The following is a 57,671-nucleotide window of genomic DNA, read 5'->3' on the forward strand; positions in this document are numbered from 1 at the left end:
TTAAACACTGTCAAGCAACATATTTAATAGACCATAGACGCAATACAACTAACGATTTGCACTTATTTTTTTGGTGCGAAAGTTGAGTTAATTGCTTTAAATGAGTACTGTTAAATGGGGAAATTTCCATTTAAATAGAGGTAATAAGAATTCTATGCCACTTAAAGTGCGTTTTTAATTTGATCAAGGGACACTTCATTTTGGGTTTCACGAGGCAAACATTTAATTTATTAGATAAATAAGAAAAAAATGGATATAATAACAAATTAATCCTTGATAATTTATCCAAATTAAGGTAAAATGTAAGAGTAAATTAATTTAATAGTAGACGAAACCCGTAGACACACCCTAAGTGTGCCTGCGGGTTTTTTTGTCGTAATTTTTTTAAAAATTTAAAAGTTAAATTTTAAAGGGGGAAGAGTATGTTTAATTGTTTAAAAAATTATTTTAATGTGGAAAAAAGGGAGATTTATGTTGGGTTTAAGTTTGTCATTAAAAGGGTGTATCGTGAAAAAATAGTTTATTTAAAATGTGAAGTTATTTCAAATTCACATCCAAATTTTTACTTAGTAAAAGTTCAATCAAATTATAATAATACCGTTTATACAAAAACGATTCATAAAGATGATTTTCCTGAAAATTTTTATGAAAATATGATTCTTTCCTATAAGAATTTAACTTTCATTTAACAATTAAATAATCCCTGTTCTTTTTAGAGCAGGGATATAAAACTTATTCCCCCTAAAAATAAAAATGAGGTGAACAGAATGTTTGAAAATGCTGTTGTCATCGCGATATTTAAAAAAGAAAGTAAGAGAATGGTTTTAAAAATTGATTACGTAAAGGCTTTAGATCATTTTTGGTTAGAAACAGAGGATGAAAATGGCAGCCTTATTGAAAAATCAGAGGTTGTGATTGAATGGAGTGAATGTAAGAAATTGTTAGAGCGATATAAAGTCATATACTTAGAAAAAGAATATATGAATCCGGAATTTTATCAATTATTCTATGATACTTTCTACCAAATCAATTATAGCTCATTTTCTCCCCAGCAGCGGATTCTGTATATTCTTCGTTTATTCTACAATAAAACAAAAATAAAAAAGAAAAGGATTCTTGAAAAGTTTAGTATGAGTGATATGCAATTTACTCGAGATTTAAGGGAGCTACGAAAGTTCTTGGCTGAGGAAGGAAAAGGAATTAAATATAATCGCTTGGATGATGTATATGAATTAGTTGAATTAATTTAAAAATGTTTTATAAAGATCAGGGCACCACTGACTCCTTCATCAACACGGTATGTTTATCTAAAATTTATAATACTATTATAAAAATTGAAAATAAAGAGAGGGGAAAAACGATGATATCAAGTGAATATGGTATTAAATTTGTGTGGGATCAATGGAGAAATGACAGATTAAGAGATGAACGAATCACATTTAATGCTAATAACCGTGTATTTAGTAAATATTTCATTCCAATACATTCAAAAATGCTTGTTTATGTATTAGGGAGTGTTCAACAATTGCAGGGGGTGTATGAAGTAACTGGAGATTATCGTTATTCAGGAGATCCAAGATTTAACGTTGAATTACCAGTGAGGCTTTTATTGGATAAAGAGATTGGTTTGGCAACTAGTGATATTAAAAGACACATTTCCTCCTTTAACCCTTCTACACAGGGTATCAGTTATCAGGCAATCAGTAAGCGTATATTTGATAAATTATTGAGCGATCTCAAAAACAAGTAGTATCCGTTTTTTTAAAGATAAAATCAATTGGAGATCAATAATGTACGTTGATCTCAGTTTTATCATTAATAGTAGTTAAATTATAGAAAGTTCATGAAAAGGAGAGGATACTTTGGGTAAAAAGATATTAAAGGTTCTGGATGATTTTTATCAAAAAACTATGGCTGAAGGTGATGAAATTCATTTAATGGAAGGCAAGATAAAAATTTTAGATTTGAATTTCAAAAATGAATTTGGAAATTTCATTCTCTGTGAGTATATCGATCAGGAATCTAATGAGGAAGATCCAAAAGATAAAATCGTCAACCTCGGTCATCTCGCACACTCTAATCATACTTTTGAAATTGTTGGTACCATTCATGTACCTGGCTATCGAAACCTCTTAGCTGGAATAGGGTTCTATGTATATCACCGAAACTCCAAGGTTACAAAAGGCTATTCTTTTCAGGAAACATGGGACATTGTTTACCGATATGGAGCTACAAATGCTATGGCTTCTTCCAGTCAATCAGGAATCTTTTTTAGTAAATTGATAGATTCTGTTGAAGGGCTTCCCTCATTAGATTCTTTCTATTGGAAAAAGAATGCTTATGATGAAAATGGAAAACCATATGCACCGCTTTCTAAAAAAGCTGAAATAGAGTTAAGAAGGGGAATGCGATATGCAGCAAGGTCATTAATCAATGATAGTATCCGAAAAACATATTCTCCACCGACTAATTTGAAACAAATAGAGAAACTTGCAACCATGATAAGGGATGCAAAAAAGATAACTGTTTTAGCTGGTGCAGGTTTAAGCACCAATAGTGGAATTCCTGACTATCGATCCCCTTCTCTTGGACTTTGGAAGAAAAATCCTGCGATTCTGCAAGATTTAAATGAAGAAACATTTTTAAATGATCCTTACGCATTTTGGGGAAGCTTTTATACATTACTTCAATCCTCCTTACAGCATGTCACCCCATTTCTAAACCATGAAGCATTAGTTGCGACAATACAAGCAATAGAGCCTAATCAGGGACATCGATTTTTCTCGTGGCTTGAAAAAGACATGGGTAAAGATATAACAATTATTACGCAAAATGTAGACGGGTTATCTCAAAAAGCTGGAAACATACATGTTATTGAAATGCATGGAAATATATTTACATGTTCATGTCCAAGTTGTGATAAATCCTATGAGTTGAGCCAGCTTCTAAAGGAAAAACGAATCCCGACATGTAGCTGCGAGACTGTATTAAGACCAAATGTCGTATTTTTTGGTGATCAAGTTCATGATTTTGAGATGGCTCAAAAAGCAGTGAGTGATGCAGATTTAGTATTAGCTGTAGGAACTTCTTTACAAGTATCTCCTTTTAATCAATTACCGAACTACCTAGAAAATGAGGCTAAATTTGTCCTAATTAATGGTACAAAAACGGAAATGGAGGATATGTTTGGTCTTGAGGTGTTGGGAGATATATCGAATATTTGCTATAAAGTGAAAGAACAACTTAAAGGATAAATGGGTTTTGAACAAGATTTACGAAGAAATTTTAAAATTATTTACATCAAAAAACGCACAAATAATTTCAGTGTACTGCAAAAATTTTATGAAAAAAGCGAGGGAGCTTGTGGGGGGCAGCCTCCTCGTGTTGTGGTCAGTGATAGTACGGATCTGAGTATTAATACGTTTATGGAAGTTCTAAAGAAAACAAGTCTGCAATTAATGGATAAAGGCGGTTAGTACAGCAACATTTGGTGTTGATATGATGGGTAAAATATGTTCATGAAACCAATATGTAAGGGGGAAGCAATTTGTTAAATAGAATAAAAGGTGGATTAATTGGACTCGCTGTTGGCGATGCATTAGGTGGAACTACTGAATTTATGTCGCCAGATGAAATTATAAGAGTTCACGGAAGAGTGACAGATATAATTGGTGGTGGAGTTTGGGACCTTGAACCAGGAGAAACCACAGATGACACGGCGATGACCATTGCCGTAGCAAAAGGAATAATTGAAAACTCTAAAAATCCCATTGAAGCTATTGGCCGATATTTTTTAGACTGGTTTAACACAAACCCTAAGGATGTTGGGATAACTATTCAAATTGCTTTTTACAAATATAAAGAAGACTGGGCAGAAGCGGCAAAAGAGGCTCATTTTGCGCTTGATGAAAAAAGTGCCGGTAATGGCAGTCTTATGAGATGTCTCCCTATTGCATTAGCATATACAGATCTGAAAAAAATGGAAGAAATCACATACCTTCAATCAAAGATGACTCATTTTGATGATGAAGCGGCTCATACTTGTATTATTTACAATCGAATTGCATACAGACTTTTACATGGAGAAGACTTAAAGGAAGTTATAGAACAGGAAGCAAGAAATACCATTTATGAAAAGGAATTGTATGAAAAACCTAATTGTCCAGCTGATGGATATGTTGTCCATACGATGAAATGGGTTCTATATTGGCTGTTAACTTGTAAAACCTATAGAGATGTTGTTGTAGAAGCAACGAATCTTGGCGGGGACAGTGATACCATCGCTGCAATAGCTGGAGGATTAAAAGGAATAGAAGTAGGATGGAGCAATCTGCCTCAAGAGTATGAAGGGAAACTAAAAAATAAAGCAGAGCTCATAGAGTTAAGCCATTTACTTTTTTTCACTAGAGGTTGTAATACAGCATCTATAAAAAATGAAAAAGACCACTATATTTCGAATTTGAAGAGAAACACAAAGACATTAATAAAACTCATTGAACATCAGGCACCTACTAGTGAGCAAAATGAACTAATGAATCAAATTCAGAAGGACATATACTTAACAAGAATAATTTTCAATGAAGATGATCCCAAAGAGAAAAAATCGTGGCTAGATATGGAAATACGCTATAGACGATCAAGAAGATTAGCAGATTTAGGTGCACCTAGCATCATTAAACAACATGAATTAACATGGTTATACATCATGATTCACCACTTTGACCTCACTTTGAAGAGAATCAAACCAAGATTCTCAAAGGAACAACTAGAAGAATTAGCAGCATGGAGACAGCTGGAAGAAAGCATGCAAGATTAGAAATTGGGGAAACGGAAGGGCGTGTTTCTTGTTCCAAACTTCAGTCGGGATATTTTGTTTTTTACTTACCTGATTAAGATGAAAATATATTATTCAGTAGAGTGAAGGATTTATTAAGCTGAGAAGAGCGGTGGCAATATGAGCAATTGGATGAGTTGTCACGCAGGTTGTGGATACCGAGACACCTCTGATTATGGTTGGTATGTATGTACTAAGTGTGGAAGAAGAATTTGTTTTACTTGTGCAGCAAAAGAACATTTTTGTTCAGATTGTAAGTTTGGAATGTTAGAGCCTTTATCTAAATAAATTATAGATGAGGTAAATTATTGTTTTGAGTAATAATGGTACGTTGATCCGTTCTTTATGTAAAAAAGAGTATTTTTTGATCAAAAATTGGTTAAGATTTTTTTCAATTTCTTACTGAATTATGAGAACTTTAATGATTAAACCTTACTCTCTAAGAATTTTTACTAAGGAATAGTATGAAATAAATAAGGCTCAAATCTTTTTGTACAGAGGGATTTGGGCTTTTCTTTTATTTTCAGACAGTTTAATTTTTCTATCAATGTTTGAGGGGGAAAAATAATACCTTCAGTTGATTCTTCAATAGGAGTTAAAAATATTTTACTGGTATGATTTTAAATTTATATATGATATTTCTCCTTCTTGGTTATCTTATAAATAGAAGCAAGAAGGAGTGAATGAATTGGCTAAGCGCAGGAAATATAAAAGAAGGAAAAAGGGGATTTTACCGAATATTGTAATTGTGATTTTTGGCATTTATTTATTATTCATGTTTATCATTCAATTCACTGTTCAAGTTATAAATGATATGAAAACAATGATAAGTTCTTTAGGTATAAAAGAATGGGCATGTATTCTACTATTTGCTGCGTTTCTTTATTTTTTATATCACCTTGCAAAAGTAAAGGAAAAGAAATATCAAGAATGGAGAATGCAAGAACGTAAAAGAGAATTAGAAGAATATAAAAAACGACAAATACAACAAATGCAAGATAAAGCAAAGCTAGATGAAATAAAAAACATGGATGCATTTGAATTTGAACGATTTATTAAAGAAATGTTTGAACTAATCGGTTACAAAGGAAAGCTAACTCCAAAAACAAATGATGGCGGAAAAGATATTATTTTAAAGGATGGCAAAGATATTCTTTTAGTAGAATGTAAAAGATACACCTCCAAAAAGGTATCTAGAACGGAGATACAGAAACTGCATAGTGCGATTATAGATATGAATGCAAAGAAGGGATATTTTGTTACGACAAGTGAGTATTCCAAATATGCAATTGATTATGCAGCCAATAAAGAAATCGAGCTAATTAATGGAGACCAATTAATCAATATGCTTAAAAATATTAATAGGGAACGAGAGCGGTATGAATCACTAAGGGAAGATACTTTGGGAGCGGAAAAAATAATAGTTTATTTTTAATTTTTTATGATCTTTTTTTTCTGAATAAATATTCCTCTTCTAGTGTTTTGTTTTATTTTTGTCTAAATAGATAAATCAGCATAGAAGCAGATGAATATAATGGAATTCGTAGAATAGGTTAAAGGAAGTAGGAAAAATAAATAAAAAATAAAGCCACCAGTCAGCTGTCAGATTATTTTAGATTGGAGTAATCAATATGACAAACTCTAAATATACAGAGGAACAAATAAAAAAGGCAATGAATAATGCAAAAGCAAGTTTAGAAATAGAAGGTTATATAGTTAAGAAAGAATATGAAGAACTTGTTCGTAAAAGTTTACTTGGAGAAATTTCAGAAGAGGAATTTCAAGAATGTGCAAAAAAGCTAGTGTTGAAATCGAAGCGCTGCTAACGATAAACAATAAGATGTTGTTCTAAAAGTTTTTTCTTGGGTATAGCCCTTTTTCAAGCATTTAAATTAGAGATTTATTACTGTGTACAATATGCTATATGATAAAATTATGTAGGCTGGTTCAATTAAGCATTTTTGAATAGGAAAAGAAATTTAATTTTGATCCAATTTGGAAATAGGTATAATCTTTCTTCGCTGCCATGTTCAAAATTGGCAAAGAAGAGTCTTGTTTTTGAATAATGGTAGGACTTCAATTGAAAATTCAACAGCCTAGGTTATCAGCTTTTAATAATGAGCCAGTAATAAATTGATTTTGTGTTCCTATTTGTGATGATAGTTTGGTTTTAATTGACCATTTTTTATGATCGTTTTTTATAGCTCCATAAGCTGCACATTTTTGTCTGTTCCCAAGAAACTATTTTGCTCTCTAAATACTCCTTTTTTCCGTTTCTTATCTAATGGTGTTTCTATTTGTTAAAGGGTTTTTTTGAATCTTTTCAGCAGAAATGGGGGCTTGTAGATTCCATTTTATGTAAAAAATATACTCTGATAAAATGTTTTCTAATGGCCTCCACCGTGGCATCCATATGGCAACAAACTTAAAATAAACAGAAATAATTTATAATTACTGAAGAAAACAAAAAACCGCAAACCCCTTGATACATAAGGATTTGCAGTAACTATCGGTAACTCTAAATAATGAACAAGAATACAAGACTCGCCTTTGACAGGCAAGGGGTCACTGGTTCGAACCCAGTACAGGTCATTCATTACAGGAGGCTCAAATCCTTTTTTATTACGGGATTTGAGCTTTTTCTATTTTCTATTCAGATGGAACAAGTTCGTTTTCTTGGTCATAAAAATAAAAAGACCTCCTTGGTTTAAAACTGGAGGCGGATTGTGTTAACTGAATAGTTTTTTAGCATTATCCAGAATATTTATTTGGAGTAATAGAGTAATGATAAATCCCAATATCTTCATCTATAAAACCTCTTTTTTGAGCTGCTTTAAGAGTATGAAACATATTTTCTCTTCCCACTCCATTATCAGTATGCAGGTAGATTTTATCAGCACGCAACCCGTTTTCACACATGTATTTCACAAATCATACCCAGTAGGCAATAGATGGCCATCTGAATCTTCTCCTAAGTCATGATCAAGAGAGAGGATATGAATTTTATAATTTTTAAGATAATCTATAGCTTCTTCCATATTTCTTGCAATTGTATAGCCGATTGGACAGTCTCTTAAATCATCGACGTATAGATTGATTATGTTCATGGGAAACAACCTCTCTAATATAATTGTTATTTGGATAAAATTGTTTAAATGTAATCTCTCCTAGTATAAATGCACATTGCTATATTTAATAGTAATACAATTGGTGGTCAATCCAATTTAAGTTAAACTAGATTGACTATCAAAGTATTAAGAAACAGGGCAAGCAGAGAGTAAAAGTAACTTCTAGCCTAGATAATAGGGAGGAAGTTATAACAAAAAATCAAAACCACCGTCTTCTATTTAAAGTATTTAAAGGAACATTTGGACCTAGATAAGGATAATATGCTTGGGTTCCTTGTGGTCTGGGAGCGATCTTGAACATTTGGCCACCTATCATGTAGTAATAACTATCTCCATTTCCTAACATCTGTTGATTCCAAGCTCCATATGTTGGCTGAGGAAAGTTTTGATAAATCACTCCGTTAAGCCCAGTAATGACTGTTGGTTGCATAAGTGAACCTCCTTCATTTTTTGCTTTTATAATATGTAAATCATCTTAGTTAGTTGGTTGTCCATCATTAAATAGGTTTTTGCGTTATTAAAATAACGGTTACTTAAATATTAATAAGGGAAGTAATTTTCATTGTCCCATAAACAAATAATCTCCTCATCTCAATTGTTTTCTCGCTCCTCTTGAATTTCACGTAATTGAGAAATAGTCACTAGTTGATATCCTTCCTTTGTTAGCTTCTCAATAATTTCTACGGCAGCATCAGCACTTATATCGTAAATATCATGGAGGAGAATAATACTTTCATCCTTTGCTTCTTTCATGACCTTTTCCACAATTTTCTTTTTTGTTGGCTGTTTCCAGTCTTCTGGATCAATGGTCCAAAGAACGATTTCTTTGTCAAGTTCTTTTTTAATTTCCTTTTGCATTGCTCCATATGGAGGACGAATAATTGTTGTTTCCAATCCTGTTATTTCTTTTAGTAAGGTATCTGTATCTTGGAACTCTTTTAAAGCCTTTTTCATTGTCATTTTAGTTAGAAGAGGGTGATCCCAAGAATGGTTTCCGATTTCATGTCCTTCTTTGATAGTCTGCTGAATGATAGCAGGGTAATATTGAACCCGCTCGCCAAGAACAAAAAACGTTGCGTGACCGTTATTTTTCTTTAATGCGTTCAAGATTTTTTTTGTTGGTTTATTACTTGGTCCATCATCAAAAGTTAAGGCGATGACTTTTTTTGACGGATCAATTTTCGCTACATCTGGTAATTCTGTAGCCATTTTATTAGGAGTTGTTTCGGTAAGTTGATTATTATTTTTTTCATTATCTTGATAGATTGGCAACAATTTATCTTGTAAGATTTCTTTTTTGATAGCTAGTTCTTGAACTCCTTGCTCTATTGTAGCGACCTGATTTTCAGGGAAATAGAAAAGAATGAAATCATTTAGAACCGCAAAATTTTGAAAGTTTTCTTCTTTAGGAGCTGTTCCTAGTTTTAATAATCCTTCGTCAGCTGCAAGAACGTTATCCTTCATTAGTTCACAATAACTAATTTTTGAAAGGCTAAATAAATAATGGCTGTTTTCTTGGAAAAGATCTTTTAGTGTTAGCTGTTTATGTGTTTGTAAATCAAATGTTAAGCTTTCTGTTTTCGAAATTCCGTTAGTCCCTGTTATATATTCATAGGTTTCAAAAAGAATAGAGATGGTCTGCTTGCTGTAATGGGTGATTGAGTAAGAAATATGTAAGGAAGTTTCTTGTGTTTTTGGGACATTGGCTTTTTGAATATGCTGATCATATTCGATAATCTTATTTGCAATATATTGCTGTAATGAGGAAGTTATCGTTTTATCTGGAAGGATAGGATAACTAGTCCAGTACCCACCGTGCTTTTTGTCCTTTACATATGAATTTATTTCAATAGTTTTATAGTTTTTATCATATTGTATTTTTACCTCTGGTTTTTTGGCTGGCGGTTCAGCAGCTTTCTTTTTTTCACTTTCAAAAATTTTAAATCCAAAAAATAAAAGGCTGAGGCAAAAAAAGGATATTAAATATTTTCTCCATCTAAGGCTTTTCATGATGATTTAGCTCCTTGCTTGTAATCTATAAGTTGATCTCCATTATATAGACGTAATAGAAGGCAGATTGGTTTTACATTTAAAGAAATTTTTTGGGGGAATTTTTCCTAATGCAAAGCTGGGAATAATGACAAGGATTAAACTCAATTTTTCAGAAATATTAAGAATAAAAAATTTTCTTTAATAATGGGTTGATAAAAGAAAAAATTTTTCGTATAATAAAAACATCAAATGAAAACACTTTCAAACGTAAGGGAAAAGGGGTACAAAGATGGATGCCTATTTATTAATTATTGCATTACTTTCCATAGTTATTGTTATTTTAGGAGTTTCACTATTAAAGTGGCATGCTTTTATCAGTTTAACAGTAGCAAGTTTATTTCTAGCCATTTTTTCAGGATTATCTTTTGACAAGATTGTAAGCGCTTATGAAACTGGTGTAGGCGGCGTTTTAGGTCACTTAGTAGGAATATTAGCATTAGGGACTATTTTGGGGAAAATGCTTTCAGAATCTGGAGCAGGATTAAAAATTGCTAACTTTTTTGTAAACGTTTTTGGGGAAAAGAAATTACCATGGGCAATGTTTTTCTCTGGCTTTATTATCGGAATTCCCGTATTTTTTGAGGTTGGTATTTTAATATTATTGCCATTAGTTATATCTATTCAAAAAGCAACAAAGAAGAATATTCTATTGATAGCATTGCCTGGTATTGCTGGATTGTCAATCGTCCATGGCCTTGTTCCGCCACACCCTGGTGCGATTGCGGCAATCGGAATTTTTGATGCTAATTTAGGAACTGTATTATTATATTCACTGATTATTGCGTTACCTGCTGGAATCATTGGTGGACCATTATTTGCGAAGTGGATTAATAAGCGTGTTTTTCCAAAGGGAGAATCTTCTCTTATCACTGCAGAACCAATAGCACAAGATAAATTGCCAAGTACTGGCGTATCATTTTTATCTATTTTATTACCTGTTATTTTAATGATAATTGGAACAGCTGCACCTTATTTGACGATCTTTTCAGAAGGGGTAAGAAATGTACTTGCCTTTCTAGGTAGTCCATTATTAGCACTATTAATTGCTGTATTCTTTGCCTTCTATTTCCTTGGTATACGTCAAGGAATGAATAAAGATAGTATTAAAAAATTTACAGAAGACTGTTTTTTACCAGTTGGTTCCATTTTATTAATCATTGGAGCAGGTGGAGCGTTCAAACAGGTGTTGATTGATAGTGGAGTAGGGAGTACGATTGGAACAATGTCGGAAAGCTTATCTTTATCACCACTAGTATTAGCTTTCATAATTGCTGGATTAATTCGAATAGCTACAGGTTCAGCAACAGTTGCTTTAACGACAGCTGCAGGAATTGTTTCCCCAATTATTGCTGGAATGTCAGGAGTAAATGTGGAGCTGTTGGTTATCGCAACAGGTGCAGGTTCTCTAATGTTCTCTCATGTAAATGACGCTGGATTCTGGATGGTAAAAGAATACCTTGGGTTAACAGTAGAAGAAACATTTAAAACTTGGACAGTTCTAGAAACGGTATTATCATTCGTCGCATTTGCAGGAGTGTTAATATTAGATTTAATTGTTTAATAGAATCCCTATAGTGGAAGAAGCTGGGATATAAGTATTCCCGCTAGTGATAAACACGAACAGTTATACAAAACATGTATAATTTTTCGTGTTTTTATTTTAAAGAAGGTTTCAATAAAAGTATGTGTTAATCCGCAACATGAAAACACTATGCTTTCTATTGGGCGAGCGATGAGTACCCTCTTTATGTTAATTAACAGGAAATGTTTTTAGTTTAAATTTAGAATATTCTTTTATTTTAAGCAAATAGATATCTCAATTTTGAAAAAACATTTACCAAAAGCAATTTACTTGTTATTCTCTAAAAATATAGTATAGTTATATTCTCCATATGGAAGCAATTAAAGGGGAAATGTTGATGAAACAAGTATATAGTGATTTCATTCAATTTCGTGGAAATCATTATGATTTTGGATATGTGCAAGGACAATTATTGAAGGAATCTCCTATTTTGCCTAATCGAATAAAGCATTGGACATCAAAGCGGAAACGTTATTTTACCATAAATGAAAAAGAATCCATCCAGCTTCTTAATAAGTTTATTCCGGGAATGCTAGCAGAAATCAATGGCCTAGCAGACGCTCTCCACTGGAAACTCAAAGATGCATTAAGGGAATTTGGTGGCCATTACGTCGAATATGCAAGAAGTGGCTGTTCGATCTTAGCAGGATCGAATTACTTAATTAGAAACTATGATAGTCATCCTGGTTCATACGAAGGGCGTTACATGATATATCAGCCAACTGATACGGGTTATGCTGTTATTGGTCCATCTATGCAAATAACTGGAAGAATCGATGGCATGAATGAAAAAGGTCTAGTGATGGGCTATAATTTTATTAATCGAGTTGGTTCTGGGGATGGTTTTATATGTAATATGATTGGTCGAATAATCTTAGAAACATGTGCAAATGTGGAAGAAGCAATTGCTTTATTAAAGGAAATTCCTCATCGAACTTCTTTTAGCTATGTATTATTAGACAATTGTGGAGAAGCATACGTGGTAGAAGCAACTCCAAGGTCAGTTATTGCAAGAAAATCAAATATAAGTACCAATCATTTCGAAATCTTAAAGGAAGAAAACCAATATCAAATGGATGACTCCATAAGAAGAAAGCAGAAAATAGAAGGACAACAAGGCAGTTACTCCAATGTATATGAAGCTTTTCGCATATTGAATGATAGGGATAAAGAAGTGTTTTCAAATAAGTATAATGCTTGGTCTGGAACGCTTCACACCGCAGCATATCTCCCTCATGAAAAAAAAGCATGGTTTGCGATTGGTAGTGATCGAATGCCTTTAATCATTGATTTGGATTCCTTTTTGAAGGGAGAAAAACTGAATTTAAAAAGAATTAAAGGAAAGCTTGAATTTGATACTCCTTTTATTAATATGGAGATATTATAATAGTTTGAATAGATGAAGGGAGCTAATTATGGATTAACCATAACTAACTCCCTTTTTGGCTTTGTTAAAACACGGAAGTAGTAAGAATCGTTCGTTCCCTTATATTCTTGTATCCGATATAGCATTTCTGATTCTTTCTAATGATTGATTTGCAATATTTTTATTTAAAATCATCACATTTACATATAATGCATCAATTAAACTAAGCTGACCAATTCTTGAAGATAAAGCTTCCGAACGGTATTCCGTTTCCTCAGAGCTTGTGAATAGAGCTACATCTGAATTCTGACCGATTGGTGATCTGGGATACCCAGTAATTCCAATGGTTTTAGCACCATTACTTTTAGCTGTTTTCATTATGCTAATAGTATCTTTGTTAGTACCAGAGTGTGAAATAATGACAGCGACGTCCTGTTCTGATAGTTGAGAAGAAGACATTAGCTGAAAATGAGAGTCTACGAATGAAAACGCTTTAATTCCAGTTCGTACAAATTTATGGAAAGCATCCATTGCAATAACAGCTGAACCACCTGTACCATAAAACTCTACTCGTTTTGCATGTAATAATAATTCAACTGCTTTTTGAATAGAATGGCCGTTTAGTATTTCCAATGTATTTTCAAGTGTTCGTACATTGGATTTAAATACTTTTTCAGTAACGGTTTTGACACTATCATTTTCGCTAATTTCCTCATGAATTTGCTGAATTGGTTCAATTACTTCAGAAGCTAAAGCTATTTTCATTGCTTGATAGCCTTTAAAACCAATCCGCTTACAGAACCGAAAAACCGTTGCGTCCGCAACGCCTAAATCTTCTGCTAATTCATTGATGGTGGAATGAATGATTTTTTCAGGATTCTCAAGAATGTAATCAGCGATTTTTTTTTCTTTTTCACTTAGTCTAGCGTAATAGGAACGAATTTTCCCAAGACAATTTTGCGCCATAGACTTCTATCCTTTCCAAATTAATATAGTTGTAGTATAACACAATTAGTCACTTGAAAAAATTTTTCTTATTATAACATTTTTTTTCAAAAAATATTCGTAAAGGGGTATTATTTTCGAAAAAAATTTCGTATAATAATTTATATAGAGAAATATTTTTTCAAAAGGAGAGAATAACGAATGAACATCGGTCTTATTGGTTTAGGAAAAATGGGATATAACTTAGCTTTAAATATGGTGGATCATAAGTATAGTGTAACAGCTTTTGATATAAATGAAAGCGCTGTAAAAGAAATTTCTCATAAAAATGTAACAGGAGTAAATACAATTGAGGATTTAGTGAAAAATCTGCCTACACCAAGAGTAATTTGGCTAATGGTTCCTGCCGGAGAAGTGACAGAAAATGTGTTGTGCGAAGTAAAGAAGTATGTGGAAACAGGGGATATTATTATTGATGGTGGTAATTCTCATTATAAAGACTCGAAAAGAAGAGGGCTTGATTTAGAAGAACTTGGCGTTTTCTATTTAGATGTTGGTACAAGTGGCGGTGTAGACGGGGCTCGAAATGGCGCTTGTATGATGATTGGCGGCAATAAAGAAATATTTGATAAGGTTGAAGAATTGTTTAAGGATTTATGTGTGGAAAATGGCTATACGTATGCTGGTGTATCTGGAAGCGGCCATTTTCTGAAAATGGTTCATAATGGAATTGAGTATGGCATGATGCAATCCATTGCAGAAGGTTTTGAGCTACTGGAAAAAAGTGAGTATGATTTTGATAACGAAGGTGTGGCAAAGGTTTGGAATAACGGTTCTGTCATTCGTTCTTGGTTAATGGAATTAACGCAAAATGCTTTTTCTAAAGATCCAAAGCTTGAAGGTATTAAAGGTGTAATGCATTCTTCTGGTGAAGGAAAATGGACACTGGAAACAGCATTAGATTTACAAACGGCTATGCCAGTTACAGCATTATCTTTAATGATGCGCTATCGTTCATTAGATGAAGATACATTTTCAGGTAAAGTTGTTGCGTCTTTACGAAATGAATTTGGCGGCCATAGTGTAGAATCTAAATAAAACGAAAAGTCCTTTAGCAAGTATGTTTTGCTGAAGGACTTTTTTGAAAAAATGGACAACTAGAACAGACTAAAAAGAGCAGCCATTGACAGGAAATTATCTTTAATTGCAAGTATCATGGAGGTGAGATTCATATGAAAATAAACCAGAACTAAAAGTTGGAGGTACTAGTTATGAAGAAATTTGAGGTGAAGATAGTTCAAATTAGAGAAGATAGTTCTTTTAATATTGGGATGAAAACAGGACAGCACATACTGGATAGTTCTCTTGTTCCGATGTGGAATAAGATTTTCGAGCATGACATTGACTATAAAAATATGCGCTCCATATTTTCATCCTATACTCCCCATCTACTAGAAGAGTTGGAAGGACTAGCACAAGGATTGGGAATTTCATCTATTAGAGCTGCATCCATGTTTAGTGGTTATGATGTTCCAAAGATAGATGCGATGGGGTGCACGGCTATACTTACAGATCAATATTATGTTAGGAACTATGATTTTTCCCCCGATTTTTATGATGGTATTTTTAGTTTAGTCCAATCAAAGACAGCACTTGCCACAGCAGGATATAATCTCCAAATTTTAGGGAGACACGATGGAGCTAATCAGGAAGGATTAGTAATGGGACTAAACTTTGTAAGTTATAATGGATATACAAAAGGTATTTCACCTTGGACAGCAATCAGGATGGCATTGGATACTTGCTCCACAGTCGATGATGCATTTGCTCTGCTAAAAGAATTACCGCATTCAGCGTGTTATAATTTTTCCTTGGGTGATAAAAAAGGCAACATTGCGGTTATTGAAGCAACCCCGGAAAAAATTTGTATCAGAAATGATGATTCCCTTTTATCATGTGTTAATCATTTTCAAACGCAGGAACTCCAAGAAAAAAATAGATTATCTATTGATGGTTCGATCAAAAGAAATAATTATTTACAATCATTTTATGGAGATAAACTAACACAAGACGAGATGTTTAAAATTTTCGCAAATAAACGCTCCCCTGTATTTTTTACAGATTATGAAAACCTATTTGGAACACTTCATACCTTTTCCTATTCCTTTAATAAATCGAGAATTATTACTTCTATAGCTCAAGGGAAGGAAGCTTTGGATTTTAATTTTAATAATTGGGTGAATGGGAAAGATATTGCCAGCAATAAAATGACTGGTTTAATCGAGAAAAGTAATTCGTTTAAATGATGTATGCTAGTTAATGTCTAAAACCTTGATATATAAGGGATAAGGCTTTTTTATTTATATCGTAATTAAGTTTAAGAAGGATTAATCTAGAAGTTGACGGGTAGTTCAATTAAAAAGAAGGGACTCATAACTATCGGAGTTTAGTGGATTAGCAATGAAACTATTAATTGAAGATCTTTAATTTTCAACAATAGATTGAATTATACCCGTATTATTAATGAATAAAATATGGGAGTAGAAGAGAAAGACACATAAACGAACTAGCACATGGAACCTCATAAGGATATTGTGCCTTTTTTTAGGTGAGTAGCATGTAAAAAAACGGCAAAATGATTGGAGGTCCGAGCGTTTTGCCATGTCATTTGGTGTACAAATAATATTGTAAGAGAAAAGACTACAATGTAATCTTTTCTCCCAGTTCCTTTAGCTACTTACTAACTGTAGACATCTTTTTCAAAGGTTATTTCACCCATTTATTTTGAAACGATGCGATTGCATCATATTCTTGCTCTAATGCTCGAGATATACGGATATAAATAGCTGTTAAATCTTGATAAATGTCAACATTTTCTTGAATTGGCTGATGGGAATGTGTACTACCGACTAATTGTTTCATAATGGAAAAGTCGTCAATTTCCCCTAATGCATACATGCCTAAAACGATAGCACCAAGACAAGAGCTTTCAAAGCTTTCTGGAACGACTACTTCTTGATCAAAAATATCTGCCATCATTTGTCTCCATAGTTCAGAACGGGCAAATCCACCTGTTGCTTGAATTTGCTTTGGTGCTCCAATAACTTCTTGAAGGGCAAGCATAACCGTATAAAGATTTAAGATAACTCCCTCTAATACAGCTCTTACCATATGTTCTTTTTTATGATGTAATCCGAGTCCAAAGAAAGATCCTCTTGCATTGGAATTCCACAAAGGCGCTCTTTCTCCAGCTAGATATGGATGGAATAATAAACCATCCGCACCAGGTGTGACCCGGGAAGCAATCTTTGTTAAAACTTCATATGGATCAATTCCAAGTCTTTTTGCCGTTTCAACTTCCGAAGAGGCCAATTCATCACGAACCCAACGGAAAGTCATTCCACCATTATTAACAGGTCCGCCAACTACCCAGTGATCTTCTGTTAAGCAATAGCAAAAGATTCTTCCTTTAGGATCTGTGACTGGTTTATCGGTTACAGTCCGAATCGCTCCGCTTGTACCAATTGTCACTGCAACTACACCAGGGTCAATAGCATTTACTCCCAGATTAGAAAGAACACCATCACTTGCCCCAACAACAAATGGAGTTTCTGCAGGAATTCCAATCTCTTTAGCATATTTATCCTTAAGCCCTGTTAAATAATGAGTAGTAGGAACTGGCTTCGCCAACTGCTCAGGAGTTACACCAGCAACTTCTAAAGCTTCCTGATCCCAATTTAACTGTTCAAGATTAAACATTCCAGTCGCAGAAGCAATAGAATAATCGATAACAAACTCATCAAATAAGCGATAGAATATATATTCCTTTATGCCAATAAATTTAGTTGCTTTTGTAAAAATGTCTGGTTGATCATTTCTTAGCCATGTTAATTTGGCTAAAGGAGACATAGGGTGAATTGGTGTTCCCGTTCTGCGATATATGTCTAAGCCATTATGCTCCTCTTTGATTTTTTTCGCCCAAGTAGAAGCACGGCTATCTGCCCACGTAATACAGCGTGTTAATGGTTTTCCATTTTCGCCTAATGCAATAACGCTATGCATGGCAGAGCTGAAGGAAACTAATTTTAGGTTCTTTGCATCCACTTTGGCTTTTTGAATAGCTGTACTCATTGTTTCTAATACAGCCTGAAAAATTTGTTCAGGATCCTGTTCGGCAATTGCAGGTGCAGGGCTGTGTAGTGGATATTCTACATGATGCATGCTTAAGACTTTGCCAGCTTCAGCAAATAGAACAGATTTTGTACTTGTTGTGCCAATGTCTACACCTAAATATAGGGATGTTGAACTCATTATAAAAACTCCTTTATATGGAAAAGTGTAAAAAATATTTCATAGAAAACATTTTATATAGAAAAAAATTTCTTTATCTATATTTTAAAGGATATATATTAATTTTGAAACTGTTTTCATGTATTATTTTAAATTAATTTGCTTTCCTTTAGAGGCTGGTTGAATTTGATTGTCTATATATAAGGGTTAGCTATACATTTTTGCTCTAAATAGTGTAAAAACAAAGCAAAAATATGCTAAGATGAAACCATCCTAAGTGTAAGGAGCTGTTTGAATGAATAACGAAATGGAAACGATGTATGAGACTATTTATAATCAAATACTCCATTATCAAAACCAACTGGAAGCAATTTTATGTCAAAATTCGGATACATTGCAAGAAGAGGAGCAAGAACAGTTTAATCGAATGTCTATTGCTCTCCAAGCTTCAAAAGATATTCTGGAAAATATGCTAACACCAGGGAAGAAACTGAACTTCATTTATGAAAAAGGAATGTTCAGCCTGGAAATGTTTGATGAAAAATAAGTATTAAAGAAGAATATCTTCGCTTGGACGAATATTCTTCTTTCGAAATTCTCCAGGTGTCATGCCCGTTGATTTTCGAAACACCTTCGTAAAATAGTTTGCATTTGCAAAGCCTACCTGAACGGAAATATCCTCAATGGAATATTTGGTTTGATATAATAGCTCTGCCCCTTTTATTATCCGGATATTTGTTAAGTATTGGATAGGTGTAATCCCAAGCACTTTTTTAAATAAACGGGTAAAATGGAAGCGGGAAAGTTTGGCTGCCTCAGCCATATCATCAGGACCAATTGGTTTATCATAGTGATTTTGCGCAAATAATGTTGCATTTAATATACTTTCAGGCAATGGAATGTCTCCCATATTCTTCTTGTATTGATACACTTCCATTATAAAGGAATAAGCAAGACTAGATGCTTGGTACGCATTCGTTATATTCTTCTCATTTGCTAATTGATAAATGTGAAGAAGCTGCTGTATGGGTCTAGAATCAGAAGCTAATTGGATAATGAATTGATTATTCTCTGTGAAGGAATGCCAGCATTTTTTTACCGATTCCCCATATAAAGTAATAAAAATGAATTCCCATTGCTCGCTATTTTGTGGTAGATAATATCTGTATTCCTCTGAAATATCAATCAGAAATGCTTTTCCAGCGGTTAATCGATGATCTTTTCCTCCAACTTCAATTGCTCCCATTCCAGAAATAGTATATTGGAAAATATACATGCTATCCTCTTTACGCTTTTTTCCTTTCCAATTATAAAGATAAGATGTTTGATTTTCCCATCCAATCGACCAAATTTGGGCAACCTCTTTTGTAATTTTTTCCGTAAATCTGTATGCAAATACATTATTATCTTTTTTAGGCAATGAGAAAGCCCCTTTCTAAGTCGAGATAACATAGGTAGATACTTGCCTGTATAGATGAATGGTAATTTGAGCTAATATTAATTTTATCAGAAATTTTTCTGCTGAATAGCAAAATATTACCCTTTTCCCTTTCTTATTTTACCATTGAGAGAGAACGGTTTGAAGCATAAAATAAAAATGTAAACGGTTCAATAAATTATTGATAACGAGAGGGAAAATAATCGTTCATATATAAAGGAGAGACACAAATGGCAAATAACCTATATACAACTTTTACTGATATTTTTAACGAAGGGGAAACAAGAATACGTACTTTTTTTGCACCAGGACGTGTGAATTTAATAGGAGAACATACAGATTATAATGGAGGGCATGTCTTTCCTTGTGCCTTATCCATTGGAACAACAGCAATTGTTCGAAAAAGATATGATAGAATGATTCACTTCTATTCTACCAATTTTTCCAATTTAGGTGTGATAAAGATATCCTTAGATAATCTAGTCTACGATCAAGGAGATGATTGGGCGAATTACCCAAAAGGAGTTATTGCAATACTTGCACAACATGGATATAAACTAGATTCTGGATTTGATGTTTTATATGAAGGAGCAATACCAAATGGTGCGGGCCTATCGTCCTCTGCTTCTATTGAAGTAGTAACAGCTATCATGATAAATGAGCTCTACTCTTTTGCGATTGATCGAATTTCGCTAGTGAAAATGTGTCAGCAGGCAGAGAATGAGTTTATTGGTGTAAGCTGTGGCATCATGGATCAATTCGCAATTGGAATGGGAAAAGAAAAACATGCCATTTTACTAGATTGCGATACGCTTGATTATACCTACAGTCCACTCGATTTAGAGGATGCGTCGCTAATTATTGCAAATACCAATAAGCGCAGGGGGCTTGCTGATTCTAAATATAATGAGAGACGAGGGGAATGTGAGAGAGCACTAAAAGACTTGCAAGAAGAGCTAGATATTCGTTCGCTTGGAGAGTTAACTAAGGAGGAATTTGATGCAAATGCTCATTTCATTAAGCAAGATATTGATCGATTAAGAGCAAAGCATGCTGTATATGAAAATGCCAGAACAATTATGGCGGTAAAGAAACTACAAGAAGGCGATATTGCGGGATTTGGACAATTGATGAACGCATCCCATGTCTCCTTAAGGGATGATTATGAAGTTACTGGGAAAGAATTGGATGCTTTAGTGGAGGCAGCATGGGAACAAGAAGGTGTCATAGGTTCTCGTATGACAGGTGCAGGCTTTGGTGGTTGTACAATCAGCATTGTGAACAACAAATATATTGATGCCTTCATCGAAACGGTAGGGGCGAAATACGAGGAGCAGACAGGATTAAAGGCAGACTTTTATGTTGTTCAAGTTGGTGATGGTGCAAAAGAAATGGTGGAAGAATAGAAGCTAATAATAAGAGGAGGAGTAAGAAATGGCAATTCTAGTATGTGGTGGTGCTGGGTATATTGGAAGTCATATGGTGTCTGAACTATTAGACAGAGGGGAAGAAGTAGTTGTTGTCGATAATCTCCAAACAGGACATAAAGCAGCCGTATTAGAAAATGCAGCACTTTATATTGGTGATTTGCGAGATGCACAATTCCTAGATGCTGTGTTTAAGAAACATTCGATTGATGCGGTTGTCCATTTTGCTGCCGACTCCTTAGTAGGAGAAAGTGTAAACAATCCATTGAAGTACTATGACAATAATGTATATGGTGCGATGTCGCTTTTAAAGGCAATGCAGTCAAATGGTGTGAAGAAAATGGTATTCTCGTCAACTGCTGCAACGTATGGGGAAGCGAAGAATTTTCCGATACAAGAAAGTGATCCTACTACTCCGACGAATCCATATGGTGAGACAAAGCTTGCGATTGAGAAAATGTTAAAGTGGACGGAAGAGGCGTATGGGATTCATTTTGTTGCTCTAAGATACTTTAATGTTGCAGGAGCACATATGGATGGTAAATTAGGAGAAGATCATTTTCCTGAAACACATCTGATTCCGATTATTTTACAAGTGGCATTAGGAAGTAGAGAAGCAATTAGCATCTTTGGCGATGATTATGATACGCATGACGGAACATGTATAAGAGATTATATTCATGTCACTGATTTAGCGAATGCTCATATACTTGCTTTGGATAAATTGGAAAAAGAGGGGACAAGTGGGATATACAATTTAGGTAGCGGAACTGGATTTACTGTGAAAGAGGTAATGGAAGCAGCAAGAAAGGTAACCGGCCATCCTATCCCAACTGTGCTTGCACCTAGAAGAGCAGGAGATCCTGCCCGATTAGTTGCTTCTTCAGAAAAGGCAAAAGAAGAATTAGGCTGGAATCCACAGTATACTTCTTTAGAAAAAATGATTGGTAGTGCATGGAGATGGTTCCAGGAAAATCCAGAAGGCTATCAAGATAGATAATGGGGAATGACTAAGAAGAAAGGAGCAATAGTAGATGACAACAACTATTTATCATCATGTAGAACAATTGCTTCATTATGGACTAAAATCAGGGTTATTAAATAAATGGGATATAGATGTAGTACGAAATAAATTACTCGAAATACTAGAATTGGATGATTTTGTTCCATCTGAAAAAAATGAAGTAGCAGATACAGATTTGCGAATTATTTTAGATGAAATTTTAGATTGGGCAGCAGAAAATAATCGCTTACTAGAGTCGACGATTACCTACCGCGATTTATTGGATACAAAATTAATGGGTTGCTTTGTTCCATTGCCATCTGAAATAAATAATAGATTTGAAAGGCTTTATAAAGAAAAGGGAGCAGAGCAAGCAACGAGCTGGTTTTATGATTTTTCGAAAAAGGTGGATTATATCCGAACCGATCGAATTGCCAAAAATGAAGAATGGCTGGCACAAACGGGTTATGGGGATTTAGAGATTACGATTAATTTATCAAAACCAGAGAAAGATCCGAAAGAAATTGCAGCTGCCAAAAAAGTAAAGCAAGGCTCCTATCCAAAATGTTTGCTATGTAAAGAAAATGCTGGTTATGCGGGAAGAGTAAATCATCCTGCAAGACAAAATCATCGCATTATACCTGTAACGTTAGAAGAGGAACAGTGGTTTCTGCAGTTTTCGCCATATGTGTATTACAAGGAACATGCTATATGTTTTTCCGAGAAGCATGAACCAATGACAATTTCTAAACATACATTTGCTAGATTACTAGGCTTTGTCAAACAATACCCTCATTATTTTATAGGTTCCAATGCAGACCTACCAATTGTTGGAGGATCGATTTTGACCCATGAGCATTTTCAAGGAGGATTTCATGAATTTCCGATGGCAAAGGCGGAAGTAGAAACAGCGTTTACAATGGACCGGTTTCCTTCTATTCAAGCAGGTATTGTCAAATGGCCGATGTCTGTTCTTCGATTACAAGGAACAGATAGACAAGAATTAGTAGAGGCATCTGATTATATATTAAAACAATGGATGGGTTATAGTGATGAAACGGTAGATATTATTGCATACACAGCAGATACTCGCCATAACACGATTACACCGATTGCTAGAATGCGAAATGGATTCTTTGAAATAGACTTAGTGCTCCGCAATAACCGCACATGTGAAGAGCATCCACATGGCATCTTTCATCCACATGAGGAAGTCCATGCAATTAAACAGGAAAATATCGGTCTCATTGAAGTGATGGGCTTAGCAGTCTTGCCAGGTCGCTTAAAAGAAGAGATGAGCATGCTTGCAGACAAAATTTTACAAGCAGATTTCGAAGTGAACATCAAAGACGAGCCTGCTATTATAAAACATCTAAATTGGGCAAAGGTTGTTAAAGAAAAAAATCCGCAAATGACAAGAAAAAATGTACACTCCATCTTACAAAAAGAAATAGGGATAGTGTTTGAGACCATTTTGCATCATGCAGGTGTATTTAAAAGAGATGACAAAGGAAAGAAAGCATTTCAACGATTTGTAGCAACATTGCAAAAAACAAAGTGAAAATAATGGACTATTTCCTTCCCGTTTTTAAAGAAGGAAATTAGAATTTTGGATAGTCGCCCGCTCGCCTGATGGAAAGCGAGTGGACGACTAGGATCAAACTAATTTTGTCTATCCAAGAACCTTTAACGCCAAATGATTATGAATCGTTTTGTAAAAATGATGCTTATCTGTTTGGCGTTTTTTTAGCCTAAGTTTTGGATTGGGAATATGCAACTGTACTTTATGATAATCTCGATACGATAAATAAATGGTATAGACTGATTTCCTAAAAGAAGCAAAGAATGCTTCAGGTATCATAATTCTTTTTAAAGCTCCTTCATATGGTTCAATCTGAAAGAAATACTGTCTATGCATATTATTTCGGTCACGGAAAAGTATCTGTTCCATGTCTTCCGGGTAATCGCCGGCTATACCAATATCGAACCGGAAGAAACCATTCGTATATTCACAATTTACTAATTCTGCATACATGGGAACTTTAATATAGTTATAGGGCTGACTTAAAGGGGTTGCCCAATAAGCTGTACCTTTTTTTACAATATGTTTTTTGTTTTTTTCTTGGTTCATCCATTTAAATAATGTTTCAATATCTTTATAGCGCTTTTGCTGAAATAATTGATAACAAACAACATTATAAGGATGATGAAAATGATCGCTGATTTCATAATCAAAGGAAGAAGTCGTACGTAATATTTTTTTCATGGTTGCTATATATGCTTTTCTTTTTAAAAATTCATCTATTTTTCCCTTAAATGTTTGAGTGTTCTCGTTTCCTAGCGTATGATATCGATTCATAAAACCATTAAAGCAATCAAATTCATAAAGTCGATTAAAAATCATTTTCTTTAATTCTGCATCCATCTCCTTCTTTTTAAAATAGTGAATGACTTTTCTATTACAATGCATTTTATTTAAAACATTTGTTTGCTTAGTCAAAGACTCATTATTTTCATCTAAACGATTTAAATAATAAATAATCGCTTTCGTGGTCGAGATTTTCTTGCAATTCGTTAGTAATTCCATGAAAAATTGCTTGTCCTCCGCATATTTCATCTCAGGGAATTTAATTTGATTATCTTTAACAATACTGGCTTTCATTAATCTTGCTCTCGGTCCTAAATGATGAAAAATATGTGGGATACTCGTTGGGGGAATACTTCTCCTTTCTTTCCAAGATTCATGTTCTGCTACAATGGCACTTTTATTGGAAGTAACTCTAATTGTTTTTCCCACTACATAGTCATCATCTGTTTCATTTAATACACTATAAAGCTTTTCTAAGCCAGTTTTTTCAAACCAATCATCCGCATCTAAAAAAGTTAGATAGGGGGCAGTTGAAAGTTCGATTCCCAAATTTCTAGGATAAGCAGGGGTACCGCTGTTTTTTGCAAGAAAGGCGAGTTTAATATTGGGATGTTCTTTAACGAACGTTTTTAAGATAGAACGAGTCTGATCTTTAGAGCCATCGTCAACAATTATATATTCAATCTGCGGCATAATAGATTGATTTAAAACAGATTCAATTGTATGCTTGATTGTTTTTTCATTATTATATACGGGTGTAATGACAGAGATAAGGGGCTGATTTAAATAGTTTTCACTTTGATATAAATCAAAGTTATATTTATTTTTGTGAAGAGATGATATCTTTTTCATTGGTTTCCCTACCTTCATATTAACCTAAAAGAAACTCCTACTAGCAATCATTATGAATCAACAAGCAGGAGAGTATACGTCTAAATAGAAAAAGTAGTTAATACGTTTGTATTATTATCCTGTATAATAAAGGTAGAAAAGAAAAGGGACCAAAGTGAAACTAGCTAGATGTAATCAAGTACATAAGTGTAATAAAATGAAAGGGCTCTCTATAGTATTAATTGGAAAAGTAAGGGGATTAATTAATAAGGTTTGTAAGAGATAAGGAGGTTTATTGGTGACAACAATTGGGGATATTGCAAGACTTGCAGGTGTAGCGAAAAGTACGGTATCTCGTTATTTAAATGATGGTTCTGTAAGTGAAGCAACAAAACGGAAAATACAGCATATTATTAAAGAAACGGGCTATTCGCCTAATGCATTTGCTCAAAGCTTAAAGGCAAAGAAACCAAATATTATTGGGACTATTGTTCCTAGATTAGATTCATATGCTTCTTCGCGCACCTTAATTGGAATAGATGAAGAATTAAAGACCATGAATTATCAAATGCTTATTTCTCATTCCAATCTAGATTTAGAACGAGAAATTGAAAATATTCACTCATTAGTAAGGCAAAAGGTTGCAGGGATTATTTTATTAGCGACGGAAATAACGGACCGTCACTTATCGATAATAAAGGAAGTAGATATTCCTGTGCTAATAGTCGGTCAACAGCATAAGGAGATTCATAGTTTAATTCATAATGATTATGAAGCAGCCTATGAAGTGGGGAAATATATTCTATCTCAGGGACATAAAAGAATTGCATTTCTTGGAGTCAATGAAAAAAATGTTGCGGTAGGAATTGATCGAAAAAAAGGTTTTAAAAAAAGTTTGGAGGATATAGCAGATATAGATGTAAGATTTTTTGAAATAAATAGAAATAATGTAGAAGCGTCTTCCGTTGTTTATGACATAATGAATACATTCTGTCCTAGTATCATTATTTGTGCTACAGATAATCTTGCAATCGGTGCAATGAAAGCGGTTTATTCGATGGGGATTTCTATTCCGAATGATCTATCCATTACTGGTTTTGGAGGATACGAAATGACAGAAATGATTCATCCTGGCTTAACCACTGCTAAGTTTTTTTATGAAGATGCTGGAAACCTTGCCGCTAGGAAGATGCTTAGTCTAATAAGAGGAGAGGATACCCCATTGAAAACAGTATCTGGTTTTGAAATCATTTATAGGGAAAGTGTAAGGCAGGTTTAGGAATGCCTATCGTTCAGGTAAGCTGTATGAATATAATAAGGATAAAATAGGTGATAACAGCTGAAGTTTGCAACATTATGCTTCGGCGGTTATCCTTTTAAGAACAAATGAAGGTTGACTCGGGAAAAAGAAATAAATTATAATTCATTATGAAAGCGATTACTGATCAGTGTGTTTATTAAAAATAAAAAAAGTTTGTTAAATTTCCTGACAAGTTTAGCGATTTCTAGGCATACTTTTAGTAGTATATGTGATAATGATAAAGGAACGGAATAACTGGTCTAGACATCTAGATATATAGTTGATGAATCAATTTTAGAAGGGATTAATGAAATCATGATAACAGATGAACAACAGGAATTAGTTTTAAAAAACTTATGCATTTACACAGAATCAGGCATTTTTCCAAAAGGGTATATGGTAATAAAGGGTGGAAAAATCGATACGATAGGTTTAATGGAATCCTTTCATGAAGAAGACTGGAGTAATATGCGAATAATAGATTTCCCTATGGGGATGAATTTAATTCCAGGATTCATTGATATCCATATCCATGGAGCAAATGATGCAGATGCGATGGATGGGTCATGGAATGCCTTAGAAAGAATGGCCGATACTTTACCAAAGGAAGGGACAACAAGCTTTTTAGCAACGACAATGACGCAAGATGCAGAAAGTATCGAAAAGGCGCTGTCTACTATTGCTCAGTATCTCGGATCTGCTAATCAAACTGGAAAAGCAGAAATAATCGGAATTCATTTGGAAGGTCCGTTTATCTCAGAAAAAAGAGTAGGGGCGCAGCCAATCCAGTCTGTTAAAAAGCCTGATGTAGCCCTTTTTAAAAAATGGCAAAGACTAGCCCAAAATCACATCAAGCTTGTTACAATGGCACCTGAGGAAGATGAAAACTTCGAACTTGTTCGCTATTTAAAGGGTGAAAATATTGTCCCATCAATGGGGCATTCAGATGCTGTTTACGATCAAGTACTATCAAGCATTCAAGCGGGAGTTAATCATGTTACACATCTTTTTAATGGCATGAGAGGCCTCCATCATCGTGATCCTGGAGTTGCAGGTGCAGCTTTGCTTCATTCAGAGTTAGTGGCAGAAATGATTGTTGATGGTGTACATATTCATCCAGAAATCGTTAAGCTTGCTTTTTTCCAAAAGGGTGTTGATCATATCATTCTAATTACAGATAGTATGCGTGCCAAATGGCTTGACGATGGTATTTCCTCATTAGGCGGACAAAAGGTAATTGTGAAGGATGGGAAGGCTTTATTGGAAAATGGTGCCCTTGCTGGAAGTACCCTAAAAATGAATGATGCTATCAATAATATGATGAATTTCACAGGATGTACATTGCAGGATGTAGTAAAGATGGCTTCTTATAATCCAGCTAAGCAAATAGGAATTTTAGATAGAAAAGGAAGTATTGCAAAAGGCAAGGATGCAGATTTAGTCGTATTAGATGAAAATAATCAAGTTGCATTAACAATTTGCAATGGACAAATCGTTTATTCAAATGGAGGAGTAACAGCATGAAACTAATTGAAGTACAAAATTATGATGAAATGAGCAAATTAGCTGCGGAAATAATTATTGAGCAAGTCCAAACGAAGACAAATAGTGTTTTAGGACTTGCAACTGGTGGTACTCCGGTAGGTATGTATCAATATTTAATGAAGGATTTCACCCAAAATAAAACTTCCTATGAGCAAGTAATTACACTCAATTTAGATGAATATATTGGGTTGGAAAAGGACAATCCACAAAGCTATAGCTATTTTATGAAAGAGCAATTATTTAACCATATTAATATTCCAGAAAATCAAACATACTTGCCATCTGCCAAAAGTGTTCACGATGAAGAGGCAGGTAGAAATTATGAAAAGCTTATTGAAACAGTAGGTGGAATAGATATGCAAATTTTAGGAATTGGAGAAAATGGGCATATCGGTTTTAATGAGCCGGGGACTTCTTTTTCTTCTACTACAGGTATTGTAAAACTAGCTGACTCTACAAGAGAAGCAAATGCACGCTATTTTACTAAAATGGAAGACGTGCCAACACATGCCATCTCTATGGGGATATCCACCATCATGAAAAGTCGACAAATCGTGTTACTTGTTTCCGGAGTGAAAAAAGCTCCAATTTTAAATCAGTTATTCCAAACAGATGTGAACGAGAATCTACCTGCATCTATTTTGAAAAAACATCCGGATGTTACGGTAATTGCTGATCAGGAAGCACTTTCGATTTTAAAAGAAAAAAAAGGGAGTGTGTTTAGTTGATTATAAAAGATTCGCATATCCCCATTTATTATCAATTAGAGATGGAAATAAAAGAAATCATTAAAGAATTAACACCAGGGGATCCGATTAGTTCAGAACGGGAATTTTCGGAAAAGTACGGGATCAGCAGGATGACGGTACGTCAAGCAATAAATAATTTAGTAGCAGAAGGTGTTCTTGTTCGTCAAAGAGGAAAAGGAACTTTTGTTGCTACTCCTAAAGTAGAACAGGAGCTTTCTGGGCTGACAAGTTTTTCAGAAGATATGCGTTCAAGAGGACTAACTCCGAAAACAAAAATTTTAGATTTTAAGACGATACCTTGTCCAAGAGGGGTTGCTTCTAAATTAAGGATAGAAGAGGAAGAGATGGTCTATGAGTTTAGTCGCTTGCGAATAGCAGATGAAATTCCTATGGCACTTGAAACCTCGTATATTCCGACAGCTTTGATTAAAGAGCTTCAGGAAGAAACTTTGCATGGTTCTATTTATGAGTATGTGGAAAAGACTTTACAATTAAAGATTAGTCATGCCACCCAGACAATAGAGTCAACCTTGTCTCAAAAAAATGAAAGTATACCTCTTGGGATTAAAGAAGGAGCACCTGCATTATTGATGGAACGATATAGTTATTTGGAAAATGGTACGCCTTTTGAATATGTTAAATCTATTTATCGTGGCGATCGTTATAAATTTGTGATTGATATGAAGAGGTCCCAATCATGAAGAAGCATAGAACGACAGAAACCAGTAATGAAAAAAGCCTGTTATTAGATGAATGGAGTTCTTTTGAAATTGTTCAGTTTATGAACCAAGAAGATGGCGGAATTACAAATGCGGTAAAAGAAGCATTGCCAATGATTGCCTTAGCTGTTGATGGAATTGTAGACCGATGGAAGCTTGGCGGGAGAATTTTTGTGATTGGTGCAGGTACTAGCGGAAGGTTAGGAGTAGTAGACGCTGTTGAGCTTGTTCCTACTTTTTCGATTGAAGAGGATCGCTGGATAGGAATCTTAGCAGGTGGTTATGAGGCGATGTGGACCTCTTTAGAAGAGACAGAAGATGACGAACAGCTTATACAATCAACCTTAGAAGATTATAATTTTTCAGCGAGAGATGTATTAATTGGTGTGACCGCTAGTGGGTCCACCCCGTTTGTCCTTGCAGCCATTCATTATGGAAATGAAAGAAATGGATTGACAATCGGGATAAGCAATAATGAAAGTACAATGCTCTCCTCTATTTGTGATTATGGAATTGAAGCAATAACAGGTCCAGAAGTTATTAGAGGATCGACACGTTTAAAAGCGGGAACAGCTCAAAAAATGGTGTTGAATATGCTATCAACCGCATCAATGGTGAGAGTAGGGAAGGTATACCGCAATGAAATGGTAGATATGAAGCTCATTAATAATAAGCTTGTATATCGGGCTGTACAAACATTGATGAATGCGACAGATCTTAGTGAGGCAGATGCTGCAAGAATACTAAAAGAGAATGATCATAATTTGAAAGTATCTATTTTTCGTGTTTTAACAGGTGGAACAAAGGAGGATTCGCTTCATTATCTTGGTGAAGCTGACGGGCATATTAAGCATGCTATTCAATTGTATTATCAAAAAAATTAGAGAATGACTATTTAAAGGAGGGATGCCTAAAAAGAGACAGTAATAGAGAGATTTTATCTTATAAAACAGCAGTAGTTGGTGGCATTATTTTAACTTATTTAATTATTTTTAGGGGGAAGTTAAATGAAATCATACTTACAAAAGCTCGGGCGTGCATTAATGCTGCCAGTGGCTGTTTTACCAGCAGCAGCGTTATTAATGGGTATTGGTTATGCAATTGATCCAAGTGGATGGGGAGCCGAAAGCCCAATTGCATCCTTTTTTATTAAAGCTGGTTCGTCCATATTAGATAATATAGCAATCTTATTTGCAATAGGAGTTGCGCTAGGGTTATCAAAAGATAAAGATGGCGCATCCGCTATGAGTGGTTTAGTTTCCTATTTGGTTGTGAAAACTTTGCTATCTCCTGCTTCTGTAGCAATGTTACAAGGGATTCCTGTAGAAGAGGTGAACTTGGCTTTCTCTAAAATTGAAAATGCATTTATCGGTATATTAGCAGGTGCTGTTGCTGCAGCTTTGTATAATCGTTTTAGTAAGACACAGCTCCCAACAGCATTTGCCTTCTTTAGCGGAAAAAGGCTTGTTCCTATACTTAGTGCTGTTTCGATGCTAATCATTTCCGTCATTTTATTATTTGTTTGGCCAGCAATTTTTTCAGGACTTGTTTCTTTTGGTGAAGCAATTAGTAAGCTTGGAGCAGTTGGTGCTGGTATATATGGTTTCTTTAACCGACTACTTATTCCAACAGGGTTGCATCATGCCTTAAATGCTGTATTCTGGTTTGATATTGCAGGAATTAACGATATTAATAATTTCTGGTCTAATAATGGGGTAAAAGGTGTAACTGGTATGTATCAAGCGGGCTTCTTCCCAGTGATGATGTTTGGACTTCCAGCAGCAGCGCTTGCTATGTATCATACTGCAAAAACAAAAAGAAAAAAACAAGTGGCTTCCTTGATGCTTGCAGCAGGGGTAGCAGCGTTTATAACAGGAGTTACAGAACCAATTGAATTTGCATTTATGTTTGCAGCACCTGCCCTTTATGTAGTTCATGCAGCATTAACAGGTCTCTCTCTTTTTATTGCCGCAAGTTTTCATTGGACAGCAGGCTTCGGATTTAGTGGTGGATTTATTGATTTCTTCTTAAGTTCACGTTTGCCGCTAGCAAATAATCCATATATGCTAATGGTTCAAGGACTAGTATTTGCCGTTATCTACTATACATTATTCCGTTTTCTTATTACTAAATTTAATTTTAAAACACCTGGAAGAGAAGATGATGAGTTAGTGAATGAATCATTAGATCAGGTTGCAGTGACTACAGATAATAAATTTGCTGTGATGGCTTCTGAAATTTATAAAGGTCTTGGTGGCGACAATAATGTCACTTCTGTTGATAATTGTGTAACACGTTTACGGGTTGAAGTAAAGGACATGGATGCTGTTGATCAACAGAAAATTAAAGCAACCGGTGTACCAGGGATCAATATAGTGGGAAAAACAAGCATTCAAGTAATTGTAGGAACACAAGTTCAATTTGTTGCAGATGAGATTGAAAAGATTAGAGAGTAATAAACATTAGAAGGTGAAACAGCCCTAGTTGAAAATAATAGTCTAAAGAAGAATCTTCTAATGGAAATTCAAATGCGGTGGTCCCTCTTTTTTAGGACTACCGCATTTTTTGTAGACTTAAGAAAACTGAGAAATTAGCAGGTTTAACTGTCGGTTATCTAGAATCACCATAGATAGGAAAATACATTAAATGTTGAATATAAAAGTGGAAGGAGCGAGCCATTATGTCGTCTATTGATATTAATTGTGATTTAGGAGAAAGCTATGGTGCTTATCGTATTGGGAATGATGAAGGGATTATACCATTTGTGACAAGTGTTAATATTGCCTGTGGCTTTCATGCTGGAGATCCAACGACCATGAGAAAAACGGTAAAACTTGCGCTTGAGAATAAAGTAGCGATTGGAGCACATCCAGGCTTTAATGATGTACTAGGCTTTGGAAGAAGAGAAATAAATATATCACCTAGTGAAATTTATGATCTTGTTGTTTATCAAATAGGGGCATTAGAGGCAATTGTGAAATCAGAAGGGGGAGCTATGCAGCACGTAAAACCCCATGGTGCATTATACAATATGGCAGCAAAGGATATCCACTTAGCAGAGGCTGTTGCTAAAGCTGTTTATAAGGTGAATCCTGAATATATCCTTTTTGGATTAGCGAATAGTGAAATAATCAGGGCAGGTAAGCGATATGGCTTAAATGTTGCTAATGAGGTATTTGCAGACCGCACCTATCAGTCAGATGGTAGCTTAACTCCACGTACACAGGAACAAGCGCTTATCCATGATCCAAATTATGCAGCAAAGCAAATACTTCATATGGTCAAGGAGAAAAAGGTTGTTTCAGTTCAAGAAGAAGAGGTACCGATTCAAGCAGATACAATTTGTATTCACGGAGATTCAAATGAGGGCTTATCTATCGTAAAAACAATCAGAAAGACGCTCCTTCAGTCTAATATAAGCATTCAAAATTTCAAACAGTCGGAAGCAAAGCATTAATGCTTTGCTTCTCCTATAAAAGACTATGAATCTTTTGAGTTTTCCTAACAAAATAATAGTAGACGCAACGGTTTGATGGAAGAGAGCTAAAAAGAAATAGAAAAATAGCAGAAATTTAATGAAAAAAAATGGGACTTTTATTACGATAAGATGTATAATATATTTCATTAATGTTACAAAAATTGATTTGGAAACTATTTTGTAACAAATCTAATGGATAAACACTATCGAGATAGTAACAACTTAATGAGGAAGTTATATGAAGAAACAAATTTGTATGCATTAAATTATTTTTGCTCTCATTAATTTAAATGAAGATTTTTTAATTTGCTATCTTTCCATGGATTCACTGGTTTTGTTGGGAGTGGGAGAAATGGGTTCGATTGATGAGCTCTATAGACAATATAATCAAGAGTTAATTCATTTTTTAATATATTTAGGAGTAAAAAAAGAGGAGGCGGAGGATTTAGTTCAGGAAGTTTTTATCAGAGTTCTTAAAACAAAATGCTCCTTTAAAGGAGAAAGTAGTGAAAGAACTTGGTTATATACAATTGCAAAAAATATCGCTATCGATCATTTTCGAAAGCAAAAAAATTCTTATTCCTTTGATTGTGAAATTCCCATTCATATAAAAGATGAACAGGCACTTCCTGAGGAAATGGCACTATATAAAGAACAACTGGATTGGCTGAATCATTTACTAAAATGCTGTACGGTAGATCAAAAAAAGGTAATCTATTGTAGATATTTAAAAGACATGAGTATTGTAGAAACAGCATTAAATTTAGGATGGTCTGAAAGCAAGGTGAAGACAACACAGCATCGTGCTTTAAAATTACTTCAAAGAAGTCTAGTAAGTTCAAAAAATGTAGATGGAATTTCAATAGGAGGACATAAAGTAGAAATAGAGAGTTAACAGAGCATTACCACTCCACGTTTATTGTATATGGAAAGCAGAGGTAAAAAAAAGTGGAGGATAAACCCCCACTTGTCTTTATATGTTATTTTATTCCCTTCATCTTGCTCTGAATCATTGGTGATAACAAGAAAAGGATAATACTTAAGAGGATTGCTATTCCGCCTAAAATACCGAAATAGGCAACTTCCGATATTTTTGTAAATAATGGTGCGATTTGTGCATTAAGTGCTTGAGCAGCTGCACTAGATAAAAACCATAAGCTCATTGTTTGTGCAGAGAAGGCTTTAGGCGCAAGCTTTGTAGTTGCGGATAGTCCTACTGGAGATATACATAGCTCTCCAACAACTACAAGGAAATAGCTTAATACTAACCATAATGGACTTACTAGTGTATTTTCTCCACCAATATAGGCAGGTAACATCATAATGATAAAGGATAAACCTGCAAATAATAAAGCAATCGAAAATTTCTTAGAAACAGAAGGCTGTCGATTACCAAGCTTCATCCAAATCCATGCAAATATTGGAGCAAAAATGATGATGAACAACGGATTGATGGATTGGAAAATTGTCGGTGAAAGACTTAATCCAGCAAACTCTAATTGTGTTCGTTTATCTGCATAGGTAGCTAGAATAGTGGAGCCTTGTTCTTGGATAGCCCAAAACATAACTGCAGCTAAGAATAACGGAATATATGCAATTAATCTGGAACGCTCATCACGATCTGTCTTGGGACTGCGATACATAACAGTGAAATAGATAGCGGGAATTAAGAAACCAAGAATTCCAATAATTGTGATGAAAGAATCAAATGTTAATATTCCTAAAGAAATAGTAATAGCAAGAATAATGGCAAGGACAACTACACCAATTCCGATGGAAGAATAAACTTTTTTCTTTTCCTCTTTTGACAAAGGATTTGGCACTACTGTACCAGCAAGACCTAGGTTTTTCTTTTTAGTCATCATAAATACAATTAAACCTAATAACATCCCTACTGCAGCAAGTCCGAAACCAAGATGGAAGCTATAATTCATTCCAATCTCTCCGACAATAATCGGTGCTAGGAATCCACCAAGATTTATTCCCATGTAGAAAATACTAAATCCGGCGTCACGTCGAGCATCCTCTGGACTATACATTTCCCCAACAATACTTGATACATTGGGTTTTAATAAACCTGTTCCGATAACAATTAAGACCATCGAAATAAAGAACATGGTAATACTTCCTGGAACGGCTAAAACAATATGACCAAGCATGATGAAAATACCACCATAGAAAACGGCCATAGACGTACCAAAAATTCTATCAGCAAACCATCCGCCGATTATACCCGACATATAAACAAGGGAACCGTAAATGGAAACAATAGCTATTGCTGTTCCTTCAGAGATACCTAATCCGCCTTTAGAAACTTCGTAATACATATAATAAACTAGGATGGCTCTCATTCCATAGTAAGAAAACCTCTCCCAAAATTCTGTGAAGAAAAGAGTGAATAATCCTTTAGGGTGCCCAAAAAATCCCTTTTGGGGAACACTGTCCACAATTTTCTGTTTATTTAGTTCTGACATCATGAAACCTCCTCTATTATTTTAATATAATACTGAAAAGGTGCTAGATTTGTCAAAAAAATTTTTATTTCTGCTTTAATATAGGTAAATATAAGGAGGATATACTATTAAAGTCTTAATAATCTCTATTTTTAGAATAGAATAAGCATTTCTAATATAATAATTGAGGAAGGATTACTAGTATTTGATACGATTTGTGAGTGAATGGAAAGGAGAAATAGTCAAATAATCTAAAAATTGATGATTGCAATTATCAAGTGCGAGGTAGTGTTCGCAAGATTAAGTGATAGATTCACTTTGAGGAGAAAGGCGAAAGATAAAAAGGAAAGAAGATTCCTGCTATAGAAAAACCTGAACAATCATAGTTCCATATGCTTGTTCAGGTTTTTTTATTGGTTTATAAAAGCTGTGATAGTGGCTATTTACTTTTGTCCCAGCCTCTTGTTATCAATTAATTCGGAAGTCTCCACTAATGAACTGTCTTACTGACTAAAAAATTCAATTAACAACTTATCATCAGTGAGGGAAAGGAAAACGCCCACGATGATAAATTCATGTTATTTATCCACGTACAGCCTTAATTGCTTCTTCACGATTTGGATTATTATAAATAAATGATCCAGCAACAAGAACATTTGCCCCTGCTTCTTTCACTAATACTGCCGTTTCGGCATTAATACCACCGTCCACTTCAATATCAAGTGCCGGATTTAGTTGATCAGCCAATTGACGAACTTCTCTAATTTTTGGAAGTACATTATGGATGAATGCTTGTCCACCGAAACCAGGATTAACGGTCATTAATAGAACCATGTCAATATCTTCGATGATATGTTTGATTGTATCTACAGGAGTACTTGGATTTAATACTACGCCTGATTTAACCCCATTTTCTTTAATCAATTGAATAGTACGGTGCAGGTGGCGACATGCCTCAACATGTACTGTGATGATATCAGCACCAGCTTTTGCAAATTGTGGTATATAAGAATCAGGATTTTCAATCATTAAATGAACATCTAAAGGTAAAGTTGTAACTGGACGGATTGCTTCTACAATAAGTGGGCCAATCGTAATATTAGGTACAAAATGTCCATCCATGACATCTACATGGATATAATCTGCTCCACCTAGCTCAACGTCTTTTACTTCTTCTCCTAGCTTCGCAAAATTAGCGGAGAGAATGGAGGGTGCAACTTTAATCATATGTATTCCTCCTCTTTCTAGTCTAATATAAGTGCAATAATATACACATGAAAATTATAGCAGAGTGTGAGATATGGAACAAGAAAATTAAAAGCGGTAGCACTATTGCATGGGGAAAGAGGGAATAAAAAATAGTAGCCACTTCATAATTTAGGAGGATGAGAGGAAGTGGCTATTAAAAAATGAATCATGAAATGTAAAGAATTATAATTTATTGATGATTTCTTTTTGAATTTCAGCAGGTGCATCTGCAAAATTTGTGGAAATACAAGTAACTAACATTTCTTTATTTTTATAGAAAGGTTCTTTGTTTTTATTATAGTAAAAACGAACACTTTCTTCCTCTTTAAAAAATTCTTTTCCGATTTTTAATAAAGTAGTTATTGGCAGGCTATTAAAGGATATATTGCTTTCTTCCTGTTTGGCAGTTGGAATTGACTGCTCTTGACCTGCTAGTTTAAATTCTTTCACTACTTTTTTTAGGATTTTTTCTTGAGAGATTACTTGTTTAAACAGTTTTTTGCGCACTCTCTTTTTCTTGGATTGAAGTCCAAAGGATTCTAAAATAAAGTGATGTAACTCTGTATTTTGTGTAACTTCTTCTTGCATTTTACTGATTGTATTCATTGCAAAACTCCTCTAATCTTTTCTTTCAACCCTAAATCCATGGAATATAGGGATTTTGGCACTGAATCATTATATACTAAACTATTAAAAGTACAAAATTTAATTCGAAATCCGAAATAAACATCTGGTGCGAAATGGGTGACTATTAAAAAATTATCTAGCAAACTATAAAGAGAAGGCATATAGCCTTCTCCCTATTACTCTCCTCGTTCTTCAAATAAGCGAGCAATTTCTACAATGACATTTGTCGCTTTTATCATGTTGTCAACAGATACATATTCATATTTGCCGTGGAAATTTTCGCCACCTGTAAATATATTTGGGGTCGGTAGTCCCATATAAGAGAGCTGGGAGCCGTCAGTTCCACCACGAATTGGTTGGACAATAGGGCTAATACCGAGATTGTCCATTGCTTTGTAGGCAACATCAACAATTTCTTTTACTGGTTCTATTTTTTCGCGCATATTGTAGTATTGGTCCTTTAAGTCTAACTTTATCGTATTATCGCCATATTTTTGATTTAATTCGACCACAATTTCTTGTAGAACATTTTTTCTTTCTTCAAAAGAATTACGATCAAAATCACGGATAATATAATGGAGATTTGTCTTTTCAACATCTCCTTCAAAGGACAGTAGATGATAAAAGCCCTCGTATCCTTCTGTAAATTCAGGTGCCTCACTTGCTGGCAGGCGACTTTGTAATTCCATTGCAATTTTTATACTATTAACCATTTTCCCTTTTGCTGTACCTGGATGCACATTTGTTCCACTTATTGTAATCTTGGCTCCAGCAGCATTAAAGCTTTCGTACTGCAATTCGCCTAAGGGGCCACCGTCAACTGTGTAAGCAAAATCAGCATCAAAGGCTTCTACATTAAATTTATGAGGACCTCTGCCAATTTCTTCATCCGGGGTAAAAGCAACTCTGATTTTTCCGTGTTTAATGTCGGGATTTTCCTTTAGGTAAATTAGGGCAGTGACAATTTCAGCAATACCAGCCTTATTGTCTGCACCAAGTAAGGTAGTTCCATCTGTCGTAAGTAAAGTATGCCCCACATAATTCTTTAGTTCAGGGAAATCGTTTGGAGATAAAGCGATATGTAAAGCTTCATTTAATATAATATCTTGCCCATCATAATTTTCTACTCTTTGTGGACGTACATTTTTTCCTGTGAAATCAGTAGCAGTATCTAAGTGAGCAAGAAAACCAATGGTTGGAACTTTTTTATTCGTATTTGCTAGCAAAGTAGCCATCACATAGCCATTTTCATCAATAGTTACTTCATCTAATCCAATTTCTTTAAGTTCTTCTACTAATAAATTAGCTAGTGTTAACTGTCCTGGAGTAGAAGGACATTCTGCGTTGTTCTCATTCGATTGTGTATCAACAACAGCATATGATATAAAGCGATTTATTATATTTTCTTTCACGGTATTCAACTCCTTTTCAAGATATTCTGATTTTATCATAGAAGGAATGAATAATACGAATATAGTGAATTTGCTGCTAACATTTTCGTTGCAATTAGAATAAAGCCATCAATGGAGAAGACTTGTTCACAATTATGTTGAAATTGTGGCTGGTTTGATGATTTATTGGGGTGGCTTTTTAGATAGAATATAGGTATTACTTATTGTAGTGAAGGAGATTTATAAATGAAGAAAAAAAATAGACCAATGATTATTTTCATAGTGATTGCGGTAATCTTGATTGTTTGTTTTGCAGCTATCTGGTTGTTAAACAGTAATCGTATTAATGCTATTGAGGATTTAACGAAAATAGAAGCATCCTCTACATTCAATCAGCAAGATGAGGAATATATCGTTTATTTTTGGCAAGCAACCTGTACATATTGTAAGGAAATTGAAGAGGATGTTATTGAGTTTAGCAACAGTGGAGACGTTCCAATTTATATTGTCGATATGCAGGAAGAAAAGAATGAAGCTAGCTGGTATGACTGGGAAGCCCACCATAAAGAGCATGACAAAATAATAGGTAAAATAGTGGACGGAAAAGAAGTTTGGAATGATGGAATAAATATAGAGGACTTCCAAAATGATAAAAATATTGCCTGGGGGGTTGTTGCAAATGAGGATAATCAAATTATTGCCACACATAATACAGCCTACGGCAATGAAGCGCCAGAAACCGCGAAGGAAATTGAAATTACTGGCACCCCAACGATGATAAAAATTAAAAATGGTATATTTGAAGATTATGCTGTAGGAGTAGAAGAAACACTTGATATGCTGGGGAAATAAGGTCGATAGAAGGCGGGATAAAACTAAATGGAAAAATCTGTAAAGACGAACAATCTCTAATTTAGCCCCTAAAATAAAGCTACTTTCTCATGATGGTATCTATGTCTTTAAATATAGTCAAGTGTAAAAACTATGTTCCAAGTACGAATTTAATGGGAAGAGGCTGTCTACAGGAAGTAGGACCACAAATAGAAGAATTAGGCGTAAAAAGAGCACTATTGGTAACCGATGCTTTCCTAAATGAAAGCGGGATTGTGGCAAAAGTAAAAAAAGTACTCGACGAAACAGAGATAGAGTATGTTGTTTATGCAGAAGTAAAACCTAATCCGACAACAGCAAATGTATATAAAGGAGTAGAAGCATACAAAGAAAATGAATGTGATTTTATTGTATCTGTTGGTGGAGGATCTCCTCAAGACACAGCAAAAGCAATTGGACTTTATGTAACGAATGGTGGAGATATTAGGGATTACGAAGGTGTAGGAAAAACTTCAAAAAAATCAGTACCAATTGTAGCGATAAACACAACTGCTGGAACATCCAGTGAATTCACCATTAACTATGTCATTACAGATGAGGAACGACAAGTAAAAATGGTGATGGTGGATAAAAATTGCCTTGTAACGATATCTGTGAACGATCCGGAGCTAATGGTGGATAAGCCTGCTGCATTAACAGCTGCAACAGGAATAGATGCTTTAACACATGCGATAGAAGCAATTGTTACTCCGGGAGCATATGCAGTAACCGATGCTACTGCTTTAGCTGCAGTAGAGAAGATATTCACTTATTTACCGCGTGCAGTTAAGGATGGACATGATATAGAAGCCCGTGAACAGATGGTATATGTTATGTTCTTAGCTGGTGTGGCATTTAATAATGCAGGTTTAGGATTTGTTCATGCAATGGCACATCAATTAGGGGGCGTATATGATTTACCACATGGTGTATGCAATGCTATGCTCTTACCTATCGTGGAAAGAGAAAATGCTAGACGGGATCCTCAAAAATTTCCTGCAATAGCTAAAGCGATTGGTATTTCTATTGAAGGAAAAACGGATAGCCAGTGTGCTGAGGAAGTCATTGCTGCCATAATAAAGCTTTGCCAAACAGTAGGAATTCCAGCAAAATTATCAGAATTAGGTGTAGATGAGGTGGATTTGGATAAATTAGCGAATTTTGCATTAGTAGATGCATGCGCTCCAGGAAATCCATTCCAACCTACAAAGGAAGAAGTCATTTCTATGTTTAAAGAGATTTTATAATAATAACATTTGGCTTCCAAGTAAGGAAAATCATTAAAAGAAATTGAAAAAGAGCGTTATACAGCATAAAAAAAGGATGTCTTAACAGAGTTATTTATTACAATAACACTTTAAGACATCCTCTTTTTCTTATTCTATTACTCTCTTCAACCCAATACTAGCTAAAGCAGTATGTAAATTTGCACACGTGGTAATCTTGCTAAAGTCGATTCCTAAAGAAATAATCGTTTGAGCAATTTCAGGTCTAATTCCAGAGACAATGGATTTAACTCCAATCAAATCCAAAGCGTGCACTACTTTAAATAAATTATCTGCAACCATTGTATCGACAATTGGTACGCCAGAGATATCTAAAATGAGATATTCGATTTTTAAATTGGCAGATTCTTGTAATGCTACCTCTAAAATTAATTGTGAACGTTGTGTATCTATTTCGCCGATAAGTGGGATAATCGCTGTTTCTTTCGCGATTGGAACAACTGGTACAGACAGTTCTTCTAATGCATTATAGGCAAGCTTCATTATCTTTGTATTATGTTCTTCATAAATATGCCCAATATAAGCACTTATTTCATCGAGAATCGGATCAATGATCTTTCCTACATCCAACATAGTAATTGGTGCAAAAGACTTCTGCTCCAATTCTTCTGTAAATACGTCCCAAATAACATTTCGATAAATGGATAGGGAGCGAAGGGCGGATTGTAAAGGAATATGATTCCTTACAAATGCTTCTGCAGTTTTTTCCGACCATTGCTGTATTTCATCTGTATCTTTATTATCCTTTAATGATTCAGCTAAAATGAAAAAGAGTTTCGCATTCCATTTATGCATATCTTCTTTTAGATATGGTAAGGATAAATCAGAGGTTTGCTGTAAAAATTGAGATAGCAATGTATTTGTATTTTCAGCAAGGATGTACTTGTTTTTTATGATTTTGTTACCTATATAAGCTAATTCATCCTTCAAAACGGCTCACTCCTAAGTATAAATCTATTTATAGTATACATGTTCTTTCCTAATATGTGGAGCAAATGAACTTCTATAAAGTCTTTGGATAAGGTCCTGTGGAATTTCTTAATACCAAGTTAGGCTTATACACATAGGACAATGGTAAAGTTCCTTTTTCTTCCACTGCATTGACAATCCATTTTGCTGCATCTAAGCCCATATCCATTTTTGGGTGGGATACAGAAGTTAATTTAACCTCAGAGGCTTCGGCTAAGAATGAATCATCATAGCCAATGATGGCGATATCATCTGGAATGGATAAATGTATGGAGCGAAGATACTGGATTACTTGGATGGCAAGTTGATCATTATAACAAATAATAGCGGTCGGTCTATTATCTGTTTTGAAAGTCTCTGCCAATCGCTCCATGGGAAATTCAACTTGATTTTCGGTAGAATAATTAATCAGCATTTCTGGGAAGAACGGAATCGAATAAGCTTTATATGCTTGTATGAATCCTTTCATTCTATTAATTCCTTGCAAATCATCGGATTTAAATAGTCCAATGATTTTTTTATGCCCAAGCTTTATTAAATGCTCTGTCGAAATAAATCCACCATATTCGTCATCCACCACTAAATGAGGGGGAGAGAGCTGTGGATAAAATTGGTTAATCATTAAATAAGGGATTTTATTTTGCTCTAACTCTAAATAAAACTTCATGTTTGGATTGAAGACATTTGTTTTAGTCGGTTCAATAATTAAACCGTCAATGTTTCTATTTAACATTGTCTGAAGACATTGTTTTTCTTTTTTTATATCATTGTCCGTACAAGCGAAAGTAAGTGAATATCCACGATCTGTTAAATAAGATTCAATTCCTTTAATAATGGATGGGAAAATATAGTCTGATATATATGTTGTAATGACACCAATATTTTTCGTTTTATTTAATGGAAGCTGAGAATGGGATAATGCCATTTGTGTAGAAGGAATCTGCTGATGGGAAACAAAAGTACCAGCACCCTGTTCTCTGTACAGCCAGCCCTCATGTACTAAATCGCCTAATGCTTGACGAATCGTATGTCGACTTACCCCAAACATTTTCCCCAATTCGTTTTCTGAATATATTTTTTCTCCAGGCTGCACTTTACCGCTAGTGATCCAGTCCGTAATTTTTTCTTTCACCATATTGTATTTTGTTGTTTGTGCCACTGTTTCACCGCTTTCCATTGTAGTTAACGATGTTAACTTATACGTACAATAAAAATCAATCATAGAGATATCGTATCAAAAATAGGCTTAAAAGACCAATGTTTTCTTTGATAAAGGGGGGAAAAGTCGGGTGAGAGGCACAAGAAAAAGAAAACATAGAGTTTAGCAAGGAAATAGTGAAAAATGATGTGGCAAGTATAATCCTTCTTATTTATTATACGTACAAGTTTATATACAATATCTTTTTCATAAAAGGATGTTTTGAAAACGTATTACTAAATTAGTTGACAACTTGTATATACATGTTATGATGGAAGGGAAGGAAAACATAAAAAATTCGTTCTTATGGTCTTGCGTAGAGTACTAAATCAAAGAAAGTTGATATTCATTATGATGTCGACCGGTTTGTGTGCAGATGAGCATAAGGTATTTGAACTTATTCTAATAAATTTAATGGAAAAAAACACAGATACTAAAATCGAGGCCACTGAAAAAGTCTAGTTCTCCAAATAAAATGAGGTTTTATTTATTTGAAAGCGAATAATAAGTTGGTTTGGAGAGGTGACCGCTTGACTCCTATGGGAGCAGCGAGAAAGTCCGAGACCCTGCAGGAGCGTGAGCTGTGAAGCGGCTCGGCGCTCGCCCCAATGAGTCATGTGGTCACCTCGGAAAACAATTTACACATCTAAGTTTAAAAGGCGGTTACAATCAATCATCAATAGCTATCAGTTTTTCAGTGCCCTCACTAAAATCATTACGTTTTTTGAGATAAAGGAAAAGGACATAATTCTCACATCGGTGGTGTAATAGATGGAACAAGCATGGTGGCAAAAGGCAGTAGTATATCAAATTTATCCGAAGAGTTTTCAAGATACAACTGGAAATGGAGTAGGAGATATTCAAGGAATAATAAAAAGACTAGATTATTTAAAGGAATTAGGGGTAGATGTCCTGTGGCTAACACCTATTTATGCTTCCCCACAAAAAGATAATGGCTATGATATTAGTGATTACTATGCCATTCATCATGAATATGGAAATATGGATGACTTTGATCAGCTATTAAATGAAGCTCATCAAAAAGGGATAAAAATAATTATGGATATTGTCGTTAACCATACCTCCACAGAGCATGAGTGGTTTAAACAGGCCGCCTCTTCTAAGGATAATCCTTATCGTGATTTTTATATTTGGAAAGATGGAAAAGAAGATGGAAAGGAGCCAACAAATTGGCAGTCAAAATTTGGTGGGAATGCGTGGCAATATGATGAAAAGACAGATCAATATTACTTACATCTCTTTGATGTAACCCAAGCTGATTTAAATTGGGAGAATGAACAGCTACGCCATGAAGTTTACAAAATGATGAAATTCTGGTTTGAAAAGGGAGTAGATGGCTTCCGTCTAGATGTTATTAACTTAATTTCAAAAAATCAGGATTTTCCAGATGATGATGGTTCAGTAGCACCTGGTGATGGAAGAAAGTTTTATACAGATGGTCCACGTGTGCATGAATTTATCCATGAAATGAATCAAGCTGTTTTTTCAAAATATGACAGTATGACAGTTGGGGAGATGTCTTCCACAACATTAGAGCATTGTATTAAATATACAATGCCAGAACGTAATGAATTAAGCATGACCTTTAATTTTCACCATTTAAAGGTAGATTATCCAAACGGAGAAAAATGGGAAATTGGGGAAATGGATTTTCATGCTTTAAAACAAATTCTATCTAACTGGCAAGTAGGGATGCATGAAGGTGGAGGCTGGAATGCCCTATTTTGGTGTAACCATGATCAGCCGCGGATTGTATCTCGTTATGGAAATGATGGAAAATATCATAAGGAATCTGCGAAGATGCTTGCGACCACGATCCATATGATGCAGGGCACTCCATATATATATCAAGGAGAAGAATTTGGGATGACCGATCCTAAATTTACATCTATTGACCAATACCGTGATGTGGAATCTTTAAATATGTATAATATATTGAAAGCAAGTGGTAAGCCAGAAGCAGAAATCTTAGAAGTTCTACGTAGAAAATCCCGTGATAATTCTCGTACACCTGTTCAATGGAATGGAGATAAAAATGCTGGATTTACGGAGGGAACACCATGGATAGAAACAGCGAGAAATTATAAAGAGCTGAATGCAGAAAATGCAATAAAGGATAAAGACTCTGTTTTCTATCACTATCAAAAGTTAATTAACCATCGTAAAGAATACGATATTGTGACAGATGGAGATTATGAGTTACTTGCTCCTGATGATGATAAAATATTTGCTTACTTACGTAGTACAGATAAAGAAAAGCTATTCGTAATAAATAATTTTTACGAGGAAGAAGCGGTATTTACTGTACCGAAGCATGTTGATACTACAGGATTAACAAGTACAGCGCTTCTTTCTAACTATTCAAATTCTCCTTCATTTGGAGAAAGTATTACGCTAAGACCATATGAGTCCATTGTTTATCATTTAAAATAAGACTTCGTTTCCTGCGGAGAAATTTCGCAGGAAATATTTTTAATCAGATTTATGGGAAAATTTTTGTTATTGCGTTAAAATAGAATGAAAGAATCTTTTATTGGAGGTACTAGTTTGTTTAAAAATCTATTTAAAAGAAATAAGGAAGAAAATACGCGTTCAACTAATAATTACATTCAGCCATTAGAAGGAAAATTACTAAATATTAGTGAAGTTCCTGATCCTGTTTTTTCACAAAAAATGATGGGGGATGGTATAGCAGTAGATCCAACAAATGGTGTTTTAGTTGCTCCGGCAGATGGACAAATTATGAATGTATTTCCTACAAAGCATGCATTGAGCATGACGGACAATAGTGGAAAAGAAATCTTAATTCATGTTGGATTAGATACCGTTGCTCTTAAAGGGGAAGGATTCACAGCATTTGTTAAAGATGGAGATAAAGTAAAGCAAGGACAAAAATTAATGGAAATCGATTTTGATGCAATTAAGTCAAAGGTTCCGTCTATTATTACTCCAATGGTATTTACAAACCTAGGCGAAAATGAAAAAGTAGTAGTTGAAGGCAACGAAATAAAAATAGGATAAGAAAAAATGCTATGGGGAGAAACAGCCTCATAGCATTTTTTATAAAGAGAAAAGTTGAAATAAAATTCAGGTAAAACTGCAGTTGAAAGATAAAAGAAGAAAGGGAAAATCAATCTTTAGCCAAAAAAATGTTAGTTTATACTGTCCTACATGTAGGGCGGTATTTTTTGTGAAGTTGATTTTTGGAATATTTCTAATCCTGTTGTTCTTTAGTACCAACTACTACTGTGATAATAGATATATGTTTATTTAGCCAATCTAACAAACAATAATGCTTGTTTACTATTCGATTGAAATCGCTTTAATTTAAACCAGGGCTTGCTTCCTGTAAGGAGTAATAATAACTTTATTCCATATGAAAAAAGTAATGGGAAAAAAAGTTTTTTCCCACTCTCTCAGAAATTATGCCTATATCTTGTAAAACTTAATGAAACAACCTATGCATAATTAGTGGCCTGTACATATAATGGCATGAAAATACTAAGAGAAGAGGTGAAAGCATGAAAGTTGTCATTTTATGTGGGGGCAAAGGAATGAGAATGAGAGGCTTGACAGAGAACTTACCGAAAGCCTTAGCTGATGTTAATGGAAAACCGATATTATGGCATATCATGAAGCATTATAGTGAGTATGGACATCAGGATTTTATTTTGCCATTGGGATGGATATAAGGGTGAGCAAATAAAGGACTATTTTGTAAATTTAGCTTGGAAAAAAAATGATTTAAAAATAGATTTAGAAAAGAATCAATATGACATTCTCGAAAAAACAGAGCCTTGGAAAATCACATGTATTGATACAGGCATAGATACGATGACAGGAGCGAGAATTAAACAGTTGGAAGAATTTATACAGGATGATATCTTTCTATTAACATATGGAGATGGTTTATCTGATATTGATTTAGATGCACTCATTGCCTTTCATAAAGAAAAAGGAAAAACAGTTACACTTACAGGTATTCAAAAAAATAATCAATATGGAGTACTTGATATAAAGGATGGAATTGCTACTAGTTTTACAGAAAAGCCAATTTTAGATAACTGGATCAATGGCGGATTTTTTGTTTGTAATAAGGAATTCTTTCACTATTTATCTGCGCAGCCAGATTGTGTGTTAGAGGAAGAACCTTTGAGAAAGCTAATTAACAAAAGAGAATTGGCTGTCTATTTACATGAAGGAACATGGATATCTATTGATACGCCTAAGGATTTAGAAGATGCTAGAAAGATATGGAAACAAAAATAAAGAGACAGGGGAGAGAGAGGACTGCCGTGAAATGGCTAAAAAAGAATATCATAAACGACTTTTTGAAAGCATTGTCCAGTAACGAAAAGGAAGATAAGTCTGCTACTATAAATATTCAACTATTCTCTAAAGGGGTTTCAGTAAAATTCCATGTAGATAATTTTGTTGAAGTTTTAAATGGAGCTAAAAACAAAAATAATAAAATGCTTGCTTTACCATCTCCACAAGATGATACACCATCACAAGAGAGTAATGTTATACAAAATCAATTGATTAATGAAACTAATCCAAGCACAATTAACGGTATTTCAAACAATGATGAAGCAGCCGCACAAGAAAAGGCAAGACAGGAAGCAGCCGCACAAGAAAAGGCAAGACAGGAAGCAGTCACACAGGAAAAAGTAAAACGAGCATCAGCTAAAATAAATGAGGTAAGAAAAACGTCTGTAACAGAGCCGATTTCATCCACCAATCAAAATTTTTGTGTAATTGCAGGTAAAGAATATTGTATGAAGATTATGGCGGTTTATCAATCACTAGTTAAAAATAGTGAGAATTTCAATTTATGGGTTTGTTGTACGGATGCTATTACGTACAAGTTTTTGAATGAAAAAAATCTAAAAAATATGCATCTTATTAGAGTAGAAGAAATAGAGAATGATCAATTAAGAGCTGTTAAACAAGAAAGAATGATAAATGAATATTGTTGGACATTAAAATCTTTTTTAATTGAATACATTCTTAAAAATAATGATATTGAGCAAGTTTTATATTGTGATGGGGATATGTATTTCTTCTCTAATCCTGAAAGTATTTTTAATGAATGGGGCTCTGCTTCCATCTACTTGACTCCACAAAGAGATTTAGACTGGGTAGAGCAAAAGTACGGGAAGTATCAGGCAGGTATTGTCGGATTTAGAAAAGATGAGACAGGATTGGCAGCTGTTCAATGGTGGAAGGATAGATGCCTTGAATGGTGTAGTGTAGTGGAAAACAATGGCCGATTTGGTGACCAAAAGTATCTAGATCAGCTTCCAATTATGTATGATAATGTTCGAATATCTACTAATTTAGGGGTTAATGCTGCACCATGGAATATTGTTTACAATAATGATTTTAAAATTTCTCTACAAGGAGATAAAGTTTTCATAAATAATGACCCGCTAGTTGCTTACCATTTTTCTTGTTTAACTATTTATGATAGTAATAAATATGATTTATGGAGTATGCATCAATTAACTATTCAAAAGGAAATTATGAACTATATATATGTTCCATACCTTGATCATTTAGAGGAATTAATTACGTCGTATCAGAATAGTTATCCTGGAATTATTCGAGCAACGCTTTCGACAAATGACTTTATTCAGGCAAAGACAAAGTATCATAACACTAAATTGAAAAGAAAAATGATTACGCATAATAATTATTTACTATTAACTTCTATTTTTAGTAAAGAATATTTAGTTAAAGGATTAGCGATGTACGATTCATTGGTTAAGCAGATAGACAATTTTCACTTATGGATTTGTACGATGGACCAAGAAACCAACGATGTCCTATCAAATTTAAATTTAAAAAATGTAACATTAGTGCCAATAGAAACAATTGAGACACAGCAATTAAAAGAGTTAAAGCAACAACGAACACTGCAAGAATATTGTTGGACAATAAAAGCGACATTAGTGGAACACTTATTAGCCACTCATTCCGATATTGACCATCTTTTCTATTGTGATAGTGATATATATTTCTTCTCCAACCCTATCTCTGTGTTAGATGACTTCGCTAGATACTCTGTCTATCTATGTCGTCAACGAGGAACAGACTTATTAGAACATTTCCATGGTCAGTATCAGGCTGGGTTTATCGGATTCAAAAACGAAAAAAACAGCAGAAAGATTCTAAATTGGTGGAAAAAGAGATGCTTAGAAGAATGCTCTGAAATATATAATGATGAACGGAAATCATGGGGAGATCAATTGTATTTAGATCGTATTCCAGAGTTATTTGAAAATATAAAAGTTAACAAAAACCCAGGAATTAATGCTGCGCCATGGAATCTTATCTTAAATAATACGCAACAAGAAGTAACCATGAGGGAGACTAAGGTATATATTGACAATTACCCATTGATGTTCTTCCATTTTGGTAGTCTATTAATGCTTAATGAGAATGAATTTGATCTATGGAAGCAAGAAGAAGTTAGTATTTCAGACCCAATATTAATAAATATCTATAATCCTTATTTAGTGAAATTAAAAGAGTTCTCAAATAGTTTCTCTAATAATCCAGAATTTTTTGCGAACGTACCTGCTGATTATTCAGCAAAAAATCCCTATTCTATCTCCTCTTTATAAGTGGTGAATACGATGAAATTGAAAAATAAAAAAGTGTTAGTAACAGGTGCTTATGGGTTTATTGGATCGCATCTTATTAAACAGCTAGTGAAAGAAAATGCGACTATTGCTGTAATTGTTAGAAAAGATTCTAATCCATGGAGAGTTCAAGAATATTTGCCTCAATTAAAAATATATGAGGCAAATATTCAAAATCGCCCCGAAATTTGCCGTATTATCCATGAATTCCAACCAGACTATATTTTTCATCTAGCAGCTTATGGAACGAATCCAAATAATAGAAATGATTTACTTGCTTTTGAGACTAATATATTAGGAACCATGAATCTTCTCTTTGCTGCAAAGGATATAAATTGCCAAAAAATTATTTGTCTTGGCAGTAGTTCGGAGTATGGAGATAAAAAAGAACAGATTCATGAAGAAATGCTATTAGAACCAGTAGATATATATGGAAGTACGAAAGCAGCCTCTACAATTATTGCCCATCAATTAGCACAAGAATATAAAATTCCGATCATCACCTTAAGGGCATTTAATATTTTTGGAGAAGCGGAGGATAACCATAAATTATTCTCTCATATTATTGAAAAAGTACTTCGCGGTGAAGAGGTAAAATTAACAACATGTGACCAATATCGGGATTATAGCTATGTAGGCAATATTGTCGATGGTTTAATCCTTGGAGCCACAAATGAAGGAAGCAGTAATATGATTTTAAATATTGCTTCTGGTAAGCACATCCTTTAAGATATTTTGTTGATTTAATTTATCAGCATTTAGATACGAAGCAAGTTCCTCTTTATGGTGCTATTCCAAAAAGAGAAAATGAAAGGAATGCACCAATACCAGATATAACTAAGATTCAAACCATTCTAGGATGGACTCCAGCAGTTTCCATTGAAGAGGGGATTAAGAAAACAATTGCCTGGTATAAAGGTTATTATCATTTTCAATAAGGGAGTGGAGGTGTAACAATGACAACTGATTGGCAAAAAATATACAAAAATAAAAAGATTCTTATAACTGGTCATACAGGTTTTAAAGGTTCCTGGCTAGCAATTTGGTTAGCGAAGCTAGGTGCAGATGTAATTGGTTATTCTTTAGATCCGATTAGTAACGAGTGCCTTTTTGAATTGGCTGAGTTGAATAATAAAATGAAGGATATAAGAGGAGATATTCGTGATGCGGTGAAGCTTCAAACAGTTTTTGAACAATATCAACCAGAGATTGTCTTTCATTTAGCAGCACAGCCATTAGTAAAACAATCCTATCGAGATCCAGTAAATACGTATGAAGTGAATGTGATGGGAACAATGAATGTGTTAGAAGCGATTAGAAAGACACCATCTGTTAAAGCTGGAATAATGGTAACCAGTGATAAATGCTATGATAATAAAGAATGGGTATGGGGATATCGGGAAACAGATCCAATGGGAGGGTATGATCCATACAGTTCAAGTAAAGGATGCTGCGAAATTTTGATATCCTCTTATCAGCATTCGTTCTTTCCTATTGACTCCTATAATAAGCATGGGAAGCTCATTGCTTCTGTACGAGCAGGAAATGTAATAGGAGGCGGTGATTGGTCATTAAATCGAATTATTCCAGATTGTGTGCGCTCCTTATTATCGGGACAATCTATTAAGGTGCGTTCCCCTCAATCTGTGCGTCCATGGCAGCATGTTTTAGAGCCACTTTCTGGTTATTTAAAAATAGGCGCTTATTTATATGAAGGAAAAACACAATATGCACAAGGATGGAATTTTGGACCGGAATCAGATAGCGTGACGACGGTGCAACAATTAGTAGAAAAAATAGTAATGCAGTGGAAGGATGGCACATGGGAAGTCGATACGTCATACTCCACGGAACATGAGGCAAAGCTTCTAAGCTTGGATATAAATAAAGCAAAGTATAATTTAGATTGGCACCCTAAATGGGATATTGACCAAACCGTATATTATACAATAGAATGGTATAAATTGTATAAAGAAGTAGATGTATATGAGCTTTGTTTAAAACAGATAAGTGACTATGAAAAATAAGATAACGAGACAAATAGAAGCTATTCTCACCCTTTCATTCGAGATAAATAGGCATATTGAAAGAGGAGGGAGCTTCTATTTTATTTCTTTGTTAAAAAATATTGTGAATATCACTAGCGAATAGGATGTTGCATTCTATAACAGAAGTTCGCTCAAAGTGGGATCACGCTGTGCCGCTGCGGCCAAGTGAACTGCAGTGACTGAGTGGTCTTGCTAATCTAAACGGGAGTCTCAGCCCTTCCACTCCAAGCAACGCACACAAGCTTAATTTAACTTATTAAAAATCTTTTTGACGACAAACAAACAGGATATTCCGGCATGGGAATATCCTGTTTTCTTATTTTTTCAATGAGGCTATAAAGTTTTTATGTCTTGCTACTATTCTTTCTTTAGCTAACCGTATTTTTCTTCGATTTTTATTACTTGTTAAAAAATATTCTTTCCTTTCAATAGTTTCTGCTAGTTTAGTTGTATTTGTTAATACTGTATAAGGTAGTTGGTGGATGGAAGCAGCAAAGTCTACTCCTTTCGATCGATAAGCCAATTGGATAAAAGGAGTGCCGCTTGAAGCGGAAAGCACGTTTGCGTGAAGTTTGAGGTTAAGCGAAAAATGGCAAATAGATAAGAAATGGTAAATTTGTGAAGCGGTACATACCTCTGGAATAAAAGTAACTTTTCTATTATCTTTTAAACTAGTATATAGCTCCTTGCAATGAGGTATATCCTTATCCCACATTGGGAATATAACAATTTGATATCCCTTTTTTAATAGCATTGTACATGCATCAAACATTTGGTTTTTGAGTTTATTTTCATCATAGCCAAATAAAATATTTTGAGTGGTTCCCCAATTGACGGCAATCATTTTTTTACTGGAGTCATGCAAGTATTTTTTTTGAATATAATCATCCTTTTTAGGGGTGAAAAGCATCCCAGAATCACCGATTATCTGATAATTACTTGTTGGTTTTGGATTTAAAGCTTTCATATATTTTTGCGTAAGTGGTCCTCTAAGACCTGCAAATGTTGCGTATTCGATTACTTTTTTTATTTTATCTCTATTTATCTCTTTGTTATTAAAAGTGGTTGAAGATACCTGAAAGTATCCTCTTTTAAAAGATTCAATTGTTTCTTCCGTCATATAATCAATACCTGTTCCGTAACAATAAAGAGGGAGATTCATTTCCATTGCTTCTAGGGCTAAATCAATAAAGAAACTACCTTGAAACAAAGAACCTCCTCCTAAAACGACTAGATCAAATGGTTTTTCTTTGTAAAATTCTTTCAGTTTTTTATTCGTATGAATTGGATAGGAGAATAAAGTATATTCTTCATTTAGCCATCTTTCGCAAGCTTGAGCAAATGCTTCATAGCAAACTTCATCTCCTATATTATTAACTCCTAAATAACCAAGATATAAAATTTTCACCGTTCGTTTCCTCCTTCCTTAGAAAGAATCACTTCGATATGATCAAGGAGCTGTTTCGCACGAACTTGTACAGAATGTTTTTTTCTTACCATTTTATAACCGTTTAGAGCTATTCGTTTCCCTAATGTATCATAATGGGTTAGATGATATTTTGCTTTCCGTTTAAAGTTCTCTTCATTTATTTCAATGAAATGGACACCAGGGATGAAACCTAAATCCTTAATTTCTTTCGTGCATGAAGCTAACAGTAATGTATTACAAGCCAACGTCTCGTAATATTTCATTACAGGATAATGATAAATGGAATCACAAGTGAAAAACATTTTTGCTTTGTTAAGTTCTTTTGCGAAACTGCTAGCTACCTTAAACGATTTCTCGTCATACTGTTTATGAAAATAGCCAGGATGTGCATGATAAGTGAAGTTCGGTAGCTTTTTCATTTCATCAAGAATTTTTTGACGTAAAGGATACACAGTAGGATGTACCGCACCCATCATTAAATAATCAATCGTTTTCTTTTGGTTGAAGTCTGTAAATACATCAATATTTACATAATGGGGGAACCATATCATCTTATCTTTAAATTCTGGATACCATTCCAAAAATGTATCTCTATAATGGGTAAAGATGTACTTTACGTTATTTTCTTTAATATATGCTCTTCTTTCGTCCATCTGGTAGTTTAAATCATGCATAATTATGCCGAAGGGAATATGACAGTCCTTAAGGCCAGTTACTTTTGGTGATCGAGTAGGACGTAAATCATTTACTAGGATAAAGTCAGGCTGAAAGTTCATTTTTTGTAGTATTCCACTTATATTACCGTCTTCCTCCCAGATCCTTATATCAACGTATTTCTTTAATTCTTCTGTTAAATAATACGTATTTCTTTCTATCCCATTTTCCCAGTTTTTTGTAATAAAAAGTATCTTTCTCTTCTTCTTTAATGTCATCAGCATCATGTCCTTTCCCTAATGTTTTACTATATATTCTATTCTTGTCCCCTTAAATCGGACCATAGCAAATTGACCAATTATTCGCTTACGTACACCTTTTAATGGATTGTCCATATACTATTAAGAGATACGAGAGGTAGGAGGCGTACTTTAGATGAATAAGATTCTTCTTTCAGGTTATTACGGGGAACTAAATAGCGGAGATGATGCATTACTACTAGTCTCCTCTTGGGGAAGCCGAAAATTTCTTTTTGGAGAGAAAATCTATGGGACATGTATACAAAAACCTGTTCTTCCATTAGATGCTGCTATTGAAGCTCTTTTTGTTCCAGAAGAAGAACAAAAAGAGCGTAACGAAAACCTTTTGCGATTGTACAGGCAGTGTTATGGGAGTGATTTCATTTTATATGGCGGTGGATCTGTTTTTCATTCCACAGATAAAATGACAAGAGATGGGGACTTAATTGATGTAAATAGAGGGAAAGGAGCAGCAGCGATCGGGGTATCTTTTGGCCCGTTTAGAGATTCTGCTGCACAGGAAGCATGTAAGAAGCTTGTTGAGAAATTTAAATATATCGGTTGCAGAGATGTGGAAAGCTATGATTTAATTCGTTCTCTTAACCCCAATATTAATGCAGAAATAACATTTGACTTAGCTGTCCTGTTACCGCTTGTAACGGGGGTGGATTTTTCAAGAGATCATAAGAGAAAGGGATTAGGAATTTCCTTATGCCATTATGAAAGATATATTGGGGGAGATACAAGTGTAGAAAAAACAAGGGTCGAAAAATTGATAAATGTTATAAATGGGTTAAAGGAAGAGGATTTTGAGGAATTAGTTTTTATTGATTTTAATGGTCATCCTATTTTTGGAGATCAGGACATTCATCGAGAGGTTATCAATCAGCTACACACAAATATACCTATTAGACATGTTTCTTATGATAAAAACCCATTAAATGTTCTTCGCACTATTGCTTCTTTAAAAGGGTTGATTGGTATGCGATTGCATAGTGCAGTTTTTGGTTATATCACCAATACGCCAACTATCATTTTCTCCTACCATCCAAAATGCGATGGCTGGGCAAAACAAATTCAAGCACACAATGATTTTATTATTTCCTCCAATTCTTTTACAGAGGAAAGTGTATGGCAAGCTCTTAGGGAAATTGCAGTTAATCAATATCAGTATCCTAAGCTATCCATAAAAGACGCACAATCATTAGCAATGAAAAATTGGGAGGGTACAAGATGGTCGCTGTCTCAGTAGTAATTCCACTTTATAATAAAGAACAGTATATTGAAAGAACGATAATGTCTATTCTATCCCAAACATTTCAGGATTTTGAGATTATTATTGTAGATGATGGATCAACAGATGGCAGTGTAGAAAAAGCAGAAGCTTGGATAGACAACCGAATTTCAGTTCGAAGAATGGAACATAAAGGTGCTTCAGCTGCAAGAAATGAAGGGATTCTTGCAGCAACAGCAGATTTAATTACTTTTATTGATGCCGATGATGAATGGAAGCCTCGATTCCTAGAAAATATCATCGATTTAAAAAACAAATATCCTTACTGTGGTGCTTATGCGACAAGTTATGAAATTCAGTTGCCGAGCAAAAAAAAGATCATACCTACTATTTATGAAACACCAGAAAAGTGGGAAGGTGTGTTCACAAACTATGTGGAAAAAACACTAAGGGATTTGCCTATTATCTCCTCAGCAGTTGCCGTCAAAAAAGAAGTTTTTAAAGAAATAGGGTTGTTTAAAGAAGGAAAACCACTTGGGGAAGATCAAGATATGTGGTTGAGGATTGGAATGAATTATCCGATTGCTTATAAAAATGAAAGTTTTGCGATTTATTATCGTGGTTTAGAAAATAGCGTGTGCATGGATTTAAGTATTTTAAATCGTTATCCAATTATTGACTACTTAGAGAGACTCCTTCATAAAGAAAATATTCCTTATTTTGATATTTATTTATCAAAACTAAAATTAGATTACAGCAAAAGATTAATAGAGGCAAACCGATTAGATTCTGCATGGGTAGAATTACAGCATACGAATGCAAAAGTATATAAATGGGAAAAAATAAAATTGTGGATGCTTTACTATTGGAAAAAGATAGCCAATAAATTTAGTTTCCATTCCAAAAAATATAACAAAGAATGTCCGTAGCTAAGGCACTTAAAAGACACTGTGCCCCTGCTAAATGAAAGAGCTGGGGCAAATCGATTTTACTTTCATGCGTTTTTAATTGGTGCACCAGGTGGATAGTAATAAGGGGGGACTTTAATCCAGCCTCTTTGTCTCATTAAATCCTTTAAACTTGCACCGAATTTCATTTTTTCTAACATACATTGGGTAAACATAGTAGCTATATCATTTCGTATGCATTGGGAAACAGCTGCTGCACAGTGAGTAATGGATGCAGCGGTTTTAATGCCTAGTCCATTCATTATTTCGTCATCAGTCATTTTCACACCAAGAGGCACGGCCTGTGAATAAGATAGTGGTCGTTGTTCACTTGTTGGCGGCAATGGAATTCCTTCAGCTATAAGAAAGTCTCGAAACCATTGCCCATGCGCATCACATTGTTTAAAACTGTCTTTTAGTGACTTGATAACATCATCATCTGTTGTTGTATTTAATGCAACTTGAATATAAATATTCGCTTCATCCACAATAGTAAGATAAGTCCAGCAACTCATCACTTCACCTACATGCAGCGGATTTTTTGGCTCTACATCTAAATTCAACTGTAAATAATCCTTTAATGCTTCAAAAATAGTTGTCATCATAACCATCCTAATAGGGAATTTTTTTCATGAATTAACAATCCTATGTTTAAAAACAATGAATTGTTAGATAGTGGCTGCTTTCATCATTTATTTGCTTTTCGAAAAGATGCAAGTTATAAGAGAAAATGTTAAGTGCTATTCGATCAACTCTATTATTAGCATGTATTAGCGAATAAATTCGCAAGGAATGGTAAATTATTAATTTGCAAGGTGGAAACTTTTTTTCTCTAGACCCACTGATTTCTTTTCTGTTAATATAGTTAGGTTGACTTTTTGTACATATTGAAATTATTGGAAATGATAAAAAGAGGTTGATGAAAATTGGGATCGAGAGAATTACTAGCCAAAAGGGTAGCTTGGATTAGTGTCATTAGTAATATTGTATTAACTATTGGAAAATTAATAGTTGGCTGGATGGGGAATAGTGACGCTGTTTTCGCTGATGGGATTCACTCTGCTGCAGATGTCTTTGCCTCTGTCATTGTTTTGGTTGTTATTAGAATTGCCAATAAACCTGCTGATCAAGAACATCCATATGGACATGGTAAGGCAGAGATAATTGTATCAGGATTAGTCGGAATGATTCTTCTTGGAGTTTCCGTCTATTTGGTATATGAAGTAATTATGGGATTCTTTCATCCGATAACAACGCCAAGCTTAATCGCAATGTGGGTTGCTGTAATTTCATAT

The 57,671-nt window shown here is 34.4% G+C and carries 50 protein-coding genes and 2 pseudogenes (1 of these 52 running past the window's edge); 35 read left to right on the top strand and 17 right to left on the bottom strand.

What is annotated here, in order from left to right; all coding sequences use genetic code 11:
* Nucleotides 1-422: 422 nt before the first annotated feature.
* The 8 genes from ACTNDN_RS09760 to ACTNDN_RS09795 all read left to right on the top strand — a co-directional run bounded on the left by ACTNDN_RS09760 (nt 423) and on the right by ACTNDN_RS09795 (nt 6,660).
* The gene (locus ACTNDN_RS09760; protein ID WP_251629370.1) at nt 423-689 is read left to right on the top strand and encodes a hypothetical protein; all 267 of its coding nucleotides are present in this window, start codon (nt 423-425) and stop codon (nt 687-689) included.
* Nucleotides 690-767: 78 nt separating this feature from the next.
* Entirely contained in the window at nt 768-1,250 is a 483-nt protein-coding gene (locus ACTNDN_RS09765; RefSeq protein WP_251629372.1) for a hypothetical protein, read from the top strand.
* A gap of 110 nt (nt 1,251-1,360) precedes the next feature.
* Entirely contained in the window at nt 1,361-1,750 is a 390-nt protein-coding gene (locus ACTNDN_RS09770; RefSeq protein ID WP_441131177.1) for a hypothetical protein, read from the top strand.
* A gap of 112 nt (nt 1,751-1,862) precedes the next feature.
* On the top strand, nt 1,863-3,254 hold the full coding sequence (locus ACTNDN_RS09775) for an SIR2 family NAD-dependent protein deacylase (protein WP_441131178.1): 1,392 nt from the start codon (nt 1,863-1,865) through the stop codon (nt 3,252-3,254).
* The gene (locus ACTNDN_RS09780) at nt 3,255-3,476 is read left to right on the top strand and encodes a hypothetical protein (RefSeq protein ID WP_251629377.1); all 222 of its coding nucleotides are present in this window, start codon (nt 3,255-3,257) and stop codon (nt 3,474-3,476) included.
* A gap of 71 nt (nt 3,477-3,547) precedes the next feature.
* Nucleotides 3,548-4,816 (top strand): ADP-ribosylglycohydrolase family protein, encoded by a 1,269-nt coding sequence (locus tag ACTNDN_RS09785; RefSeq protein WP_251629379.1) that lies wholly within the window; start codon nt 3,548-3,550, stop codon nt 4,814-4,816.
* A gap of 706 nt (nt 4,817-5,522) precedes the next feature.
* On the top strand, nt 5,523-6,269 hold the full coding sequence (locus ACTNDN_RS09790; RefSeq protein WP_251629381.1) for a restriction endonuclease: 747 nt from the start codon (nt 5,523-5,525) through the stop codon (nt 6,267-6,269).
* A 196-nt stretch (nt 6,270-6,465) separates the two neighbouring features.
* Complete coding sequence (locus ACTNDN_RS09795; protein WP_251629382.1) at nt 6,466-6,660, top strand: antitoxin VbhA family protein; 195 nt, start codon at nt 6,466-6,468, stop codon at nt 6,658-6,660.
* A 925-nt stretch (nt 6,661-7,585) separates the two neighbouring features.
* Here ACTNDN_RS09795 and ACTNDN_RS09800 read toward each other — a convergent pair.
* The 4 genes from ACTNDN_RS09800 to ACTNDN_RS09815 all read right to left on the bottom strand — a co-directional run bounded on the left by ACTNDN_RS09800 (nt 7,586) and on the right by ACTNDN_RS09815 (nt 9,972).
* Nucleotides 7,586-7,738 carry a hypothetical protein gene (locus tag ACTNDN_RS09800; RefSeq protein WP_441131179.1) on the bottom strand — a complete coding sequence of 51 codons (153 nt, stop codon included), beginning with the start codon at nt 7,736-7,738 and terminating at the stop codon, nt 7,586-7,588.
* A 20-nt stretch (nt 7,739-7,758) separates the two neighbouring features.
* Complete coding sequence (locus tag ACTNDN_RS09805) at nt 7,759-7,941, bottom strand: cyclic-phosphate processing receiver domain-containing protein (protein ID WP_311298479.1); 183 nt, start codon at nt 7,939-7,941, stop codon at nt 7,759-7,761.
* A gap of 220 nt (nt 7,942-8,161) precedes the next feature.
* Nucleotides 8,162-8,392, bottom strand: coding sequence for a hypothetical protein (locus ACTNDN_RS09810; RefSeq protein ID WP_251629383.1), 231 nt, complete (start codon nt 8,390-8,392; stop codon nt 8,162-8,164).
* Between the two features lie 161 nt (nt 8,393-8,553).
* Nucleotides 8,554-9,972: a polysaccharide deacetylase family protein gene (locus ACTNDN_RS09815; protein ID WP_251629384.1), complete on the bottom strand. Its 1,419-nt coding sequence runs from the start codon at nt 9,970-9,972 to the stop codon at nt 8,554-8,556.
* Between the two features lie 271 nt (nt 9,973-10,243).
* Here ACTNDN_RS09815 and ACTNDN_RS09820 point away from each other — a divergent pair, with 271 nt between their 5' ends.
* Both ACTNDN_RS09820 and ACTNDN_RS09825 read left to right on the top strand, forming a co-directional pair.
* The gene (locus ACTNDN_RS09820; protein ID WP_031536813.1) at nt 10,244-11,575 is read left to right on the top strand and encodes a GntT/GntP/DsdX family permease; all 1,332 of its coding nucleotides are present in this window, start codon (nt 10,244-10,246) and stop codon (nt 11,573-11,575) included.
* A gap of 358 nt (nt 11,576-11,933) precedes the next feature.
* Nucleotides 11,934-12,983: a C45 family autoproteolytic acyltransferase/hydolase gene (locus tag ACTNDN_RS09825; RefSeq protein ID WP_235252280.1), complete on the top strand. Its 1,050-nt coding sequence runs from the start codon at nt 11,934-11,936 to the stop codon at nt 12,981-12,983.
* Between the two features lie 99 nt (nt 12,984-13,082).
* Here ACTNDN_RS09825 and ACTNDN_RS09830 read toward each other — a convergent pair whose 3' ends face one another.
* Entirely contained in the window at nt 13,083-13,928 is an 846-nt protein-coding gene (locus ACTNDN_RS09830) for a MurR/RpiR family transcriptional regulator (RefSeq protein ID WP_235252281.1), read from the bottom strand.
* A 180-nt stretch (nt 13,929-14,108) separates the two neighbouring features.
* Here ACTNDN_RS09830 and gnd point away from each other — a divergent pair, with 180 nt between their 5' ends.
* Both gnd and ACTNDN_RS09840 read left to right on the top strand, forming a co-directional pair.
* On the top strand, nt 14,109-15,005 hold the full coding sequence (gnd, locus tag ACTNDN_RS09835; protein ID WP_031536817.1) for a phosphogluconate dehydrogenase (NAD(+)-dependent, decarboxylating): 897 nt from the start codon (nt 14,109-14,111) through the stop codon (nt 15,003-15,005).
* A 173-nt stretch (nt 15,006-15,178) separates the two neighbouring features.
* Nucleotides 15,179-16,213, top strand: a complete 1,035-nt coding sequence (locus ACTNDN_RS09840) for a C45 family autoproteolytic acyltransferase/hydolase (RefSeq protein ID WP_031536818.1) — start codon at nt 15,179-15,181, stop codon at nt 16,211-16,213.
* 460 nt (nt 16,214-16,673) lie between these two features.
* Here the strand turns inward: ACTNDN_RS09840 and gntK are convergent, their stop codons facing one another.
* Entirely contained in the window at nt 16,674-18,218 is a 1,545-nt protein-coding gene (gene gntK, locus ACTNDN_RS09845) for a gluconokinase (protein WP_031536819.1), read from the bottom strand.
* Between the two features lie 274 nt (nt 18,219-18,492).
* Here gntK and ACTNDN_RS09850 point away from each other — a divergent pair, with 274 nt between their 5' ends.
* Nucleotides 18,493-18,744, top strand: coding sequence for a hypothetical protein (locus ACTNDN_RS09850; RefSeq protein WP_031536820.1), 252 nt, complete (start codon nt 18,493-18,495; stop codon nt 18,742-18,744).
* A gap of 3 nt (nt 18,745-18,747) precedes the next feature.
* On the opposite strand, the gene ACTNDN_RS09855 is transcribed toward ACTNDN_RS09850, so the two are convergent.
* Nucleotides 18,748-19,617, bottom strand: a complete 870-nt coding sequence (locus ACTNDN_RS09855; protein ID WP_031536821.1) for an AraC family transcriptional regulator — start codon at nt 19,615-19,617, stop codon at nt 18,748-18,750.
* 248 nt (nt 19,618-19,865) lie between these two features.
* On the opposite strand from ACTNDN_RS09855, the gene ACTNDN_RS09860 reads away from it, so the two are divergent.
* The 3 genes from ACTNDN_RS09860 to galT are packed head-to-tail and all read left to right on the top strand — an operon-like array spanning nt 19,866 to nt 23,626.
* Nucleotides 19,866-21,041 carry a galactokinase gene (locus ACTNDN_RS09860; RefSeq protein ID WP_031536822.1) on the top strand — a complete coding sequence of 392 codons (1,176 nt, stop codon included), beginning with the start codon at nt 19,866-19,868 and terminating at the stop codon, nt 21,039-21,041.
* A 28-nt stretch (nt 21,042-21,069) separates the two neighbouring features.
* Nucleotides 21,070-22,062, top strand: a complete 993-nt coding sequence (galE, locus tag ACTNDN_RS09865; protein ID WP_031536823.1) for a UDP-glucose 4-epimerase GalE — start codon at nt 21,070-21,072, stop codon at nt 22,060-22,062.
* Nucleotides 22,063-22,096: 34 nt separating this feature from the next.
* On the top strand, nt 22,097-23,626 hold the full coding sequence (galT, locus tag ACTNDN_RS09870; RefSeq protein ID WP_031536824.1) for a UDP-glucose--hexose-1-phosphate uridylyltransferase: 1,530 nt from the start codon (nt 22,097-22,099) through the stop codon (nt 23,624-23,626).
* Nucleotides 23,627-23,737: 111 nt separating this feature from the next.
* Here the strand turns inward: galT and ACTNDN_RS09875 are convergent, their stop codons facing one another.
* Nucleotides 23,738-25,285 carry a glycosyltransferase family 2 protein gene (locus ACTNDN_RS09875; protein ID WP_031536825.1) on the bottom strand — a complete coding sequence of 516 codons (1,548 nt, stop codon included), beginning with the start codon at nt 25,283-25,285 and terminating at the stop codon, nt 23,738-23,740.
* A gap of 277 nt (nt 25,286-25,562) precedes the next feature.
* Between ACTNDN_RS09875 and ACTNDN_RS09880 the strand changes: the two genes are divergently transcribed.
* From ACTNDN_RS09880 to ACTNDN_RS09915, 8 genes are all read left to right on the top strand, one after another.
* On the top strand, nt 25,563-26,543 hold the full coding sequence (locus ACTNDN_RS09880) for a LacI family DNA-binding transcriptional regulator (protein WP_031536827.1): 981 nt from the start codon (nt 25,563-25,565) through the stop codon (nt 26,541-26,543).
* Between the two features lie 336 nt (nt 26,544-26,879).
* Nucleotides 26,880-28,088, top strand: a complete 1,209-nt coding sequence (gene nagA, locus ACTNDN_RS09885) for an N-acetylglucosamine-6-phosphate deacetylase (RefSeq protein WP_031536828.1) — start codon at nt 26,880-26,882, stop codon at nt 28,086-28,088.
* Nucleotides 28,085-28,837, top strand: a complete 753-nt coding sequence (nagB, locus tag ACTNDN_RS09890) for a glucosamine-6-phosphate deaminase (protein ID WP_031536829.1) — start codon at nt 28,085-28,087, stop codon at nt 28,835-28,837. Before nagA ends, nagB begins: the two co-directional genes overlap by 4 nt.
* Nucleotides 28,834-29,559 (top strand): GntR family transcriptional regulator, encoded by a 726-nt coding sequence (locus ACTNDN_RS09895; protein ID WP_031536830.1) that lies wholly within the window; start codon nt 28,834-28,836, stop codon nt 29,557-29,559. Before nagB ends, ACTNDN_RS09895 begins: the two co-directional genes overlap by 4 nt.
* The gene (gene murQ / locus ACTNDN_RS09900; protein ID WP_031536831.1) at nt 29,556-30,461 is read left to right on the top strand and encodes an N-acetylmuramic acid 6-phosphate etherase; all 906 of its coding nucleotides are present in this window, start codon (nt 29,556-29,558) and stop codon (nt 30,459-30,461) included. The genes ACTNDN_RS09895 and murQ overlap by 4 nt, the downstream gene beginning before the upstream one ends.
* Nucleotides 30,462-30,584: 123 nt before the next feature.
* Entirely contained in the window at nt 30,585-32,033 is a 1,449-nt protein-coding gene (nagE, locus tag ACTNDN_RS09905; protein ID WP_031536832.1) for an N-acetylglucosamine-specific PTS transporter subunit IIBC, read from the top strand.
* 224 nt (nt 32,034-32,257) lie between these two features.
* On the top strand, nt 32,258-33,034 hold the full coding sequence (locus tag ACTNDN_RS09910) for a LamB/YcsF family protein (RefSeq protein ID WP_441131180.1): 777 nt from the start codon (nt 32,258-32,260) through the stop codon (nt 33,032-33,034).
* Between the two features lie 373 nt (nt 33,035-33,407).
* A complete protein-coding gene (locus ACTNDN_RS09915; protein WP_235251786.1) occupies nt 33,408-33,950 on the top strand; it encodes an RNA polymerase sigma factor in 543 nt (180 codons plus the stop codon).
* Between the two features lie 85 nt (nt 33,951-34,035).
* Here ACTNDN_RS09915 and ACTNDN_RS09920 read toward each other — a convergent pair whose 3' ends face one another.
* The 4 genes from ACTNDN_RS09920 to pepT all read right to left on the bottom strand — a co-directional run bounded on the left by ACTNDN_RS09920 (nt 34,036) and on the right by pepT (nt 38,795).
* A complete protein-coding gene (locus ACTNDN_RS09920) occupies nt 34,036-35,529 on the bottom strand; it encodes a peptide MFS transporter (protein WP_235251785.1) in 1,494 nt (497 codons plus the stop codon).
* A 561-nt stretch (nt 35,530-36,090) separates the two neighbouring features.
* On the bottom strand, nt 36,091-36,735 hold the full coding sequence (gene rpe / locus ACTNDN_RS09925) for a ribulose-phosphate 3-epimerase (RefSeq protein ID WP_048718780.1): 645 nt from the start codon (nt 36,733-36,735) through the stop codon (nt 36,091-36,093).
* 204 nt (nt 36,736-36,939) lie between these two features.
* Nucleotides 36,940-37,362: a hypothetical protein gene (locus ACTNDN_RS09930; protein ID WP_031536838.1), complete on the bottom strand. Its 423-nt coding sequence runs from the start codon at nt 37,360-37,362 to the stop codon at nt 36,940-36,942.
* A 197-nt stretch (nt 37,363-37,559) separates the two neighbouring features.
* Nucleotides 37,560-38,795, bottom strand: a complete 1,236-nt coding sequence (gene pepT, locus ACTNDN_RS09935; protein ID WP_048718783.1) for a peptidase T — start codon at nt 38,793-38,795, stop codon at nt 37,560-37,562.
* Nucleotides 38,796-39,020: 225 nt separating this feature from the next.
* Here pepT and ACTNDN_RS09940 point away from each other — a divergent pair, with 225 nt between their 5' ends.
* Complete coding sequence (locus tag ACTNDN_RS09940; protein WP_441131181.1) at nt 39,021-39,626, top strand: hypothetical protein; 606 nt, start codon at nt 39,021-39,023, stop codon at nt 39,624-39,626.
* A gap of 101 nt (nt 39,627-39,727) precedes the next feature.
* Nucleotides 39,728-40,891: an iron-containing alcohol dehydrogenase gene (locus ACTNDN_RS09945; RefSeq protein ID WP_441131182.1), complete on the top strand. Its 1,164-nt coding sequence runs from the start codon at nt 39,728-39,730 to the stop codon at nt 40,889-40,891.
* 129 nt (nt 40,892-41,020) lie between these two features.
* Here ACTNDN_RS09945 and ACTNDN_RS09950 read toward each other — a convergent pair whose 3' ends face one another.
* Together ACTNDN_RS09950 and ACTNDN_RS09955 are read right to left on the bottom strand one after the other, a co-directional pair.
* Entirely contained in the window at nt 41,021-41,860 is an 840-nt protein-coding gene (locus ACTNDN_RS09950; protein ID WP_441131183.1) for an STAS domain-containing protein, read from the bottom strand.
* A gap of 73 nt (nt 41,861-41,933) precedes the next feature.
* Entirely contained in the window at nt 41,934-43,058 is a 1,125-nt protein-coding gene (locus ACTNDN_RS09955) for a GntR family transcriptional regulator (protein ID WP_441131197.1), read from the bottom strand.
* Between the two features lie 810 nt (nt 43,059-43,868).
* Between ACTNDN_RS09955 and treC the strand changes: the two genes are divergently transcribed.
* The 6 genes and pseudogenes from treC (at nt 43,869) to rfbG (ending at nt 51,792) form a co-directional block, all read left to right on the top strand.
* A complete protein-coding gene (treC, locus tag ACTNDN_RS09960; RefSeq protein ID WP_251629433.1) occupies nt 43,869-45,551 on the top strand; it encodes an alpha,alpha-phosphotrehalase in 1,683 nt (560 codons plus the stop codon).
* Between the two features lie 114 nt (nt 45,552-45,665).
* Entirely contained in the window at nt 45,666-46,139 is a 474-nt protein-coding gene (locus ACTNDN_RS09965; RefSeq protein WP_053094364.1) for a PTS sugar transporter subunit IIA, read from the top strand.
* A 500-nt stretch (nt 46,140-46,639) separates the two neighbouring features.
* Nucleotides 46,640-47,387 (top strand): annotated as a pseudogene (locus ACTNDN_RS09970) (sugar phosphate nucleotidyltransferase).
* 26 nt (nt 47,388-47,413) lie between these two features.
* Complete coding sequence (locus ACTNDN_RS09975; protein ID WP_441131184.1) at nt 47,414-49,747, top strand: glycosyl transferase; 2,334 nt, start codon at nt 47,414-47,416, stop codon at nt 49,745-49,747.
* Between the two features lie 12 nt (nt 49,748-49,759).
* Nucleotides 49,760-50,703: pseudogene (locus ACTNDN_RS09980) on the top strand (NAD-dependent epimerase/dehydratase family protein).
* An 18-nt stretch (nt 50,704-50,721) separates the two neighbouring features.
* Nucleotides 50,722-51,792 (top strand): CDP-glucose 4,6-dehydratase, encoded by a 1,071-nt coding sequence (rfbG, locus tag ACTNDN_RS09985; protein WP_441131185.1) that lies wholly within the window; start codon nt 50,722-50,724, stop codon nt 51,790-51,792.
* 337 nt (nt 51,793-52,129) lie between these two features.
* Here rfbG and ACTNDN_RS09990 read toward each other — a convergent pair whose 3' ends face one another.
* The gene (locus ACTNDN_RS09990; RefSeq protein ID WP_441131186.1) at nt 52,130-53,221 is read right to left on the bottom strand and encodes a polysaccharide pyruvyl transferase family protein; all 1,092 of its coding nucleotides are present in this window, start codon (nt 53,219-53,221) and stop codon (nt 52,130-52,132) included.
* Complete coding sequence (locus tag ACTNDN_RS09995) at nt 53,218-54,174, bottom strand: glycosyltransferase family protein (RefSeq protein ID WP_441131187.1); 957 nt, start codon at nt 54,172-54,174, stop codon at nt 53,218-53,220. The genes ACTNDN_RS09990 and ACTNDN_RS09995 overlap by 4 nt, the downstream gene beginning before the upstream one ends.
* 157 nt (nt 54,175-54,331) lie before the next feature.
* On the opposite strand from ACTNDN_RS09995, the gene ACTNDN_RS10000 reads away from it, so the two are divergent.
* Both ACTNDN_RS10000 and ACTNDN_RS10005 read left to right on the top strand, forming a co-directional pair.
* Nucleotides 54,332-55,447: a polysaccharide pyruvyl transferase family protein gene (locus tag ACTNDN_RS10000; RefSeq protein WP_441131188.1), complete on the top strand. Its 1,116-nt coding sequence runs from the start codon at nt 54,332-54,334 to the stop codon at nt 55,445-55,447.
* The gene (locus ACTNDN_RS10005; protein ID WP_441131189.1) at nt 55,429-56,358 is read left to right on the top strand and encodes a glycosyltransferase family 2 protein; all 930 of its coding nucleotides are present in this window, start codon (nt 55,429-55,431) and stop codon (nt 56,356-56,358) included. Before ACTNDN_RS10000 ends, ACTNDN_RS10005 begins: the two co-directional genes overlap by 19 nt.
* Nucleotides 56,359-56,423: 65 nt before the next feature.
* On the opposite strand, the gene ACTNDN_RS10010 is transcribed toward ACTNDN_RS10005, so the two are convergent.
* The gene (locus tag ACTNDN_RS10010) at nt 56,424-56,978 is read right to left on the bottom strand and encodes a DUF3231 family protein (RefSeq protein ID WP_031536374.1); all 555 of its coding nucleotides are present in this window, start codon (nt 56,976-56,978) and stop codon (nt 56,424-56,426) included.
* A 324-nt stretch (nt 56,979-57,302) separates the two neighbouring features.
* Here ACTNDN_RS10010 and ACTNDN_RS10015 point away from each other — a divergent pair, with 324 nt between their 5' ends.
* Nucleotides 57,303-57,671, top strand: partial view of a cation diffusion facilitator family transporter gene (locus ACTNDN_RS10015; RefSeq protein WP_441131190.1) — the 5' end (the start) only. Its footprint extends 522 nt past the window's final position; the window shows 369 of its 891 coding nt (coding positions 1-369); the start codon lies at nt 57,303-57,305; its stop codon lies beyond the right edge, outside the window.

This window comes from Niallia sp. HCP3S3_B10, from assembly GCF_052064465.1.
GTDB classification, from domain to species: Bacteria; Bacillota; Bacilli; order Bacillales; family Cytobacillaceae; genus Niallia; species Niallia hominis.

Coding starts and splice junctions, on each gene's coding strand:
- gnd (WP_031536817.1), top strand. CDS start 14,109: ATGAACATCGGTCTTATTGGTTTAGGAAAAATGGGATATAACTTAGCT.
- ACTNDN_RS09830 (WP_235252281.1), bottom strand. CDS start 13,928: ATGGCGCAAAATTGTCTTGGGAAAATTCGTTCCTATTACGCTAGACTA.
- rfbG (WP_441131185.1), top strand. CDS start 50,722: ATGACAACTGATTGGCAAAAAATATACAAAAATAAAAAGATTCTTATA.
- ACTNDN_RS09805 (WP_311298479.1), bottom strand. CDS start 7,941: ATGAACATAATCAATCTATACGTCGATGATTTAAGAGACTGTCCAATC.
- galT (WP_031536824.1), top strand. CDS start 22,097: ATGACAACAACTATTTATCATCATGTAGAACAATTGCTTCATTATGGA.
- ACTNDN_RS09945 (WP_441131182.1), top strand. CDS start 39,728: ATGTCTTTAAATATAGTCAAGTGTAAAAACTATGTTCCAAGTACGAAT.
- ACTNDN_RS09795 (WP_251629382.1), top strand. CDS start 6,466: ATGACAAACTCTAAATATACAGAGGAACAAATAAAAAAGGCAATGAAT.
- gntK (WP_031536819.1), bottom strand. CDS start 18,218: ATGAGTTCAACATCCCTATATTTAGGTGTAGACATTGGCACAACAAGT.
- nagE (WP_031536832.1), top strand. CDS start 30,585: ATGAAATCATACTTACAAAAGCTCGGGCGTGCATTAATGCTGCCAGTG.
- ACTNDN_RS09930 (WP_031536838.1), bottom strand. CDS start 37,362: ATGAATACAATCAGTAAAATGCAAGAAGAAGTTACACAAAATACAGAG.
- ACTNDN_RS09920 (WP_235251785.1), bottom strand. CDS start 35,529: ATGTCAGAACTAAATAAACAGAAAATTGTGGACAGTGTTCCCCAAAAG.
- galE (WP_031536823.1), top strand. CDS start 21,070: ATGGCAATTCTAGTATGTGGTGGTGCTGGGTATATTGGAAGTCATATG.
- ACTNDN_RS10000 (WP_441131188.1), top strand. CDS start 54,332: ATGAATAAGATTCTTCTTTCAGGTTATTACGGGGAACTAAATAGCGGA.
- ACTNDN_RS09940 (WP_441131181.1), top strand. CDS start 39,021: ATGAAGAAAAAAAATAGACCAATGATTATTTTCATAGTGATTGCGGTA.
- nagA (WP_031536828.1), top strand. CDS start 26,880: ATGATAACAGATGAACAACAGGAATTAGTTTTAAAAAACTTATGCATT.
- rpe (WP_048718780.1), bottom strand. CDS start 36,735: ATGATTAAAGTTGCACCCTCCATTCTCTCCGCTAATTTTGCGAAGCTA.
- ACTNDN_RS09840 (WP_031536818.1), top strand. CDS start 15,179: ATGAAGAAATTTGAGGTGAAGATAGTTCAAATTAGAGAAGATAGTTCT.
- ACTNDN_RS09910 (WP_441131180.1), top strand. CDS start 32,258: ATGTCGTCTATTGATATTAATTGTGATTTAGGAGAAAGCTATGGTGCT.
- ACTNDN_RS09765 (WP_251629372.1), top strand. CDS start 768: ATGTTTGAAAATGCTGTTGTCATCGCGATATTTAAAAAAGAAAGTAAG.
- ACTNDN_RS09770 (WP_441131177.1), top strand. CDS start 1,361: ATGATATCAAGTGAATATGGTATTAAATTTGTGTGGGATCAATGGAGA.
- ACTNDN_RS10005 (WP_441131189.1), top strand. CDS start 55,429: ATGGTCGCTGTCTCAGTAGTAATTCCACTTTATAATAAAGAACAGTAT.
- ACTNDN_RS09825 (WP_235252280.1), top strand. CDS start 11,934: ATGAAACAAGTATATAGTGATTTCATTCAATTTCGTGGAAATCATTAT.
- treC (WP_251629433.1), top strand. CDS start 43,869: ATGGAACAAGCATGGTGGCAAAAGGCAGTAGTATATCAAATTTATCCG.
- ACTNDN_RS09850 (WP_031536820.1), top strand. CDS start 18,493: ATGAATAACGAAATGGAAACGATGTATGAGACTATTTATAATCAAATA.
- murQ (WP_031536831.1), top strand. CDS start 29,556: ATGAAGAAGCATAGAACGACAGAAACCAGTAATGAAAAAAGCCTGTTA.
- ACTNDN_RS09995 (WP_441131187.1), bottom strand. CDS start 54,174: ATGACATTAAAGAAGAAGAGAAAGATACTTTTTATTACAAAAAACTGG.
- ACTNDN_RS09810 (WP_251629383.1), bottom strand. CDS start 8,392: ATGCAACCAACAGTCATTACTGGGCTTAACGGAGTGATTTATCAAAAC.
- ACTNDN_RS09820 (WP_031536813.1), top strand. CDS start 10,244: ATGGATGCCTATTTATTAATTATTGCATTACTTTCCATAGTTATTGTT.
- ACTNDN_RS09760 (WP_251629370.1), top strand. CDS start 423: ATGTTTAATTGTTTAAAAAATTATTTTAATGTGGAAAAAAGGGAGATT.
- nagB (WP_031536829.1), top strand. CDS start 28,085: ATGAAACTAATTGAAGTACAAAATTATGATGAAATGAGCAAATTAGCT.
- ACTNDN_RS09915 (WP_235251786.1), top strand. CDS start 33,408: ATGGGTTCGATTGATGAGCTCTATAGACAATATAATCAAGAGTTAATT.
- ACTNDN_RS09815 (WP_251629384.1), bottom strand. CDS start 9,972: ATGAAAAGCCTTAGATGGAGAAAATATTTAATATCCTTTTTTTGCCTC.
- ACTNDN_RS09875 (WP_031536825.1), bottom strand. CDS start 25,285: ATGAAAAAGATATCATCTCTTCACAAAAATAAATATAACTTTGATTTA.
- ACTNDN_RS09780 (WP_251629377.1), top strand. CDS start 3,255: ATGGGTTTTGAACAAGATTTACGAAGAAATTTTAAAATTATTTACATC.
- ACTNDN_RS10010 (WP_031536374.1), bottom strand. CDS start 56,978: ATGACAACTATTTTTGAAGCATTAAAGGATTATTTACAGTTGAATTTA.
- ACTNDN_RS09860 (WP_031536822.1), top strand. CDS start 19,866: ATGGCAAATAACCTATATACAACTTTTACTGATATTTTTAACGAAGGG.